Genomic DNA, 47164 nt, shown 5'->3' with positions numbered 1-47164 from the left:
ACGCGCAAAGGTAAAGTCTGCCATCTGCTGACGTCAATGACGGATGCCATGCGTTACCCCGGTGGGGAAATGGCAGATCTGTACAGCCATCGCTGGGAAATTGAACTGGGATACCGGGAGATAAAACAGACGATGCAACTGAGCAGGCTGACGCTAAGAAGTAAAAAGCCGGAGCTTGTGGAGCAGGAACTGTGGGGCGTCTTACTGGCTTATAATCTGGTGAGATATCAGATGATTAAAATGGCCGGGCATCTGAAAGGATACTGGCCGAATCAGCTGAGCTTCTCAGAATCATGTGGCATGGTCATGAGAATGTTGATGACTCTTCAGGGCGCTTCACCAGGGCGTCTCCCGGAGCTGATGCGCGATCTTGAAAGCATGGGGCAACTGGTAAAATTACCGACAAGAAGAGAAAGGGCCTTCCCGAGAGTGGTAAAGGAAAGGCCATGGAGATACCCCACGGCCCCGAAAAAGGGCCAGTCAGTTGCTTAACTGACTGGCATTACTTCCTACGGGAAGCCATTTTTTTTAGCGGGTCACGCAGGTGCCTTTCTTGCCAGCCAGTATCTGCGGCGCATCCTTTAACGCGCCGATAAACGCGCGATTCCCGGTATGCTCGACAAACTGAATCACCGCTTCCGCTTTCGGGCCCATTGCGCCGTCCGGCGCGGCAAACGGCGCGAGCGTAGCAACAGTGGCATGATGCAGCGGGCGGGCCTGCGGCGTACCCCAATCGGCATACACGGCATCGGCATCTGTCAGAATCAGCAGATGGTCGGCATTAATCGCGCTGGCAAGCGCCGCCGCCGTCAGATCTTTATCGATAACTGCTTCCACCCCCCGGTAGCCGTGCGTCTCGGCGACCACCGGGATCCCGCCGCCGCCGCAGCAAATAACCAGATGACCGGCATTCATCAGCGTCCGGATCGCCGCGCTATCAACAATATTCAGCGGCTTCGGCGACGGAACCACCCGGCGGATATAGCCGCCGTCCGCTTTCATCTGCCAACCATAGCGTTTTTCCAACTCTGCCTGCTGCTGCGGCGGATACACCGGGCCGATATATTTGCCGGGGGCGGCAAAGGCGTCATCATTAGCCGCTACCTCCACGCGGGTCATCAGGGTGCTAACCGGTGTATCGCCAGCGTATTGCATCAGCTCCTGGGCGATGGCGAAGCCAATCATCCCCTGGCTTTCCGCCACCAGAATATCCAGCGGCCAGGCGGGGGACTCGCTATAGGCGGCGTTTTGCAGCGCCAGCAATCCAACCTGCGGGCCATTGCCGTGTACGATCACCAACTGATAATCACGGGCTAATTCAGCCGCCATCCGGGCAAAGAGTTGAATACTACGCTGCTGGTTTTCCGCGCTGAGCACTTCCCCGCGCTGCAGTAACGCATTACCGCCCAGCGCAATGACAATTTTCTTTTTCATGATGACCTCATTGAATAAAAAGATGTGCGCTAAAAATATCGTTTTAGCGGTCTGGTTATGTGATGAGATCGCCACTTCATGGAGAGTAAAAAATATCTCGCCAATAAATATTATATCCGCTGGTTTTATTTAAATATTTTTTAAAATGATTATTAGATTTTTTTTAATAATGCAGATTGCAGTTTTTAGTAATTTAAAACAATAGGTTTTGTGTGACTTTGTTCAAAAGAAATTCGTGGTTAGCCCGATATGGTTAGCGTAGTTAAATCATCAATCCCTCACGCATCGGCTGTGATGCCATGAGGAGAATATTGCCGGGAGAAAGCTTATGTCAGGAACGTATGAGGTCACCGAGGTGACGAAAAGAAAAGGAATACCGGCCTGGTGGGTCACGGTATTTCTTTTCTGGTTGGGCTGGGTATTTATGTATGCCGATCGCACGGTGTTAAATCCGGTGATGGGGGAACTGGAAAAAGAGTTTGGTTTAAGCGGCACGCAATTAGGCATACTCAACTCTGTTTTTTATTTTTCTTACGCTTTGCTGCAGGTCCCGGCGGGAATTCTCGGCGACAAAATTGGTAAGAAAAAAGTGCTGGTGCCGGGGTTTATTCTGTTCGGCGTATTTACTGCCGTCACCGGTTGGGTAAAAAGCTGGTATATGCTGCTGTTTGCCCGCGCGATCACCGGCGCTGGCGAGGGAACGTATTATGGCCCGCAGTACGGTTTGTCTTCTGAGCAGATCCCGAAAAAATTCCGTTCGCTGGGTAGCGCGATCATCAATAGCGGTATGGCCTTCGGTATTGCCCTTGGCCTGATGACGTCGAGCTGGCTGGTTTACGATCTGGGCTATTCATGGCGGATGCCGTTCTACGCCATGGCGGTACCATCGGTGCTGGTCGGGATTGCCATCTGGTTATTCGTGAAAGAGAAAAAGCGTACCGCCGACGTTGACGGTAAGCCGGTACAAAAAGGCAAATTTAGCGATCTGCTGAAAAACCGTAATTTAATTCTGACTTATATCATGGTGTTCTGCAGTTTGTTCGGATTCTTCGTGATTCTGACCTGGCTTCCTTATTATCTGCAAAACGAACGCGGCATTGCCGGTAGTGAAACTGGATTTATTTCATCGCTGGTCGCGTGGATTTCCATTCCCGGTGCGCTGCTGTTCTCTGGTCTGTCGGATAAATTAGGCCGTCGTAAACCGTTAATTCTGTTCCTCGTGCCGGTGGCGATCGCCAGCATGCTGTCAATTATTTGGATGCCGAGCATGACCGGGGTCATCGCCGCGCTGTGCGTGTATGGCCTGGTCGGCAAACTGGCGCTGGATCCGGTGCTGGTGGCGCTGGTCGCCGATAGCGTCGATGAAACCAATTACAGCACCGCATTTGGTTTATTTAATTTTATCGGCATGAGCTCATCGATTCTGGCGCCAATTATTGCAGGCGCAGCGCGTGATATTACCGGCAGTCTGGCATCGAGTTTTTATGTTTCCGCCGGGCTGCTGGTTGTTGGTCTGGTCGCCATGCTGTTTTTAAAAGAAAAACGCACATAAAGAGGTAGCGGTAATGATTTACGCTTTTATTAAAAAGGGAAGCTTTCAGGACTCCGTGAGCCTGATGATTATTTCCCGCAAATTAAGTGAACGCCCGGAAGTGGATCAGGTTTCGGTGATGATGGGAACCCCGGCGAATAAATCGATGCTGGAATCGACCGGTTTCTGGCACCCGGATTTCAGCGAAGCCACGCCGAATGATATTTGCGTGGCGGTACGCACCCATGAAGCGCAGCCGGAAATCCTCGATTTAATCCGCGATCAGTTAGAGAAAGAACTGAGCGCTATCGCCAATGCGTCGGGAAGCTCTACGCAACTGATTAAGGCGCGGCGCTGGGAGAGCGCTTGCCAGAAACTGCCGGACGCTAACCTGCTGTTGGTGTCGGTGGCTGGCGAGTACGCCGCCGGAGTGGCGAAAGAGGGGCTGCTGGCAAACAAAAACGTAATGCTGTTCTCCGATAACATCTCGCTGGGGCAAGAGGTGGAACTGAAAACGCTGGCCCGCGAGAAGGGGCTCATCGTGATGGGACCGGACTGTGGAACGGCGATGATTGCCGGCAGCCCGCTGGCCTTCGCCAACGTTTTGCCGCAGGGCGGGATTGGCGTGATTGGCGCGTCAGGGACCGGGATCCAGGAAATCACCTCGCAGGTGGCGTTGCACCAGCAGGGAATTAGCCACGCTATCGGCCTTGGCGGGCGCGATCTCAGCGCTGAAGTCGGCGGCATCAGCGCCCTGACCGCGCTGGAGATGCTGGCGGCTGACAGCGCGACGCAGGTTATTGCCTTTGTTTCGAAACCGCCGTCGCCGCAGGTTCGTTCCCGCATTATTGCAGCAATGCAAAAACAGCATAAACCGGTGGTAGCGCTGTTCCTTGGCAGCCGCGCCGAGCAGCGCCGCGAGGGCAATGTCTGGCTGGCGAACTCGCTGGCGGATGCCGCGCAGCTGGCGGTCCTGCTGATGCGCGTGGCGCAGCAGCGGCAGAGCCAGCCGCAGGTTGCGGGCAAGGGGATTTATGGTTTGTATGCCGGCGGCACCCTTGCTGCCGAGGCCGCGATGCTGCTCTCCGCTAACCTGGGGCTTCCGGTCAGCAACACCCACGCCGACGGCGTGATGCTGGAAGCCGACGGGCATCGCATTGTCGATCTCGGCGACGATAGCTACACCCTCGGCAGACCGCATCCGATGATCGACCCCACCACCCGTAGCATTGAAATCGAGAAGCTGGCGGCCATGCCGGAAGTCGGCGTGCTGCTGCTGGATGTGGTGTTGGGCTACGGCGCCTGTGCGGATCCTGCTGGCGCCGTGGTGGAAGCCGTCGAGCAAGTTCGCGGCAAACGCGCCGCGCCGCTGGTCGTCATCGCCACCATGACCGGTACTGATGCCGACCCGCAGGGACGGAGCGGGCAGATCGCCATCTTGCGCGAGGCCGGGATTGCGGTGGTGGATACCCTCGAAGAGGCGGCGCTGCTGGCGGTTAGCCTGACGCAGCATCAACCACCTTGCGAATCGGCAGCGCACAACCCGCTGCTCGACGGCGTTCAGGTTATCAATGCCGGATTGCGCAGCTTCGCGCTGGATCTGCAAAGCAGCGGCACGCCGGTGGTGCATTATCAGTGGGCGCCTGTTGCCGGCGGCAACGCCCGTCTCGCCAGTTTACTCAAGCAGTTACATTAAGTTCAGAGGTATGGATATGTACTCATCTATTGCACAGGCTAACGAAGCCATTATCGAACGAATGAAAGCCGCGCGCCCGCATTGGGTTGCCGTACGCCCTGCGAAAGACGCGGTGGCTGAATTATCTTCTGGACGTAAATTACTGCACGCCGGGCCGCCGATCGCCTGGCAGGAGATGACTGGGCCGATGCGCGGAGCCTGTATCGGCGCGTCGTTGTTTGAAGGGTGGGCGGCGAGCGAAGAAGAAGCCGTGCGCCTGCTGGAGCGGGGCGAGGTGGAATTCATCCCTTGTCATCACGTGGGCGCGGTAGGACCGATGGGAGGGATCACCTCGGCGAATATGCCGGTGCTGGTGGTGCGCGATGTGGTTCATGGCAATCAATCGTGCTGCAACCTTAACGAAGGGATCGGTAAAGTGATGCGCTTCGGGGCCTACGGCGAGGACGTGCAGACGCGTCTGCGCTGGATGCGCGATACCCTCGCGCCGGTGCTGCAGGAAGCGCTGTCGCGCATGGAAAACGGCATCGACCTGACGGCAATGATGGCGCAGGCAATTACCATGGGGGATGAGTTCCACCAGCGTAATATCGCCGCTTCATCGCTGCTGCTGCGTACGCTGTCGCCGGTGATTGCCGGTCTGGATCGGCCGAATGCGGAGATCGTCGCAGTGCTGCAGTTTTTGAGCGTGACCGATCAGTTCTTCCTTAACCTGGCGATGGCCTACAGCAAAGCGGTGATGGATGCGGCGGCGGAAATCAAAGCCGGTTCAGTAGTCACCGCGATGACCCGCAACGGTCGAGAGTTCGGCATTCGCGTTAGCGGCACCGGCGACCGCTGGTTTACCGCGCCGGTCAATACGCCGCAGGGGTTGTTCTTCACCGGCTACAGTCAGGCCGACGCCAACCCGGATATTGGCGATAGCGCGATTACCGAAACGCTGGGGATCGGCGGGGCGGCGATGATTGCCGCCCCGGGCGTCACACGCTTTGTCGGCGCAGGCGGGATGGGCGCCGCGCTGGAGACCTCGGAAGAGATGTCTGAAATTTATCTCACCAACAACCCGCTGTTCCAGATCCCCTCCTGGGATTTCAAGGGCGCCTGTCTGGGACTGGATGTTCGTCGGGTCGTGGAGACCGGCATAACGCCGCTTATCAATACCGGGATCGCCCATCGCGAAGCGGGTATTGGTCAGGTCGGAGCGGGGACCGTCCGGGCGCCGCTGTTGTGCTTTGAAAAAGCGCTGGAAGCGCTGGCGGAACTGCACCATCTCACCGCCTGATTGGAAAAGGGGCGGCCTCGCCGCCCCGGAGTCACCGCGATGAAAACGATCAACTCACTTGCCTGCACGGGCCTTGAACGTCTGGCGGACGGCGTGTGGCAACGCCATAGCCAATTTTCACAGGCGATCAATTTTTGCCACGCCGATGGCTCCCTACTGACGTTATTTCGCTATGGCAAAGGAATAGGTCCGACGGGCATTCTGCTGAGCAGCGCGCAGTTCGCGCGGCTGGGTCATCTGACGCGGCTGGTCAAACAAGGGGCGTTACTGTGGGGGGCGGGCGTGCTGATTCGTCCGCGCCGGACGCTCAAATTACCTCTCCACACCGGCAATGCGTTCCCTCTCGATCTTTCTGCTTATTCCCACTTCAGCGGGCTGTGCGGCGCGCTCAATCAGCCACTGGCGGACATGCCGTTTTATTCATCGTTAGTCAGCGAGCTTGAGCGTTGGTACCGCGGCGAGCGTCCGGACTGGCGCTGGCTTATTGGCAATGGGCCGGGATTAACCCCCAGCGGCGATGATATGCTTGCCGGGATGCTGGCGGCGCTGCACGGCGCGGGGCTTTCCTGCCGTCTGAAACTATTTATCCCCCCGGCGGATCAACTTGTATCGCTGACAACTTCGGTAAGCTGTAGCTACCTGAATAGCGCCAGACGGGGCGAGTTTTCGCTGCCGGTCGTTAAAGTGATGCGCGGGCTGCAGTCGACAAGCGACCCGCAGCGGGCTATTCAGCGTTTGTTGGCGGTAGGCCATACTTCAGGCGCTGATACGCTACTAGGAATCGCATTCGCGCAGCATTGGTTACAGAAAGTGGACTCAAGGAGAATGCATGCTCGATCAGGAAACCATCCGCACGTTTATTCAGGTCGCTGAGACCGGGAGTTTTTCCCGCGCGGCCAGCACGCTGCATAAAACGCCAGCGGCGATTAGCTATCGCATCAAAACGCTGGAAGAGCAGGTGGGGACGCAGCTCTTCTTACGTACGACCCGTTCGGTGAGCCTGACGCTGGCCGGGCAGCATCTGCTTGAGCACTGCCGACAGTGGCTTAACTGGCTCGACGTGATGCCCGATGAACTCCAGCAAATCAATGCCGGCGTAGAAAGGCAGGTAAATATCGTTATCAATAACCTGTTGTATCAACCGCAAACCGCCGCAGATCTGCTGACCTGGCTGCATCAGCAGTTTCCCTTTACCCGTTTTCAGATTTCCCGCCAGGTTTATATGGGCGTCTGGGATTCGCTGTTATATGACGATTTCCAACTGGCGATTGGCGTCACCGGCTCGGAATCGCTGTCGAACAATATCTCCTTATTACCGCTCGGTGATATTCGCTGGCAGTTTGTGGTGGCGCAGAACCATCCGCTTGCCAACCACCCCGCCGCGGTGTTGTCCGATGATATGCTGCGTCGCTATCCAGCGATCAATATCGAGGATACGTCGCGGACGTTAACCCGCCGCGTCGCCTGGCTGCTCAATGGGCAAAAAGAGATTAAGGTGCCGGACCTCAGCACCAAGCTGGCCTGTCATCTCAGCGGCCTGGGAGTGGGTTTTTTACCGGAACGGATGTGTCGTTCCTATCTGGAGTCCGGGGCGCTGGTGGCCCGCGCGGTCGCTAATGGCCGCCAGCCTTCTCCGCTCTCTGTTGCGTGGAAAAACGCCGGTAGCGGCAAAGTGGTCAGTGAAATCGCCCGGAAGTTTAAACACAAAGACGTGTTAGTCAGCGGATTTTTGCGGATGGTGGATCGTCCTGCGCAAGCGTGAAACAACGTTGCTTTCATCTGGAACAGATTGAGAAATGGCATCTTCGGTGGTTTTTGTTTACCTTTAAAAGGTCATTTTCGTGAGAATGATCTCATTTGCTTTTTTTTGATATGACCCAAGGATTACTAAATGGAAGATTTGAACGTTGTCGATAGCATCAATAACGCCGGTTCATGGCTGGTGCGCAATCAGGCGTTACTGCTGAGCTATGCCGTCAACATTGTCGCGGCTATCGCGATTATTATTGTCGGTTTGATCGTGGCGCGGATTGTTTCCAACACCGTCAATCGCCTGATGCGGGCGCGGCATATTGATGCCACCGTTGCCGATTTTCTCTCTGCGCTGGTACGCTACGCCGTTATTGCTTTTACCCTGATCGCCGCTCTCGGCCGCGTGGGCGTGCAAACCGCCTCGGTGATCGCGGTGCTCGGCGCCGCGGGCTTAGCCGTCGGTCTGGCGCTGCAGGGCTCGCTGTCTAACCTTGCCGCTGGCGTCCTGCTGGTGGTCTTCCGCCCGTTCCGCGCCGGTGAATACGTTGACCTTGGCGGTATCGCGGGAACCGTGCTGAACGTGCAGATTTTCTCCACGACCCTGCGCAGCGCGGATGGCAAAATCGTGGTGGTGCCGAACGGTAAAATCATTGCCGGGAATATCATCAACTTCTCCCGCGAGCCGGTGCGCCGCAACGAGTTTATCATCGGCGTGGCCTACGATGCTGATATCGATAAAGTGAAGCAGCTGCTCACCAATATCATCGAATCGGATGAACGTATCCTCAAAGATCGTGAAATGACCGTGCGTCTGAATGAACTGGGCGCTTCTTCGGTGAACTACGTGGTGCGCGTATGGAGTAAGAGCAGCGATCTGCAAAGCGTATACTGGGACGTTCTGGAGCGTATTAAGCGCGACTTTGACGCGAACGGCATCGGCTTCCCGTATCCGCAGATGGACGTTCACGTCATTCGTCCGCAGGAAAAAGCAGAGTAATTCTCCTCATTTATACAGGCCGGTTTGTCCGGCCTTTTTTCTGCGCACTATTAGTAGTTCTTATTAATGATTAAAATTTTCAATTTCCTCTAATGATTTCCGCGCGCTATATTCCCCGGCATTGACTCTTTCAGTGGAAATCACTTGCGATGTTATCGTATTACTTTCAGGGCCTTGCCCTGGGAGCGGCCATGATTTTGCCGCTCGGTCCGCAAAACGCCTTTGTGATGAATCAGGGCATTCGCCGTCAGTACCACCTGATGATTGCTCTGCTGTGCGCCATCAGCGATCTGCTGCTGATCTGCGCCGGGATTTTTGGCGGCAGCGCGCTGCTGATGCAGTCGCCGTGGCTGCTGGCGCTGGTGACCTGGGGCGGCGTCGCTTTTTTATTGTGGTACGGCTTTGGCGCGCTGAAAACGGCCTTGAGCAGCAATCTGGCACTGGCCAGCGCGGAAGTGATGAAGCAGGGGCGCTGGAAAATTATTGTCACTATGCTGGCGGTCACCTGGCTGAATCCGCACGTGTATCTGGATACGTTTGTGGTTCTCGGCAGCCTTGGCGGGCAGCTGGCGATGGAGCCGAAGCGCTGGTTTGCCTTAGGTACCATCAGCGCCTCATTCTTATGGTTCTTTGGGCTGGCCCTGCTGGCCGCCTGGCTCGCCCCTCGCCTGCGTACGGCGAAGGCGCAGCGCATTATCAACGTGCTGGTCGGTCTGGTGATGTGGGTCATTGCCTTCCAGCTGGCGAAGGATGGCTTCGCTCATGTGCAGGCGCTGCTTAACTAAGCCTTGTCCGATGGACTTTCTCCGCGTACGCGCTAAGCTTGCAGGCATGCGTCTGCGTATAGACGACCAATGTAAGATGGAGAAACGACAGTGAAGTTAAAAGTCATGGCCCTGGCGGCGGCACTCGGATTTAGCGCAATGGCGGTTCAGGCAAATGAGTTGCCAAACGGCCCACATATCGTCACTTCAGGTACCGCCAGCGTCGCTGCGGTTCCTGATATCGCTACGCTGGCGATTGAAGTAAACGTCTCCGCGAAAGACGCGGCATCCGCTAAAAAACAGGCCGATGAGCGCGTGGCCCAGTATCTCTCCTTCCTGGAGAAGAGCGGCATTGCGAAGAAAGACATTAACTCAGCTAACCTGCGTACCCAGCCTGATTACGACTATCAGAACGGTAAAAGCATTCTTAAGGGCTACCGCGCGGTGCGTAGCGTTGAAGTGACGCTGCGCCAGCTGGATAAGCTCAACGGTCTGTTAGATGGGGCGCTTAAAGCCGGTCTGAATGAGATCCGTTCGGTCTCACTGGGCGTGGCGCAGCCGGACGCTTATAAAGATAAAGCGCGTAAAGCGGCGATTGATGATGCCATTCACCAGGCTCAGGAGCTGGCTACCGGGTTCCACGGCAAACTGGGGCCCGTCTACAGCGTTCGCTATCATGTCTCCAACTACCAGCCGAGCCCGATGGTGCGGATGATGAAAGCCGATGCGGCGCCGGTTTCTGCTCAGGAAACCTACGAGCAGGCGACCATTCAGTTTGATGACCAGGTGGACGTGGTGTTTGAGCTGCAGCCGACCCAGCCTGCGCCTACACCTGCGGAACCGGCGAAACCCGCTGAAGAACCCAAAGCCGCACAGTAATCCTGTCGCCCGGCCTTCGCGCCGGGTTTTTTCTGTCACTATCTGTAAAATTGAGAGCGCGACAAAAGTCTTTTCCCTGAATAAGGTAAGGATATATCCCTGTTCTACGATGAGGTGAGCATGGATATCTTTATTTCGAAAAAGATGCGCAATTTCATTCTGTTGGCGCAGACCAATAATATCGCCAGAGCGGCGGAAAAAATTCATATGACCGCATCTCCCTTCGGCAAAAGCATCGCTGCGCTGGAGGATCAGATCGGCTATACGCTATTTACCCGTAAAGATAACAGCATCAGCCTCAATAAAGCGGGGCAGGAGCTCTATCAGAAGCTGTTTCCCATTTATCAGCGCTTATCGGCCATCGATAACGAAATTCACTATTCCGCGCACCGCTCGCGCAACATCGTTATCGGCATCGACAATACCTATCCAACGATTATTTTCGATCAGCTCATCAGCCTGGGCGATAAATACGATGGCGTAACCACCCAGGCCGTGGAGTTCAGCGAGAATGGCGTGATTGATAACCTGTTCGATCGCCAGCTGGATTTTATTATCTCGCCGCAGCATGTTTCGCCCCGCGTGCAGGAGCTGGAAAATTTGACCATTAGCGAACTGGCGCCGCTGCGTCTGGGGTTTCTTGTTTCCCGCCGTTATGAAGATAAGCCGCCGCAGGATCTGTTACGTGAGCTGCCCTGGCTGCAGATGCGTTTCCAGAACCGGGCCAATTTTGAGGCGATGCTGGACGCGTATATGCGCCCCAGCGGGATCAACCCGACGATTATCTATCGCCCCTACAGCTTTATGGCCAAAATTAGCGCCGTAGAGCGCGGGCAGTTTTTGACGGTTATTCCTTACTTCGCCTGGCGTCTGGTGAATCCGGCGAAGCTGAAGTACTTCGACGCGCCCGGCAGCGCGATGTATATGCAGGAGTATCTCTATTCGCTGAAAAATCATCGCTATACCGCCACAATGCTTCAGCATATTACTGAAGATCGCGACGGCGCGGAGGGCTAGCCGAGCATTGAACCGTGCTCAAGCAGATTACGATGCAGGTCGAAGGCGTGGGCGAGGTCGTGGTGAATATGTCCGCCGGGAGCGCTCTCCAGATAGCGATGTAAATAGTCCCGGTAGAGCGGATGCGCGCAGTTATCAATGATGGCGCGGGCGCGCTGCAGCGGCGATAGCCCGCGCAGATCGGCGATACCCTGCTCGGTAACGATCGCCTTCACGCTGTGCTCGCTGTGATCGACATGGCTGCACATCGGCACGATGGTGGAGATCTTCCCGTCCTTGGCGATGGACGGCGCCATAAAGATAGAGAGCCAGGCGTTGCGTTCAAAATCGCCGCTACCGCCGATGCCGTTCATCAGATTCACCCCGGCTACGTGCGTCGAGTTGGCGTGACCGTAGATATCAAACTCCAGCCCCACGTTGAGGGCGATAACCCCCAGACGGCGGATAATTTCCGGATGATTGGAGATCTCCTGCGGGCGCAGGACAATGCGGCTGGCGAAGAAATCCATATTGTCGTAAATCTTGCGCAACGAACCGGCGGATATCGTCAGGCTGGAGGCGCTGACGCCGGTGATTTTCCCCGTTTCCAGCAGATGAACCACCGACTCCTGTAAAACTTCCGAGTACATCATAAAAGCGGGGATATCCGGATTTTCGCCCAGCCGCGCCATGACCGCGTTGTTGATATTGCCCACGCCGCTTTGCAGCGGCAGAAATTCAGGCGGGATGCGTCCGCGAGCCATCTCTTCCAGCAGAAAGGTGACCACGTTATCGGCAATTTTCTGACAAACCGGATTATTGTTATCCAGAACGTTTCCGGCGTCGGGCAGCTCGGTCTCCACCACAGCGACAATCTTTTTCGGATCGATTTGCACGTACCGGCTGCCCACGCGATCCATCGCATGAAAGATGGCGATGCTGTTGCGCCGCGGCGGGGCACCGGGGATCACGATATCGGCCAGCTCGGCAACCCGCGGGCTGTGGTAGTGATTCAGCTCAATGATCACTTTCTTCGCCCGCAGCAGCCAGGTTGGCGCGTTGCCGATACCGCTGGTGAGCCAGACCCGTCCGTCCGGCGCGATAGCCGAAGCTTCGATCACCGCGATATCAATCTCGCCAAAGAACCCATAGTTGACCATTTGCGCCACTTCGCTCAGGTGCAGATCGACAAACTTTACCTGCCCCTGGTTGATTTTTTGCCGCAGTCCGGAGGCGGTCTGATACGGCGCGCGCCACGAGACGGCATCGGCTGCCGATAGCGCGTCATCGGCGGCGGCGCTGATGGAGGCGCCGGTCAGCAAGCGGATCTGAAAAGGCTTCTGCGCCCGATGTAATTCATCAGCGCGGCGAGCGATGGCCGCGGGCAGCGCTTTAGGCGAACCGGCGGGCGTGAATCCGCTGAACGCCACCATCTGGTCGTGCTGGATAATCTCCGCCGCTTCATCGGCGCTCATCCGTTTCATTTTATACTCCTTAATCCGGCGTGATTAATGGCCGATGAACTCAGGTTTACGCTTTTCCATAAACGCGCTCATGCCTTCCTGATAATCCACGCTGTCGTAGACGGCGCGACGCATTCCCTGAATACGTTCGAACTCATCGGAATTCATGGTGTGGGCTTCGCCAAGCACGCGCAGCTCTTCCTTAATGACCGCGATCGCCAGCGGCGCTTTCTCGGAGATGTGGTGCGCCATCTGCAAGGTAAAATCTTCCAGTTCGTCGGCGTCCACCACGTGATTGAGAATACCGACCGCCAGCGCGCGCTGGGCGGTAATCGGCAGGGCGGTGAAAATCAGCTCTTTCACGATATGAAAGCCGGCGTCGCGGGTCAGATTGTGAATGCCGACCAGGTTGTAGGGCACGCCGAGATTCACCGGCGTCATAGAGAACGTGGACGTGCTGGCGGCGATGATCAGATCGGAGCTCATGATCATCTCAAACGCGCCGCCCCAGACGCTGCCTTCGACCATGGAGATCACCGGTTTCGGATACTTTTGGATCATACGGGTGATCTGACGCAGCGGATCGTCATACGAGAGCGGATCGCGGCGCCCGCCGGGCAATTCGTGGATGTCATGGCCGGCGGAGAAAACCTTTGCTCCCCCGGGCGCGCGTAAAATGACGCAGCGAATTTCCGGCCGGTTGAGGTCGCTCAGCGCCTGCATCAGATCGTCGATAAACACCTTGCTTAAGGCGTTGAGCTTGCGGCTATAGTTGAACTCAATCACCGCAACCTTGCGGATAATTTCGACATTAACATATTGATAAGACATAAATATCCTTTTACGCAAAGTAATGGTTCTGGAGGAATTCGCTAATCTGCCGCAGGCCGGTGCGCGGCGAGAGGCCTTTGTTTTTCACCGCCTGTAGCGTTTGCTGGAAGTAGCGTGCAAAGTCGGTTCTGGCAAACAGCAGGTGCAGCGCCTCGGTTTCGGCCTGCTTTTGCAGCCACTCCAGCGCCTGGCGCTGGCGCAGTTTTTCCAGATCGCCGCTGTCGGTGAGGGTGGTTTTGAAGTCAAGAATTGCGAGCCAGACGGCTTCGATACCGCGCTGCTCCAGCGCGCTACAGCTCAAAACGCGCGGCTGCCACGCGGCGTGCTTGCGGCGCAGAATATGCAGGGCGGATTCATACATATGACGGGTGATTGCCACTCTGGCGCGGTTCTCGCCATCATCTTTATTGATAACCACGATATCCGCCATCTCCATAATCCCCTTCTTAATGCCCTGCAGATCGTCACCGCCGCCGGCGATCTGCAGCGAGATAAAGCAGTCCACCAGCCGGGAGACCTCCGTTTCCGACTGGCCGACGCCGACGGTTTCGACAATCACCGCGTCATAGCCCGCCGCTTCGCATAGCAGTATCAGCTCCCGCGCGCGCAGGCTGGTGCCGCCCAGATGGCCGCTGGAGGGCACCGGGCGAATAAAGGCCGAGTCCGATCGCGCCAGTTCGATCATGCGCGTCTTGTCGCCAAGAATGCTGCCGCCGCTGACCGGGCTGCTCGGATCGACCGCTATCACCGCGACCCGCAGGCCGTGGCGAATTAGCAGCATGCCGAAAGCTTCCAGAAAAGTGCTTTTTCCGGCCCCCGGCGTGCCGGTGACGCCGAGGCGCAGGGCGTTGCCGGTGAAGGGCATAATGGCATCCAGCAGCTGTGCGCTTAGCGCCTGGTGGCGGGGATGCTGGCTCTCCACCAGCGTCATGGCCTGGGCGAGCGTGGCCCGCTCGCCCAGGCGTAGTCGCCGCACGGCGTCCGTCAGCGTGGCGTGGTTAATCATGATATTGGCTAATCCTCATCAGGACGTCGCTTACGCTCTCCAGCATCGGCGTACCGGGGCCGTAAATGGCGGCCACGCCGCGCGCCTGCAGGAAGGCGTAATCCTGCGGCGGGATGACGCCGCCGGCGATGACGCAGATATCTTCTCGCCCCCATTTTTTCAGGGCATCGATCAGCTCGGGGATCAGGGTTTTGTGGCCTGCCGCCAGAGATGAGGCGCCCACCACGTGCACGTCGTTTTCCACCGCCAGGCGGGCGATCTCTTCTGGCGTGGAAAACATCGGGCTCAGGTCAACGTCGAAGCCGAGATCGGAATAGGCGCTGGCGATCACTTTGGCCCCGCGATCGTGGCCGTCCTGACCCATTTTGGCGATCAGAATGCGCGGGCGGCGGCCGCGTTCCGCGAGGAATTTTTCGGTTTGCGCAACAATAGCGTCGAACTCGCCGGCGGCTTTGTCTGACTGGTGGTAGCTTTGCGCAATTACGCCGGTGACGCACTGGCTGGGCACCAGGTAGCGGTCAAACGCCGCCTCCAGCGCGTCGGAAATTTCGCCCAGCGTGGCGCGGACGCGGGCGGCGTTGATGGCGGCGGCCAGTAGGTTTTCACCATACTGCGCGGCGTGGGTGAGGGCGTTCAGCGCGGCTTTTACCGTCACGTCGTCCCGACTGGCGCGAATTTTTTCCAGCGAGGCGATCTGTTCGTTGCGCACCTTAACGTTGTCGATCTCCAGTACCGCCGTTTCATCTTCTTTTTCCAGTTTGTACTTATTGACGCCGACGATGACGCGCTTGCCCTGGTCGATCAGCGATTGTTCGCGGGCGGAGGCCTCTTCGATCATCCGTTTCGGCAGTCCGGCCTCGATCGCCTTTGCCATTCCGCCCGCGTCGTCGATCTGCTGCATAATGGCCCGCGCCTGCTTAACGATCCGATCGGTCAGCGACTCGACGTAATACGAACCACCCAGCGGATCCACGGTGCGGCAGATCTCTGACTCCTCCTGGATGATGATCTGCGTATTACGCGCGATACGGGCGGAAAAGTCGGTGGGCAGGCCAAGCGCCTCGTCGAAAGCGTTGGTGTGCAGCGACTGGGTGCCGCCGAGCGTGGCGCCGAGCGCTTCGATAGTGGTGCGGATTACGTTGTTATACGGATCCTGCTCGGTGAGGCTCCAGCCGGAGGTCTGGCAGTGGGTGCGCAGGGCTAAGGATTTCGGATTGGTGGCGCCGAAGCCGCTTACCGCTTCGCTCCACAGGTAGCGTGCAGCGCGCAGCATGGCGACGTTCATAAACAGATCCATACCGATGCCGAAGAAAAACGACAGGCGCGGGGCGAAGTCATCGATTTTCAGCCCGGCCGAGAGCGCGGCCTTGATGTATTCGATACCGTCGGCCAGGGTAAAGGCCACCTGCTGCACGCAGTTGGCTCCGGCTTCGCCCATGTGGTAGCCGCTGATGCTGATGGTGTTAAAGCGCGGCATGTTGCCCGAACACCAGGCGATGATGTCGGCGATAATGCGCATTGAGGGCTTTGGCGGGTAAATATAGGTATTCCGGCACAGGTACTCTTTCAGAATATCGTTCTGGATCGTGCCGGTGAGCTGTTCAGGCTCCACCCCTTGTTCTTCCGCCGCGACGATATAAAACGCCATTATCGGCAGCACCGCGCCGTTCATGGTCATCGATACGGACATCTTATCCAGCGGGATCCGATCGAATAAAATCTTCATGTCTTCGACGGTATCGATCGCCACGCCGGCTTTCCCCACGTCGCCCGCCACGCGCGGGTTATCGGAGTCATAGCCCCGATGGGTCGCGAGGTCGAAGGCGACGGAAAGCCCTTTCTGCCCGGCGGCGAGGTTGCGGCGATAGAAAGCGTTGGACTCTTTGGCGGTAGAGAAACCGGCGTACTGGCGGATGGTCCACGGCTGTGCGGTGTACATGGTGGCGCGCGGGCCGCGAACGAAAGGCGGCAGGCCGGGCAGGGTGCCGGTCACTTCCAGATTATCAAGATCGGCTTCGGTATACAGCGGCTTAACGTCAATGCCCTCTGCCGTCTGTTTTATCAGGGCATCGACGGTTGTTTCCCGCCGGCTGAGCTCTTTGTTGGCGAGCGTTTGCCACTCCCGTAACTCTGACATGTTGTGCTCCGTATGCGCAATGAAATGGGATATTGCGAATACGGTGAGCTTTTTTATCGCCCCTGTCGCCAGCAAAAAATAGCCATCGATGCGTCGTTTTTTGCCGCATGAAATGTTTTATTTTGTGATGTATTTCAAAGATATGAACAGGAGAAGGTGGGTCATACAGGCCGGAAGGCACCGGCCTGCCTGGGAGGCTTAATCTTGTCTCAACACTTTATGGCCATAATCGATCAGCGCATCGGTCACCCGGCGCATCATGCGGCTTTCCGGGGCAAAACGGTGCCAGTAGAGCATCCGGCGCTGGAACAGGCCCGGCGTGAGGTTAATCAGTTCGCCGCTGTTCAGCTCTCTCTCAATTTGCAGATGCGGGATCATACAGCAGGTTGTTCCCTGACGGGCCAGCTGCACAAAGGCTTCCGAGGAGTTCACGATATGGCAGGGCACGCTGCCCGGCGGCAAATCGAAGTTCTGCTGCAAAAAGGCCTGGTGCATATCATCGAGATGATCGAATGCCACCACCGGCGCTTTCAGCAGCGCCGAGCGGGTCACCCCGTTGGGGAAATAGCGCTGGGCAAACTCCTTCGAGGCGACGAACAGGTAGTCGAGGGCGCCGAGCTGATCGACCAGGCAGCTGGGCAGCGCCTGCGGCTGAATACTGACCGCGCCGACCACTTCGCCGCGGCGCAGGCGTTCCTGGGTCCGGGTCTCATCTTCCACCTGCAGGTTCAGCCGAATAGGGGAGTCGGAAAGCACGCTGGAGAGCGCGGGCAGCAGCCAGGTGGCCAGGCTGTCGGCGTTGACCGCCAGCGATAGCAGCAGCGGCGTGGAGCCGGTTTGTTCATCGCCCAGCCACTCCTCTTCCAGCAGTTCGACCTGACGCAGCAGGGCCAGCAGCTTTTGCCCCTGTTCGGTGGGACGCGGCGGTACGGTTCGCACCAGCAGCGGTTGTCCAAACATGTTTTCCAGCTGTTTGATGCGCTGAGAGACGGCGGACTGCGTAATACAAAGCTTCTGCGCGGCGCGCTCAAACCCTCGTTCCCTGATTACCGCGTCCAGCGCCTGTAGTGTTCTGTAGTCCGGTCGTTTCATTGCTCTGGCGTGCCCCCTAATACTTTTCGTTAACTCGCACTATGACATAAATTTGTTTTTGATGAAGATGAAAAATTGGCGACCGCGTTGTGTGATCGCCGTCGCAGGGACAATGACCCCCCTGATGTTCTATAATGCGCCTCAGGAATTCACATCTCGGACCATAATCATGACGCAAGATGAACTGAAAAAAGCGGTAGGCTGGGCGGCACTGCAGTATGTACAACCGGGCACTATCGTTGGGGTCGGTACGGGCTCGACGGCGGCGCACTTTATCGATGCGCTGGGTACCATGAAAGGGCAAATAGAAGGGGCGGTTTCCAGCTCTGATGCCTCTACTGAAAAACTGAAAAGCCTCGGTATTACGGTTTTTGATCTGAACAGCGTTGACCGTCTTGGTATTTACGTGGACGGCGCAGATGAAATCAACGGCCACATGCAGATGATCAAGGGCGGTGGCGCAGCCCTGACGCGTGAAAAAATTATCGCTTCGGTCGCCGACAAATTTATCTGTATCGCCGATGCTTCCAAGCAGGTGGATATTCTGGGTAAATTCCCGCTGCCGGTGGAAGTGATCCCGATGGCGCGCAGCGCCGTGGCGCGTCAGCTGGTTAAGCTGGGCGGCCGTCCGGAGTATCGTCAGGGCGTCGTGACCGATAACGGCAACGTGATCCTCGATGTATTTGGTCTGGAAATTCTGGACGCTATTGCGCTGGAAAATACCATTAACGGTATTCCGGGCGTCGTGACCGTCGGCCTGTTTGCGAATCGCGGTGCGGACGTTGCGCTGATTGGCACCGCTGATGGTGTAAAAACTATCACTAAATAGTCTGATCCGAGGGAGCGAATCGCTCCCTCGCAAATATTTTTTCTCCAGGCCTATTTTGGTGACTTCTGTCACATTTATGCGCCTTGTCTTAGTAACAATCTACCTTTCTTTTACTTTCTGGTGTTTTGTCCTGCTATTTCCCGCTGATTGATATTTCTTCAGGTTGCCGACGCAAACGTTCATATTGCCGCAATAGTTTTTTTTGATATGTTGCTGAGAAGAACTTTCGTTCCGCACGACATCAGTTAAGACAAAAACAGGACGGGGAAATGGCTAAGGTATCACTGGAAAAAGACAAGATTAAATTTCTGCTGGTTGAAGGTGTGCACCAAAAAGCGGTGGACAGCCTTCGCGCAGCGGGCTACACCAATATCGAATTTCATAAAGGCGCGCTGGATAGCGAAGAGCTGAAAGCGTCCATCCGTGATGCCCATTTCATCGGCCTGCGTTCCCGTACTCATCTGACTGAAGAGATCTTCGCGGCGGCGGAGAAGCTGGTCGCGGTTGGCTGCTTCTGTATCGGTACCAATCAGGTTGATTTAAACGCGGCGGCGAAACGCGGTATCCCGGTGTTTAACGCCCCGTTCTCCAATACCCGTTCCGTTGCTGAACTGGTGATCGGCGAACTGCTGCTTATGCTCCGCGGCGTACCGGCGGCAAATGCCAAAGCGCACCGCGGCGTATGGAACAAGCTGGCGGTCGGCAGCTTTGAAGCGCGCGGCAAAAAGCTGGGTATTATCGGCTATGGTCATATCGGCACGCAGCTGGGTATTCTGGCCGAATCGCTGGGGATGCATGTCTATTTCTACGATATTGAAAGCAAGCTGCCGTTAGGTAACGCGACTCAGGTCCAGCATCTTTCTGATTTGTTGAACATGAGCGATGTGGTGAGCCTGCACGTGCCGGAAAACGCCTCCACGAAGAACATGATTGGCGCGGAAGAGCTGGCGCTGATGAAACCCGGCGCGCTGCTGATCAACGCCTCTCGCGGCACCGTGGTGGATATCCCGGCGCTGTGCGATGCGCTGGCGAGCAAGCACCTGGCGGGCGCGGCGATCGACGTCTTCCCGACCGAGCCGGCGACCAACAGCGATCCGTTCAACTCTCCGCTCTGTGAGTTCGACAACGTTATCCTGACCCCGCACATTGGCGGCTCAACTCAGGAAGCGCAGGAAAACATCGGTCTGGAAGTGGCGGGCAAGCTGGCGAAATACTCCGATAACGGTTCTACGCTCTCGGCGGTTAACTTCCCGGAAGTGTCGCTGCCGCTGCACGGCGGGCGCCGTCTGCTGCATATCCATGAAAACCGTCCGGGCGTTCTGACCGCGATTAACCAGATTTTCGCCGCGCAGGGCATTAACATTGCGGCGCAGTATCTGCAGACCACTCCGCAAATGGGCTACGTGGTCATTGATATTGAAGCCGAAGAAGATGTCGCCCAGAGCGCGCTGCAGGCGATGAAGGCTATTCCTGGCACCATCCGCGCCCGTCTGCTGTTCTAACTCCTTTTATGCCAGCGGGCAGGTCATCGACCTGCCCCTTTTCTCCTGATAGACCCTTCTGCAATTTCCCGTCGCCACCCAAACGCTTTGCGAGGCTTGCCGCAAACGACGATTAAAACCGTCGGATGTCGTTGTGCCTGAAAGAAAGGGATTTACGATAAAGACTCAGCGTGGGGCTGAAACGGGAAAGCCCCTACCGAGGCAGGGGCTCTAAAAGGAAAGGGACGATGATGAGACTCTTCATCATGCTGCTTATCCTGTTAATCATCGCCTGGCCAGCATATTAACAGAGAGAATGCAGGAGGGAGGTTCGCCTCCCTCACCCTTTACCCAGGAATTTAGGTGAAAAAAACAGCAATGTCAATTGTTCGGGCGTTTTACCAGAGCCAGGTTTTTGACGGCGTGATGACCGCTGGCAGCGGGATATCCCACTGCTCCGTCGGCAGCGCGTCAACCTGCTGGCAATCATGCGCGTAGCCGACCGGCTGCAGGCGATGCTGCCGCCAGTTTTGCAGCGTCCGGTCGTAAAATCCGCCGCCCATACCCAGGCGCTGTCCGGCGGCATCAAACGCGACCAGCGGCGTTACCAGTACATCCAGCTGGCTAAGCGGGAGGACATCGCGCACGTCGAGCTTCGGTTCGCGGATGTTCAGACGATTCACCACCAGATCGCTGCTTGGGTGGTAGTGCAGAAACAGAAGATTGCCGGGGCTGAACGGATGAAGCACGGGGAGATAGACCCGTTTGCCTGCCCGCCAGAGCTGATCAATCAGCGGCCGCGTATCCAGCTCGCCATCAAACGAAAGAAATACCGCGACCGTCTGCGCGAGCAGAACCGGCGGATACGCCATCATTCTGTCCGCCGCATGGAGGGCGAACTGGGTTTGCTGCTCCGGCGTTAACGCGCGTCGGCGCTGGCGGATCTGCTGACGAATTTGCTGCCTGGTAAAGGGGATATCTGACAATAGGGTCATACCTGAGTCTCATCGGTGAGCAAACGATACCAACAGGCGTAGTCTAATACACGACGGCAAAAGCCGAAAATTAACTTAGGGGGGATGAAACGAAAAAGAAGGGAATCTCCGAGATGCCGCCGCAGGCTGTAACCCTTGAACCCTTGGTTCAAGGTGAATGTGTCGTCACAGTTTTAAGGCTTCTCGGACGGGCCGAGCATGCTCACCAACCGTGGAGCGCCACATTCTTGTGGTATGAAATATCGGCTCAGGGGACTGGCCCGCTTGCAAACATCTCAGAGAAATTTTGTTCTTGCGATTACTCTAACACAGTTAAATGCAAAGTGTTATTCAAACTTCTGCCCGGGTCTTTCGCTTATGCGACCTTGCTCAAGCAATGCTTGTTCGATGGTCTGCTGAAGCATCCGAATACGCTGCTCCATGCTGGCGGCGTAGTCGCGGGTTTTCGCTTTTTCCTGAGTCAACTCATAGCTGATGTTCAACGCGGCGATGAAGACTAGCTGCTCAGTATTTGTGACTCTAGTGCGTTCTTTTAAATCTTGCAACCGCTGATTCAGGTCGTCAGCTGCCTGGTTTAAGGCATCCCTTTGTTCAGGCGGGCAATTCACTCGTAGTGAACGGCCAAAAATTTGGAGATCTACGGGTTGTGCAGACATGCCACCTTCCTGCTGATTGACTGCGCGGCCTTCACGCCCTGGGAGGGTCTGCGAAGGGGCGACACTATAGCTACCCTGGTTTTAAGATACAAGCCCTATTCTGGTTCACCAGGGTCCAAAGTGGTAGCATATCATGAATATTCCTCCCAACGATGACGAATGCGCATGTCTATACAGAACGAAATGCCTGGCTACAACGCTGTAGACCAGTTACTGAACCAACAAGGGGTAGGATTAACCCCTGCCGAAATGCACGGTTTGATTAGCGGGATCCTGTGCGGCGGCAACAAAGACAGCAGCTGGCAGCCGTTGGTGCACGATCTGACTAACGAAGGCCTGGCTTTTGGTCACGAGCTGGCGCAGGCGCTGCGTAACATGCATTCCGCCACCAGCGATTCGCTGGAGGATGACGGTTTCTTATTCCAGCTCTACCTGCCGGATGGCGACGAGGTGAGCGTGTTCGATCGCGCCGATGCGCTCGCGGGTTGGGTGAACCATTTTCTGCTTGGGCTGGGCGTGACGCAGCCTAAGCTGGATAAAGTCAAAGACGAAACGGGTGAAGCCATCGACGATCTGCGCAATATTGCTCAGCTCGGGTATGACGAAGACGAGGATCAGGAAGAGCTCGAAATGTCTCTGGAGGAGATTATCGAATACGTACGCGTTGCTGCGCTGCTGTGCCACGACACCTTCTCTCTTCAGAAACCCACTGCGCCGGAAGTTCAAAAGCCGACGCTACACTAATCATTCATTAAATCGTTCAGGGGGCGTCATGACTCAGCAGGAATTTCTCTCTCGTCGCCAGGCTCTACTGGCGCAGATGCAGCCGGGCAGCGCAGCGCTCATTTTCGCCGCGCCGGAAGCGGTACGCAGCGCAGATTCAGAATATCCCTACCGGCAGAGCAGCGATTTTTGGTACTTCACCGGCTTTAATGAGCCAGAAGCGCTGTTGGTATTGATTAAAAGCGATGAGACGCACAACCACAGCGTGTTGTTTAACCGCGTGCGCGATCTGACCGCTGAAATCTGGTTTGGCCGCCGCCTCGGGCAGGAAGCTGCCCCCGCGAAGCTGGGCGTCGATCGCGCGCTGGCATTTAGTGAAATCAATCAGCAGCTGTTCCAGCTCCTTAACGGCCTCGACGCTATCTACTTTGCGCAGGGCGAATATGCCTACGCCGACGACATCGTGTTTAACGCGCTGGAAAAACTGCGCAAAGGCGTACGGCAGAATCTGCAGGCGCCAGGCTCGGTCATTGACTGGCGGCCGATGGTGCATGAGATGCGCCTGTTTAAATCGGCAGAAGAGCTGGAGGTCATGCGCCGCGCAGGGGAGATCTCCGCGCTGGCCCACACCCGCGCTATGGAAAAATGCCGTCCCGGGATGTTCGAATATCATCTGGAAGGCGAGATCCTTCACGAATTCAACCGTCACGGCGCGCGCTTTCCTTCTTATAACACCATCGTGGGCGGCGGCGAAAATGGCTGCATCCTGCACTACACCGAAAATGAGTGCGAGCTGCGCGACGGCGATCTGGTGCTGATTGACGCAGGCTGCGAATACCGCGGCTACGCGGGCGATATCACCCGCACCTTCCCGGTTAACGGCAAATTTAGCCCGGCCCAGCGCGAGATTTACGATATCGTCCTTGAATCTCTGGAAACCTCGCTGAAGCTCTATCGCCCAGGTACCTCAATTAAAGAGGTTAACCAGCAGGTAGTGCGGATTATGATTACCGGCCTCGTGCGTCTGGGGATCCTGAAAGGTGAAATTGATGAGCTGATTGCCAATAACGCCCATCGTCCTTTCTTTATGCATGGCCTGAGCCACTGGCTGGGGCTCGACGTGCATGATGTCGGCAGCTATGACGTCGACCGCTCGCGTATTCTTGAGCCGGGAATGGTGCTGACCGTTGAACCGGGGCTGTATATTGCGACGGATGCCGACGTGCCGGCCCAGTACCGCGGCATCGGCATTCGTATTGAAGACGACATCGTCATTACCGAAGACGGTAATGAGAACCTCACCGCCGGCGTAGTGAAAAAAGCGGACGATATCGAGGCGCTGATGGCGGCGGCGCGCCAGCTATGAGCGTCCTGATCGTCGGCGGAGGAATGACCGGCGCGACGCTGGCGCTAGCGATATCTCGCCTGACCGGCGGTACGCTGCCGGTGCATCTGGTTGAAGCATCTGCGCCGGATTCCGCGCAGCATCCGGGCTTTGACGCCCGCGCCATCGCTCTGGCTGCCGGCACCTGCCAGCAGCTGGCTCGCGTGGATATCTGGCAAGAGATAGCCGACTGCGCCACGGCCATTCAGCGCGTTCACGTCAGCGATCGCGGCCACGCGGGGTTTGTGACGCTCGAGGCTGAGGAGTATGGGCTGGCGGCGCTGGGCCAGGTGGTTGAGCTGCACGATGTCGGCCAGCGCCTGTTTGCGCAGCTGCGCAAGGCGCCGGGCGTGACGCTGCACTGCCCGGCAAAGGTGGAAAATGTCAGCCGCAGCGAAGAGAGCGTAAGCCTGGTTCTGGACAACGGCGAAACCCTCAGCGGTAAACTGCTGGTCGCCGCCGACGGCTCGCGCTCGACGCTGGGGGCCCGCTGTGGTATCAGCTGGCAGCAGGAACCCTATGAACAGCTGGCGATTATCGCCAACGTCAGTACCGCGCAGCCGCATAGCGGGCGCGCGTTTGAACGCTTTACCCCACACGGCCCGCTGGCGATGCTGCCCATGTCGCAGGGCCGCTGCTCGCTGGTGTGGTGTCATCCGCAGTCGCGGCGTGAAGAGGTGCTGAGCTGGTCGGACGAACGCTTCCGCCATGAGCTTCAGCAGGCATTCGGCTGGCGTCTTGGCCGGATCGTCCATGCCGGAAAGCGCAGCGTGTATCCGCTCTCGCTCACCCGAGCCAGCCGCACGGTTGCGCATCGGCTGGCGCTGGTCGGCAACGCGGCGCAAACGCTGCATCCTATTGCCGGGCAGGGATTTAACCTCGGTCTGCGCGACGTCATGAGCCTGGCGGAAATGCTGGCGCAGGCGCAGGCAGAAGGAGAAGATCCGGGCGGCTATCCGCTTCTGAGCCGCTATCAGACCCGACGCGCCGCAGATAAAGCCGCCACCGTCGGCGTGACCGATGGGCTGGTGCATCTGTTCGCCAATCGCTGGGCGCCGCTGGTGGTGGGGCGCAACGTCGGCCTGATGGCGATGGAATTATTTACCCCGGCGCGCGATGCGCTGGCGCAGCGTACCCTCGGTTGGGTTCCCCGTTAAGGAGTGAAACGTGCAAAGTGTTGATGTCGCTATTGTTGGCGGTGGAATGGTGGGGCTGGCGGTTGCCTGCGGTTTGCAGGGCAGCGGGCTGCGCGTTGCGGTGCTGGAACAGGCCGCGCCTCAGCCGTTAAGCGCGGATGCGCCGCCGGCGCTGCGGGTGTCGGCGGTTAACGCCGCCAGCGAGAAGCTGCTGAGCAAACTGGGCGTCTGGCAGGATATTATCGCCCAGCGCGCCAGCTGCTACCACGGTATGGAAGTGTGGGATAAAGACAGTTTTGGCCGCATCAGCTTTGATGACCAGAGCATGGGCTTTAGCCACCTTGGGCATATTATTGAAAACGCCGTGATTCACCACGCCCTGTGGCAAAAAGCGCAGCGCTGCGCGGACGTCACTCTGCTGGCTCCGGCGCAGCTGCAGCAGGTTGCGTGGGGGGAGAACGAGGCCTTTCTTAGCCTGCAGGACGGCACGATGTTAACCGCCCGGCTGGTGGTTGGCGCCGATGGGGCCAATTCATGGTTGCGCAATAAAGCCGATATCCCGCTCACCTACTGGGATTATCACCATCATGCGCTGGTTGCCACTATTCGCACCGAAGAACCGCACGAAGCGGTGGCGCGTCAGGCGTTCCACGGCGAAGGGATTCTGGCGTTTCTGCCGCTGAGCGATCCGCACCTCTGCTCAATTGTCTGGTCGCTCTCTCCCGAGGAGGCTGAGCGGATGCGGCAGGCGGACGATGCCGCTTTTAACCAGGCGCTGAATATTGCCTTCGATAACCGCCTCGGCTTATGCGCCGTGGAGAGCGAGCGCCAGGTCTTCCCGCTCACCGGCCGCTATGCGCGTCAGTTTGCCGCCCATCGTCTGGCGCTGGTCGGCGATGCCGCCCATACCATTCATCCGCTGGCGGGGCAGGGCGTTAATCTTGGCTTTATGGATGCCGCCGAGCTGATCGACGAACTGAAGCGCCTGCACGCGCAGGGCAAGGATATCGGCCAGCATCTGTATCTGCGTCGCTATGAACGCAGCCGTAAACATAGCGCTGCGCTGATGCTGGCGGGGATGCAGGGCTTTCGCGACATGTTCTCCGGCCACAATCCGGCGAAGAAGCTGCTGCGCGATATCGGTCTTAAGCTGGCGGATACATTGCCCGGCGTGAAGCCGCAGCTTATCCGTCAAGCGATGGGGCTCAACGACCTGCCCGCCTGGTTACGTTAAGTACGTCACACTTCTCTCACCCGGCCGCCGCGCCGGGTTATCTCCTCTCATTTGAAATAATCTAATTTCACCTCGTTTTTCACATTAGTTTTATTAATGTTACCTTTTTTTTGTTATAGAAATTAGGCCCGTCATTTCGCAGAAAATATCATCATGCGCTGCTTTTTTAATTAATGGGTTTGGTTTTGTGCGGGTTGAATCGCTTTATTGCAGATAAAAACTCTGTAGGCTCTGCGGCTGATTTTGGTCATAAGCTAATGTGATGTCCTGACCAGGCTTATGGTTTAGTGCGGATATCGGTGGTAAGTTCAGGCCAAAGAGAACGTTTGCGTCGGCGTCCTTTAGCGATGCTGGCGGCGTTTTTCGCGGCGCAAAAACGCCAAAAATCGTGGCTGGTTCCGTTTTATTCGATGAGGAAAAGATGGCTCAACAGACTCCGTTGTTTGAACAACACACGCTATGCGGCGCGCGCATGGTGGATTTCCATGGCTGGATGATGCCGCTGCATTACGGATCCCAGATCGATGAGCATCATGCGGTGCGCGGTGATGCCGGAATGTTCGATGTGTCGCACATGACCATCGTCGATTTTCACGGCAGCCGAATCCGCGAGTTCCTGCGCTATCTGCTGGCTAACGACGTGGCGAAGCTCACCGTGCCGGGCAAAGCGCTCTATAGCGGCATGCTGACCGCCTCCGGCGGCGTCATTGATGACCTGATTGTTTATTTCCTTTCTGAAGACTATTTCCGCCTCGTTGTTAACTCCGCCACCCGTGAAAAAGACCTCGCCTGGATCACCCAGCAGTCTGACTCCTATGGTCTTGAGATAACCGTGCGTGACGATCTATCCCTGATCGCCGTACAGGGTCCAAAGGCGAAAGAGAAAGCGGCGACGCTGTTTACCGACGCGCAGCGCCAGGCCGTGGAAGGCATGAAGCCGTTCTTTGGCGTGCAGGCGGGCGATCTGTTTATTGCGACTACCGGCTATACCGGTGAAGCGGGTTATGAAATCGCGCTGCCGAACGAGCAGGCGGTGGATTTCTGGCGCGGCCTGCTGGACGCGGGCGTTAAGCCGTGCGGCCTTGGCGCGCGCGATACGCTGCGCCTGGAAGCGGGCATGAATCTTTATGGCCAGGAGATGGACGAAGGCGTCTCTCCGCTGGCGGCTAACATGGGCTGGACCATTGCCTGGGAACCGGCTGACCGTGATTTTATCGGGCGTGAAGCGCTGGAACTCCAGCGTGAAAAAGGCACCGAACAGCTGGTCGGCCTGGTGATGACCGAGAAAGGCGTTCTGCGCGGCGGCCTGCCGGTGCGCTTCAGCGATGCCGATGGCAATCAGAAAGAAGGCATTATCACCAGCGGCACCTTCTCCCCGACGCTGGGCTACAGTATTGCCTTAGCGCGCGTACCGGAAGGCATCGGTGAAACCGCCGTGGTGCAGATTCGCAATCGCGAAATGCCGGTCAAAGTGACCAAACCCGTTTTTGTACGCAACGGCAAAGCCGTGGCGTGATTTCCCATTTGGAGATGAATTGATGAGCAACGTACCAGCAGAACTGAAATACAGCAAAGAACACGAATGGCTGCGTAAAGAAGCGGACGGCACCTATACCGTCGGTATCACCGAGCACGCGCAGGAGCTGCTTGGCGATATGGTTTTCGTTGACCTGCCGGAAGTGGGCGCCGCCGTAGAAGCGGGCGCCGACTGCGCGGTTGCCGAATCCGTCAAAGCCGCTTCCGATATCTACGCGCCGATTAGCGGCGAAATTGTTGCCGTCAATGAAGAGCTGAACGACTCCCCTGAGCTGGTCAACAGCGAGCCGTACGCCGGCGGCTGGATCTTTAAAATCAAAGCCAGCGATGAAGCTCAGGTTGCCGCGCTGCTGGATGCGACCGCATATGAAGCTCTGTTAGAAGACGAATAAATACGCTTCATCCTTCACGTTGCAGGGGCGTTGGCTTCCTGCAACGCGAATGATTTGCGTCTTCTGGCCCGGTTAGCGTCAGTGCTCGCCGGGCAAACCCGTCAGACAATCACGATTCACCGCACGTTCAGGAACCATCGCTCATGACCCAGACTTTAGGCCAGCTTGAAAACCGTGACGCCTTTATTGAACGTCACATCGGCCCGGATGCCCGGCAGCAGCAGGAGATGCTGAAAACCGTTGGCGCCGATTCGCTTAACGCCCTGATTGGCCAGATTGTGCCGCAGGATATCCAGCTGGCAACGCCGCCGCAGGTGGGCGAAGCAACCACGGAATTCGCCGCGCTGGCGGAACTGAAGGCGATCGCCGGTCGTAACAAGCGCTTCAAGTCGTACATTGGCATGGGCTACACCGCCGTGCAGCTGCCGCCGGTGATTCAGCGCAACATGCTGGAGAACCCGGGCTGGTATACCGCCTACACGCCTTATCAGCCGGAGGTTTCCCAGGGTCGCCTGGAATCACTGCTGAACTTTCAGCAGGTGACGCTCGACCTGACCGGTCTGGATATTGCTTCGGCCTCGCTGCTGGACGAAGCCACTGCCGCCGCGGAAGCGATGGCAATGGCCAAACGCGTGAGCAAACTGAAAAACGCTAACCGTTTCTTTGTTGCCGCCGATGTTCATCCGCAGACTCTGGACGTGGTACGTACCCGCGCAGAAACTTTCGGTTTCGATGTGATTGTCGATGATGCCGAGAAAGCCCTCGACCATCAGGACGTCTTCGGCGTGCTGCTGCAGCAGGTAGGGACGACCGGCGAGGTTCATGATTACAGCAAACTGATTGCTGATCTGAAAGCGCGCAAAGTGATTGTCAGCGTCGCAGCCGATTTTATGGCCCTGGTTCTGCTGACTGCCCCGGGCAAGCAGGGCGCGGACATTGTGTTTGGCTCCGCCCAGCGCTTCGGCGTACCTATGGGCTACGGCGGCCCGCACGCGGCGTTTTTTGCCGCAAAAGATGAATTCAAACGCTCCATGCCGGGCCGTATTATCGGCGTATCGAAAGATGCGGCGGGTAATACCGCGCTGCGTATGGCGATGCAGACGCGCGAGCAGCATATTCGCCGCGAGAAAGCGAACTCTAATATCTGTACCTCCCAGGTGCTGCTGGCCAATATTGCCAGCCTGTACGCCGTGTTCCACGGCCCGGCTGGGCTGAAGCGTATCGCCAGCCGTATTCATCGCCTGACCGATATTCTCGCCGATGGCCTGCAGAAAAAAGGCCTTAAGCTCCGCCATGCGCACTACTTCGATACCCTGTGCGTGGACGTCGCCGATAAAGCCGCTGTGCTGGCGCGGGCGGAAGCGCTGCAGATCAACCTGCGCAGCGATATTCATCACGCCGTCGGGATCACGCTCGATGAAGCCACCACGCGCGAAGACGTCCTGAACCTGTTCCGCGCCATCGTGGGCGACGATCACGGCCTGGATATCGACACGCTGGATAAAGACGTGGCCCTGGACAGCCGTTCGATCCCGGCCAGCATGCTGCGTGACGATGCGATCCTCACTCATCCGGTGTTCAACCGCTATCACAGCGAAACCGAGATGATGCGCTATATGCACGCGCTGGAGCGTAAGGATCTGGCGCTGAATCAGGCGATGATCCCGCTGGGCTCCTGCACCATGAAGCTGAATGCCGCCGCGGAGATGATCCCGATCACCTGGCCGGAATTCGCCGAACTGCATCCGTTCTGCCCGGTTGATCAGGCTGAAGGCTATCATCAGATGATTGCCCAGCTCTCCGACTGGCTGGTTAAGCTGACCGGCTATGATGCGGTCTGCATGCAGCCGAACTCCGGCGCGCAGGGCGAATACGCGGGCCTGCTGGCGATTCGCCATTACCACGAGAGCCGCAACGAAGGGCATCGCGATATCTGCCTGATCCCAAGCTCTGCGCACGGCACCAATCCGGCTTCCGCGCAGATGGCGGGAATGCAGGTGGTGGTGGTCGCCTGCGATAAAAATGGCAACATCGATCTGGCGGATCTGCGGGCGAAAGCCGAGCAGCATGCGGCGAACCTCTCCTGCATCATGGTCACCTATCCGTCCACCCACGGCGTTTATGAAGAGACTATTCGCGAAGTGTGCGAAGTGGTGCATCAGTTTGGCGGCCAGGTTTACCTTGACGGCGCGAACATGAACGCCCAGGTCGGCATTACCTCTCCAGGATTTATCGGCGCGGACGTCTCGCACCTCAACCTGCATAAAACCTTCTGCATTCCGCACGGCGGCGGCGGCCCGGGTATGGGGCCGATCGGCATGAAATCGCATCTGGCGCCGTTTGTGCCGGGCCACAGCGTGGTGCAAATTGAAGGCATGCTGACCCGCCAGGGCGCGGTTTCCGCCGCGCCGTTCGGCAGCGCCTCCATTCTGCCGATCAGCTGGATGTATATCCGTATGATGGGCGCAGAGGGGCTGAAACAGGCGAGCCAGATGGCGATTCTGAACGCCAACTACATCGCTACCCGGCTGAAAGACGCGTTCCCGGTGCTGTATACCGGCCGCGACGGTCGCGTGGCGCACGAATGTATTCTGGATATTCGTCCGCTGAAAGAAGAGACCGGCATCAGCGAGCTGGATATTGCCAAGCGACTGATTGATTTTGGTTTCCACGCTCCGACCATGTCCTTCCCGGTTGCCGGCACGCTGATGGTGGAACCGACCGAATCGGAAAGCAAAGTGGAGCTGGACCGCTTTATCGATGCGATGCTGGCGATTCGCGGCGAGATCGACCGCGTGAAAGGCGGTGAATGGCCGCTGGAGGATAACCCGCTGGTGAACGCGCCGCATACTCAGGGTGAACTGGTGAGCGAGTGGAACCATCCGTACACCCGTGAACTGGCGGTCTTCCCGGCGGGGCTGAACAATAAGTACTGGCCGACCGTTAAGCGTCTGGACGATGTTTACGGCGACCGTAATCTGTTCTGCTCCTGCGTGCCGATGAGCGAATACCAGTAATCTGCTGATTAGACTATCTTTTAAAGGCGCTGCGGCGCCTTTATTTTTTGGGAGAATGGCATGACGATAGCTTTGGTGACGGGCGGCAGCCGGGGAATAGGTAAAGCGACGGCGCTGCTGCTGGCGCAGGAAGGCTATACCGTGGCGGTGAATTACCATCAAAATAGCGCTGCCGCGACCGGCGTGGTGAACGAAATTATCGCCAGCGGCGGCAAAGCCGTTGCGCTACGAGCGGACGTCAGCGATGAAGCGCAGGTGATGGCGATGTTTGCCGCTATCGATCGCCTCGGCGAACCGCTCGCCGCGCTGGTCAATAACGCCGGCATTTTATTTACCCAGGGGACGATTGAAAGCCTATGCGCGGAGCGGATTAACCGGGTGCTGGCCACCAACGTGACCGGCTACTTCCTCTGCTGCCGGGAAGCGGTAAAGCGGATGTCGCACAAGCACGGCGGTAAAGGCGGGGCGATTGTGAATGTTTCATCCGCAGCATCGCGCCTCGGGGCGCCGGGGGAGTATGTGGATTATGCCGCGTCAAAGGGCGCGGTTGATACTCTGACCACCGGTCTGTCGCTGGAGGTAGCGGCGCAGGGGATTCGGGTTAACGGCGTGCGCCCCGGCTTAATTTATACCGACATGCACGCCAGCGGCGGTGAACCGGGGCGCGTGGATCGCGTGAAGTCGATGTTGCCCATGCGGCGCGGCGGGCAGCCGGAGGAGGTGGCTCAGGCCATCGTCTGGCTGCTGAGTGAGAAGGCTTCCTACGTGACCGGCAGCTTTCTGGAGCTGGCGGGCGGGAGATAATCGGCAACTCGTTTTCCGGGGGGCGGCTAACGCCTTGCCCGGGATACAACATCTGTTTACCTCACCCCATCCCTGGCCCTGCTAAGCGCAGCGCAAGCAGGGAAATGCGCTACGACGCCAGCCACAGCCGCAGGCGCATCCCCCAGCCGCTGGTCCAGCCGGTGGTGACTGACTTCACCTCGCCTCGCGAGATAACGATAAGGGTCGGCGTGACCTGCACCTCCCACAGTTGGGATAGCTGACCGCTGGCGTCATTGATCGTCGGCAGAGCCATTTTTTTATGCGCCAGCCATCGCGCCAGAGCGGCGTTGTCGCCGGAGCGTAGCGCTACCGTCATCACATTGCCGCCATCGTTGGCTAAAGCGGCCACCGACGGGGTGGTATAGCGGCAAACGCCGCACCAGGTGGCCCAGACGTACAGCAGCAAAGGGCGCTCGTGGCTCATTGCCGCCAGATCGACCGTTCGGCCATCAAGCGTTTGCAGCGGCATGCTGGAGAAATTCTGCGGCAGCGCGGGCCTGCGCAGGTAATCCACCGCCAGGCTGACGGCGGCGACAATCAGCAGCCATATCAGGATCTGTCTGAAGACGTTTAGCATCATTTTTCTACATTGTGATGCGCCGGAAAGGCCGGCAGCGTGCGGCGCTGATTCACGAAGTCAGCATCAGCGACTCAACATTTATGTGGTTTATCTTAGCGGCTGAGCGTGGGTTAGTAATGCTAAAGCTGTAAAGAAGTGTCTGTTTTGTGGGAAGTTTTGCCCCCTTCCGGCTGGAAAGGGGCAAGATGATTACAGTTTCTCGCCGTTGCTGGCGATAACCTCTTTGTACCAGTTAAAGCTCTTCTTGCGCGAGCGGGACATATCGCCGGTACCATCGTCATGTTTGTTGACGTAGATAAAGCCGTAGCGCTTGCTGTACTGACCGGTCGTGAAGGAGACGCAGTCGATGCAGCCCCACGGGGTATAGCCCATTAGCTCAACGCCGTCGTAAGTCACCGCTTTGATCATCTCTTCGACGTGAGCGCGCAGATAGTCGATGCGATAGTCGTCGTTGATGCTGCCGTCTTCCTCGACTTTATCGTACGCGCCGAAGCCGTTTTCGACGATAAACAGCGGCTTCTGGTAGCGCTCATACAGTTCACACAGCGCATAGCGCAGGCCGACCGGGTCAATCTGCCAGCCCCAGTCGGAGGCTTTGACGTGCGGGTTGGGCACGCTGCCTTCAAAGCCGGAGATCGCGTCGCCGGTGCCGCCTTCCGCTTTCACCGCGTTGGTCATGTAGTAGCTGAAGCCGAGATACGCGCAGGTGCCTTCGCGCAGGATTTGCGCATCGCCGTCCTCCATGTTGATATTGAAGCCGCGGCGTTCCCATTCGTTCAGGACGTAGCTCGGGTAGTAGCCGCGCAGCTGGACGTCGGTAAAGACGTAGCGTTCACGCATTGATTCCTGGGCAAACATCACGTCTTCCGGCTTGCAGGAGAACGGATAGAGGGCGACCATTGCCAGCATGCAGCCCACCTGCATCTCCGGATTGATTTGACGCGCTGCCTTCACCGCCAGCGCGCTGGCGACAAACTGATGGTGCAGCACCTGGTACATGGTCTCTTCCGGGTTTTCATGCTCGGTATAGACCACGCCGGAGCAGCAGTAGCCAAACAGCGGCGCGCGCCAGTTACGCTGGTTGTTGATCTCGTTAAAGGTCATCCAGTATTTCACTTTGTGCTTATAGCGCTCGAAGACCACTTCGGCGAAGCGCACAAAGAAATCGACCACTTTGCGGTTGGTCCAGCCGCCGTACTGCTGAACCAGATGCAGCGGCATCTCAAAGTGGGAGAGGGTAATAACCGGTTCGATGTTGTACTTCAGCAGTTCATCGAACATGTCATCGTAGAATTTCAGCCCTTCTTCATTCGGCTGGCTTTCGTCGCCCAGCGGGAAGATGCGCGTCCAGGCGATAGAGGTGCGGAAGCACTTGAAGCCCATTTCGGCGAACAGCTTGATGTCTTCTTTGTAGCGGCCGTGGAAATCGATGGCTTCGTGGTTCGGATAGTACTTGCCCGGCTCTACCTGCTGGGTTATCTCGCGCGGCACGCCGTGCGCGCCGCCGGTAAGCACGTCGCAGATGCTCGGGCCTTTGCCGTCTTTATTCCAGCCGCCTTCAACCTGGTGCGCGGCGACGGCGCCACCCCATAAAAAGTCTTTTGGTAAAGGAATTTTCTTCATCTTTGCTCATCTCGTCTTAATGACTTGTTGGCTGCGAGTCTAACAAAGGGAATATAAATGTCACGATATAACAATTTTCCCGGAATGGAATTTGTTACATCGAAAAAACACCCTGTTATTTTCAGGCGAGTTTGCGCGCTAATTTACGCCCAAGCGTTTCCAGAATATAAATGACCGGGATCTGGGTGGTAATGTCATAGACGCCGCCGATGCGCGTTTGCGGAACGTGCCAGGAGAGATTAAAGTCGGCAAGCTTTGCCAGCCGCGAGTGCTCGTGGCTGGTGATAGACATCACTTTACAGCGATGCAGGCTGAACTGGCTGGCGAAGCGCAGGATCTCTTCGGTTTCGCCGGAGACCGACAGCACGATGGCCAGCGCATTACGCGCCATATCATTGGTCACCGGGAAATAAGGGTCGTCGATATGGTTACTGAATTTCCCGACGTTAGAAAAGAAACGCGCGCCATATTTTGCCAGCGCGCCGGAGGTGCCGGCACCAACAAAAATAATACGTTCTGAAGACAGAATAATATCGACCGCCTGCTCGAGCAGCTGGTCAAATTCATCGTTATTAACGCTTTTAAAAAAGCTCATTATTTCGCTGGCGCCGATATTTGCCTGTTGAGGCTCATTCTGCTCCAGATATAATTTAAAGCGTACGCGAAACTCCGAGTAGCCTTCGCACTGCAGCTTGCGGCAGAAGCGCAAAACGGTAGTCGTGGAGACTCCGGCCGCTTCCGCCAGCTCGCGGATGGTCATGTACATCACTTTGTCGCGATTTTTAATGACGTAGTGATAGACCATCATCTCAAGATTATTGAGACTGGCGATAGCGGCGTGGGAGAAGATACTCACAGTGGCAAACTCACAATTCATAATGACCAGGACGGAATGATATCATGCAGCCAAATGACATAACCTTTTTTCAGCGCTTTCAGGACGACATCCTCGCCGGACGCAAAACCATTACCATCCGCGATGCGGCTGAATCACACTTTAAAACGGGCGATGTGCTGCGCGTTGGCCGCTATGAAGATGACGGCTATTTTTGCACCATTCGCGTGGTGGCCACCTCAACGGTGACGCTGGATACGCTGAGTGAACTGCACGCGCAGCAGGAGAATATGACCCTGGCGCAGCTGCGTGAGGTGATTGCGGAGATCTATCCTGAAGAAAAGCAGTTTTATGTTATTGAATTCGAAAAGCTTTAAATAAACAGTGAACGTCTGTTAGTTGAAATATTTATGTAACCTATTGATTTTATACTGTTCATAAATATTCATCTTTTTATTTTAGCGAACAGGTGTTCACTGGAATCATTCTCAGTTAACCTAAGTGTGCATTGAAAGCGTACTTGTTTTCGGAGTCAAATATGGTTCGCAAATCGTTAATCACACAGGGATATTCTCTGGCAGAGGAAATTGCCAACAGCGTCAGTCACGGGATTGGGCTGGTGTTCGGTATCGTCGGTCTGGTGCTGCTGCTGGTGCAGGCGGTGGACAGCAACGCCGGCGCCACGGCCATTACCAGCTACAGCCTGTACGGCGGTAGCATGATTTTGCTGTTCCTCGCCTCGACCCTCTATCACGCGATTCCGCATCAGCGGGCTAAGCTGTGGCTGAAAAAATTCGACCACTGCGCCATCTATTTGCTGATTGCCGGGACCTACACGCCGTTTCTGCTGGTGGGGCTAAATTCGCCGCTATCGCGCGGGCTGATGATCGTTATCTGGAGCCTGGCGCTGCTGGGGATCCTGTTTAAGCTGACCATTGCGCATCGTTTTAAGATCCTCTCTTTAGTGACCTACCTGACCATGGGCTGGCTGTCGCTGATCGTCGTTTATCAGCTGGCGATTAAGCTGGCGGTGGGCGGCGTGACGCTGCTTGCCGTGGGTGGCGTGGTCTATTCGCTGGGGGTTATTTTCTACGTCTGCAAACGTATTCCGTACAACCACGCTATCTGGCACGGTTTTGTCCTGGGCGGCAGCGTGTGCCACTTCCTGGCCATTTATTTGTACGTCGGGCAGGTTTAAATTTCGCGAAATCTCCCGGCTCGCGCTACGCTTAGCCGGGCTACAGCTTCACCGTCGTCTGAGGGCTGGTAGCCCGGACATGGCGCGCCAGCGCCGCCTCCGGGACATTCTCCGTTGGTGATGGCTTGCCTGCCTGGGCTACGGCCTGGTGCTTTTTATTCAGACCACGGTTTTCACGATATCCATTAATCTGCGGATATCTTCTGGCCGGGTATTGCCGGTTTGCGGGTCGATTATCGAGCTGTAAACATGAGGCATCACGCGAGGTACGCCTGCCTCCAGACAGCTTTGCAAAATAATGCCAAAGTTATCGAGATCGATTCCGCCGGTTGGTTCGATTAACGTCATCCCGTTACGGGCTGCCGTGGTCGCCAGCATATACAGCTCCGGTAACGACTTTTCGCCGCCCATGGGGAAAAACTTCGCCGCATGGGCCCCCATGTCCTGCATCATGCGTACCGCCGCATCGCAGGAGACGCGGGCCGGCGTGCCCTGACAGCTGCTGACGCCGGTGGAGATAAGAACCTCGCCAGGGGTTCCCGTCGGGCTGACCAGCGCGTTAATGCAGGTCTGCTGCCCCCCCGTAGCCGCCAGCGCCCCTGCGGCAAACCCGCTGCCGGTAAAGGTCTGATTAACGTGCGCCGGGTGAAGCGCTGACGCGATCATCGCCGCTTTGTAATACTGCGCAGGATCGCCGGCGCCCAGGCCTACGGAGATGGAGGGTATCTCCGCCATCCAGCGTTTTACCTCCTGAACACCTTCTTCCATGGAGGCAAACTGTGCCGAGAGGACGCCAATCGCCGCATGGCCTTCGGCGGCATCATAAATGTCCCGGGCGTTGGCGATATCTTTCGCCAGTACGTTAATCGCGACGCGTTGACGGTAAAAATTAATTTGCTGCATGGTCTGCAATCTCCTTTAGGCGCGCCACGATCAGGCTCATTTCACCCTCGGCTACCGTTCGTGGGTCCAGGCTAAAAACCCCCTGATGGAGGTTATAGCGCCGGGCGTAAATGGCGATATCGCCGTTGCGCAGCTGTGCTTCGACTTCGCGGGCATCCAGGCCCAGCGCCTGGGCATTCACCTGAATGCGGATACGCCAGATAGCGCGTCCGGCTTCATCCTGCTCAATATCGGCTTGTAAGCCGTTTATCGCTGAGATCGCTTTCGCGACGGGCAGGAGTTCCTCGGCTGTGACCCCCTTCTGCCCCTGATGATAGTGTTCCAGCGCATAAACCAGACCGACCATATTCTCCTTGCCGATTTTCATCGCCCGGGCAATACCGTGATGCTGCGCCTTACACGCCGCTATCCACTGTTTTTTCCCGGTGATAAATCCGGAGGTGGGCGCGTTAAACGCTTTTGCCCCGCTATAGATAACCATGTCCGCTCCGCTCGCCGCCCAGACGCGTAAATCCTCCTCGGCGGCGGCATCGACAATCAGCGGCAGGTTGTGAGTCTGTGCGACCTGCACGAAATCCTCGATACTCAACATCCCTTTTTGCACGCAGTGGTGTGATTTCACATACAGCAGGGCGGCGGTGCTGGTAGAGATCGCGCTCTCCAGCTGCCAGCGCGCCGCCAGATTGCTTGAACCGACCTCCACAACGCGCCCACCGCCTAAGCGAATCGCGCTGGTGATGGGCGCGCCGTAATCGACGTTATGCCCGCGGAGCATGACGACTTCGTTGGCCATACCGCGACTGTCCGGCATCTGCATCACTCGCGCCTGGTCGCCATGGGTAATCGCGGCGGCCACGGCGATGGCGATTCCCGCCGAGGCGCAGGAGGTGATATAGCTGTCCTCCGCGCCGGTAAAGCGGGAGACCCGCTCGCCGGTTCGGTCTACCAGCCTGTCGATTTCCACAAAGGCCGATGCCGCCCGCGCCGTTGCCTGCATCACCTCCGGCGCCACGCTGGAAACGCCCAGAATCGTCATTTTGCCGCAGGCGTTAATCACCTGTTTTAACCCCAGCTGTTGATAGATATTCTGCGTCATGGTTTACAGCACTCCCAGCAGCGAACAGACCACGCTGAGCGCGACAATTGACAGCAGAATGGTGGTGTAGCGCGGCCCTTTCTTCACCAGATAGAAGTAGATGGCAAACACCGCCGCCAGCGGCAACAGGCCGGGCGCGATAGAGTCGAGGATTTGCTGGACCACCACCTCCGAGCCCTTCAGCGCGCTGAGCTTTAAGGGGGTCGTTATTTTGACGTAGCTTGCGGAGAGCGCGCCCATCATTATCAGGCCCAGCACGTTCGCGCCGTAGATAAGCTCCTTAATTCGCCCACCCTGGAGCAGACCGATGATTGAGTCGCGTCCCAGCGTGTAGCCTTTGTGCACCATGCCGTAGCTGATCGCCAGCGTAATGGCCGGATAGAGAATTAAGGGCACAATGCCGCCCATCGCGCTGCCGCTGGCGGCGAACGGGATGAAAATCGCAATCAGCAACGGCATGACGGCCGCCCAGATGATGGAGTCCCCCATTCCGGCCAGCGGCCCCATCAGCCCGGTTTTAATCCCGGTGATAGACGCGTCGCTAATCGGTTCACCGCGGGTTTTCTGCTCCTCCATCGCAATCGAGATCCCCTGAATCACCGCGCCAAAGGTCTGCTCAGAGTTGAAGAAGTTCAGATGGCGTTTTAGCGCCTCCACCTGCTCTTCTTTTTGCGGGTAGAGTTTTTTGATAATCGGCGTCATTGAGGCGCAGAAAATCAGGCTTTGTAAACGCTCATAGGAGCTGGAAACTTCCGCGCCCAGCCAGTAAATAAACCAGGCTTTGGTGATGTCCGCTTTGGTCAGCGTGCCGTTCTCCCGCGCGCGCTCCACCAGTTCATGCTGCATTACATCGCTGCTCATCATGCTGCTCCTTCATTTTTCGCCAGGCCCTTAATCAGGAAGGCCACGCAGGTACCAAAGATTGCCATCGCCATAATGTCCACCTTCAGGTACAGCACCGCAAAGAATCCGCCGATAAACCACGGCAGCAGGCTCTTCTTACCGATCACCATGATGGTGATGGCAAAGCCCAGCGCCGGCAGAATTCCGCCCATAATTTCAAAGGAGTGGGTCAACCAGTGCGGCATCAGCTTGAGGAAGCTCTCTACCACGTCCTGGCCAAAATAGTTGGCAGCAAACACCACCGGGAAACGCAGCACCAGGCCGAGCAACGCCGGGTAGAGGAACGCGCAGCGCATAATACCGCCCATGTTGGCCGTTTCCGCGTGTTTATCCGCCATATGCACCCACGCGGCGTTCAGCGTGCGTCTGAGCTGGTCAAGGAATACGCCGATCACGCCAAACGGGATGGCCAGCGCGATGGCCAGGTTCGGATCCATTCCGGCTTTTACGGCGATAGGAATCGAGATACAGGCGGCCAGCGCCGGATCTGACGGCACGTTACCCCCGGGCGTTGAGGTCACGCCGAGGTAAACCAGCTGCATACCTGCGCCAATAATCATCGCCGTTTCCATATTGCCCAACAGCAGGCCGACAAAAACGGCGATTACAACAGGTTGTAACAGCATGGCGGAGAAGGTGTAGCCAAGACGTAAGCGGGCAAACCAGTAATACAACCCCATCAGGCTTGCGAAGACTAAAGTATCCATAGTTTTTTCCTGTACACTTCATCTTTCAGGCTGCCTCTTTGTTGGCTGCCTTCGCTCACCCCAGTCACTTACTTAAGTAAGCTCCAGGGGATTCACTCAGTTGCCGCCTCGATGCATCCAGAATGATTTTGTGTATGTTAAATGGTTAGAATTTTTTCAGGATATCGTCCAGCGACTGAGGCTTATCTTCCGGGATAGTCTGGAAGACCGCCTTAATCCCTCGACTTTTCAGGTCGTGAAGAATGCCAACGTCTTTTTCATCCAACGTGATGTTCTGGAAAACGACCTTGCGGTTCGGCCCGCCGCCTAAGCCACCAACCTGAATGGCGGAAACATCAAACCCGAGCTGTACGGCTTCCTGAATCGCCGCGAGAGAGGGGAACAGCACCAGCACGCTGCCGTCGCCAAGCTGGTTTTCTTTCCATGATGCGGCAAAGCTCTGATTGCTGTAGCAATCCACTTTGATGTTTGGCGGTGCCGCCATCAGATAGATATTTTTCATAAACGGATCGGCGTCCAGCTCATCACTCACTACCGCAATCCGGTTGGCCTGGGATTGTCCGACCCACTTCGTCACCACTTGTCCATGAATGAGGCGGCTGTCGATGCGACATAACACGATGTTAGCCATGATATTTTTTCCTTATTGTGATTGTTGTAATTGCCGAACGTGGGCGACAACGTCCAGACAGCTGCTGCGCGCGGCTTCCACTAATTCAGCTACGCAGGCGGATAGCGGCCCCTGTTCCCGCTTGTCCAGGGCCTCCAGCAGCAGCGAGGCATTCAGTCCGGAAATCACCGCCACCGGATAATCGGCGCTTAGCCGCGCGGCCACGTTAGAGGTGGTCCCGCCAATAAAATCGGTCAGAATAAGCGAGCCTTCGGGCAGGGTTTTCACGACGGCTTCTACGCGCTGATAAAACTCGCCCAAGGTATCGACGGGCATCAGGGCGATTTCCGTTACGCCTTTAATTTCGCCCGTCACCATGCACAGGCTGTTGCAGAGCTGTTGCCCCCAGCCGCCATGGGTCAGCAGCAGGATCTGGGACAAAGGTTCAGTGGTAATCAAAATGGCCTCCTGGCGCTATTACGTTGATATACGTAATAAGAGCAAAGGCTGTGCCAGAATTTGTGTCACATGGGGGGCGAAGAGGGGCAGGCGCGGCGTAAAGCCACGCCAGTTAAGGGATCAGCGATACAACAGTTCGTAGATATAAAAATATTCCGCGTCGGATAAACGAATGGCATAAGCCTCTTCGATCGGCTGGAAGGCGGATTTAATGACACTAAACGCGCGGACGTCCAGCGCGGGCTGGCTCTCCAGCGACATCTGTAACGGTTTCCGGTTAATTACGATACGCTCGACCATGCAACAGCAGTGGATCAGGAAGCGCAGTGTCACCTGGCGGCTGGGTTTCAGCGAAAGCGAGGTGGTTAAATGGTTAAACACCCCCTCCATCTCTTTGAGAATGCGCTGGGGATTGAGTACCGAAATATGGTTGATGATGCTTTCCATGGTCAGCGCGCTGATGAAGCGCATCGCGCTGCGCTCCATCTCCAGACGGCGCTCACTGCTTGAGAGGTCCGGCGTGAGCAGGCTGAGCACCAGTTCCGGCCCCTGCTCGGAGAACAGCTCTTCAAGCGAGATAAACGGAATATCCGGCAGTCCCGGCTGGAAGGTGCCGACAATCCCCGCCAGTCGCTCACCGGCCAGCAGCGACTGCTGAACGCGCTCCAGGCTGCGAACCTCGTTGTAATCGAGGATCACCATTCGCGTATCCTGCGACATCAGCTCGCCAAAACTTTCCTCCAGCACTTTTTTGATTTTCTCTGCGGTTCCCATGCCGGTAATGCAGGAGATCACCAGCACCTTACCGCCGTTTTCCTGCTGCGGAGTACAGAGCTGACAGGGGATATTTTTACTCTGAAGTAATTCCGCTAACTGCGGTAGCTCGCTGGTTTCATAGCTTAAATCCAGACCCAGCTCCAGCAGACTGGTCAGCGTAATATTGGGCATTAACAGGACGTCAATCTGGAATAGCTTGCTGATGGTGCTGCCAAAATGCACCAGCGAGCCGATATCCACCATCAGAATCAGCCGCCGGTAGCGTTGGCTCTGGATCCGCTGGGTTAGCGTTTCCAGCGTGTCATGCACCGACTGCTCAAAGGGCATATCGATGGCGCTGAACAGCTCGCGCTCCAGCACCCGGTTGACGTACTGCGCCTGACTGGTCGCCGTCGTCGCGCCGTGGGCGATTAAAATGACGCCGCAGTCGGGACTGGCGTCGATCCGCTGGCGATAATGGCGGCACTCTTTCAGGAACAGACATAGCCAGACGACCTCCGTCGCCGGGCACTGAATATGCAGCAGCTCGTTGATTTTCCGGCACAGCAGAGTCGCGTTTTCATACTCGTCTTTGCAGCGGTCGAGGATCAGGCTGGAGGAGTAGAGCTGTGGGATCAGCCCGCGCTGCACGTAGCCAATCAGCGCCAGAAAGTGTTTACGCAGCGGATTCATCAGGTTTTCTGGCAGCGTAAAGCCCAGCACCTGTTCCACACAGCCAATCAGCAGGGTCACCCGCTCTTCAATCCGATCGCCATAGCGCGGCGGATGGGCCACGCTGTCGCGGCTGTAGAGGCCATATTCAAAGATAGAACTGAGTTTGTTTTTGAGGATCGCCAGCGTCTCAGCCGGTGGGACGTTGCTATTGCGCAGGTTGACGTATTCGCGGGTCAGGAAGCTGTAAAACAGATCGCTTTCTTCGATCTCCGCTCCTGTCGCCAGAGAGGTTTTCAATGCGGGCAACGTGCGCGCATCGACGCTTAGCCGATCCTGGCCGTCAAACAAGGTATCGACCAGCAGACGCTGTTCCGGGGTGGCGTTGAACGGCACTTCTACCAGCCGTTTATCCAGTTGGAGCGTGTCGTTATGCTCGGTCATTCCCGCGGCCCACGCCTGGGCGCAAAGAAACTGGATATCGCTTTTGAGCTGGCCGATATTGCCTTCCAGCGGTTTATTCAGCAGCCAGAGCAACAGCGTTTTGTCGATACTGACCGTACGCTCAATTTTGCGGCTCTCGCGCTGGAGAAAACCGACAATAAGTTCCACCTGTTCTTCCACCGAGCGCTGACGGATCCCGGGGAGATCGATACAGACCTGGATGCGCCTCTGGAAGGTTCGCAGCAGGGCTGAGCTGACCGGTTCGGTGGTGGCGCAAATCAAGCGCACCGTGATGGACCGCGCCGTGGCGCTTGAACCGAGCGGGCGATATTGGCCTTTGTCGAGAATGGAGAAGAGTTTTTCCTGTCCTTCATACGGCAGGCGGTGCACCTCATCAAGCAGCAGATATCCGCCGTCCGCCTGCTCCACCAGACCGGCTTTATTCTCACTGGCGCCGGTAAATGCGCCCTGCCGATGGCCGAACAAATGCGAAGAGAGCAGCTCCGGGTTATGCGCATACTCGGCGCAGTTAAAGTAGACCAGCGGCGGGGGAGAACCCGCCGCATGCTCGCAGGCAAAACGGTGCATCAGCTCGGCAAAGAAAGTTTTACCTACTCCGGAGGGGCCGGTCAGCAATACGTGGAGCCCGTGAGGATAAAGCACCGCTGCGCGGCCTTTTTCCACCGCATCACGGAGGCTGCGATCGTAGCCAATCAGGCCGCTGAAGGGGTCATCCGTTGAGCAACCTTCCTGATGCGGCAGAAGGTCGGCAACCGTGCGCACTTCACATTCGGTATCATTCAGTCTGCGCCCCAGCAGCGTTTCCATTGCCTGGCGGTGCCAAAAGAACACGGGGCGTCCTCTGCTCTTAATCGCCAGGCCGTCGTTCCATAACTGATTGAGGTCTTTGCTGACCGAGTTGCGCGCAAGCCCGAGGTTAAAGCCGATGGCTTCCGCCGTAAATGCCGTTTCCTGTTCCAGATCCGCAAGATTCAGCCCGCGAGTTAACCGCTCCAGTTCCCCCAGTATGACCTCAATCCGTCTCATCTCTTTTACCGCTTAAGAAATAAATGATTGTTCAGAACATACACTATTCTTCTACGCAAGAAAGTGGCCTGGGCCAGAGATGGCGCATTTGCGCAAAGCGCGCGGCCGCGGGTGTTTCGTGGTTTGCGGGTGGGGTCGCCCAGACAGGCGCGTGATTGCCGCCTCCGGGGAGAAGGCGGCAGGGAATATCGTTTTAACTCTCTTCCAGCGAATACGGCAGCGGCTCGATGCTCAGGCTACCGGCATCATCGCGTACGCGAAACACGCTGTCCGGCTCCATATCGTTATTCATCACCACCTGTACCAGCAGGCGACCGTCGTCCAGCTGCACGGCCGCTAAAACGGTGCCGGTTCGGCGCCAGTTTTCACCCATCTTCAGCTCCAGGTCTTCCCCGGCTTCAGGTACGCGGCTGGCTGTTCCCGCCAGATACCACAGGGCGCGCTTGTTGGCGCCGCGGAATTTAGCGCGGGCAACCATCTCCTGGCCGGTATAGCAGCCTTTCTTAAAGCTGATGCCGCCCAGCGCCTGTAGGTTGGTGGCCTGCGGAATAAACTGCGCGCTGTTGGCGCTGTCGATAACCGGCAGCCCGGCTTCAATATTCAGCGCCAGCCACTGCTGGCTGTTGTTGAGCTGCGCTTCACCGCGTAGCGCATCGGTGATGCGGGTGGCGGTTGCCACATCGGTCACCAGCAGGAAACGCTCGGCCGGATGCGCAAACCACAGCACGCTGGTGGCACCTTCGCTGACAACCTGTTTCTCGGCGTTCGGCAGCTCACTAAACAGCGGCGACAGCGCAGCGCGCGCCTGGAACCCGGCAACGCCCAGCAGTACGGATTCATCATCGGCGGCGATGGTCACTTTAGAGAACACCGCGTATTTTTTCAGTTCGGTCAGCTGCGCATCGCGCAGACTGCGGCGCTCAATCCACGCAAAACCCTCGTTGCGGCGGAAAACGCGCAGATTGCTCCACATCTTGCCCTTGGCGTCACAATGCGCGGCAAGCAGATGCTGCTCGTCGGTCAGGTGGCTGACGTCGGCGGTAATCTGCCCCTGCAGATATTTTTCGCCATCCGGACCGGTAATCGTCGCCAGCGCCCAGTCGTCCAGCGTCATCAGCGTTAACGGCAGACGAGCGGAAGAGGAAGGCTGACGCGGAGGAAAAGGTGTAAAAGCCATAGTCATATCCTGAATAGCTTAACGCAGAGTGTGTGACTAATGGTAAAAGAGCTATGGTGCAATGCAAGCGCTTTTGACAGGCCATTCGTGCCCTCAAAGACGGGGCGCTGAAACCAGCGAAATAATAAATGACCTGATTATTTTAGGGTTTTCATGGAATAGCGCTCGCGAAACTTGATATTCCAGTGAAGTCAGCGCCGAAAACGGGTTAAACTAAGAGATATTTATAAGCAGGAAGTAAAACATGGACATTAACAATAAAGCCCGCATCCACTGGGCATGCCGTCGAGGTATGCGTGAACTCGATATCTCCATCATGCCGTTTTTCGAGCATGAGTACGACACGCTCAGCGATGGCGACAAAGCGTTATTCATCCGCCTGCTGGAAAACGACGATCCGGATCTGTTCAACTGGTTGATGAATCATGGCGAGCCGGCTGATGCAGAACTGCAGCGGATGGTAAAATTAATTCAGACACGGAATCGGGAACGTGGTCCTGTGGCAATCTGATTTACGCATCTCGTGGCGAGCGCAGTGGTTTTCGCTGCTGATGCACGGCGTGGTGGCGGCGCTGGTGCTGCTGATGCCCTGGCCGCTGAGCTATACCCCGCTGTGGCTGATACTGCTGTCGCTGGTGGTGTTCGACTGCGTGCGCAGCCAGCGGCGGATCCATGCCCGTCAGGGAGAAATCAAGCTGCTGATCGACTCCCGTCTGCGCTGGCAAAAGGCGGAGTGGGATATCATCGGCACCCCGTGGGTGATTAACAGCGGAATGCTGCTGCGCCTGCGGAATACGGAAAACCAACGAACCCAGCATTTGTGGGTCGCGGCGGATAGCATGGACGCGGGAGAATGGCGAGACCTGCGTCGGCTGGTGTTGCTAAAACCGACGCAAGAGTAGGCAAGGACTCAGGAGAACTGCTCAGCCATTTCACCGAGGATTTGCTCGCACCAGTTCTGAATGCGCTCATCGCTCAGGTCGTACTGGTTCGTTTCATCAAGCGCCAGGCCAACGAACAGCTGCCCATCGGCAATGACCGGTTTCGGGCTGGTGAATTCATAGCCTTCAGTAGGCCAGTAGCCGATAAACTTAACCCCTTTGGTCGCCAGCTTATCGTGCAGCATGCCGAGCGCATCAAGGAACCATTCGCCGTAGCCTAGCTGGTCGCCCATGCCGTACAGCGCGACGATTTTACCCTGCAGATCCAGCGTATCGAGCTGCTGCCAGACTGCCTCCCAGTCCTCCTGGATCTCGCCGAAATCCCAGGTTGGAATGCCGAGGATCAGCACATCGTATTGCGTCATCAGGGCAGGGGAATCATCTTTCAGGTTGTGCAGCGTGACCAGTTCAGGGCCGATAATATCGCGGATTTTTTCCGCCGCCATTTCGGTGTAGCAGGTGCTGGAACCGTAAAAAAGACCTATGTTCATCGCGGAAACGTCTCAATTCTTGCTGTGACTTTGCGCTTAGTGTACCAGAAAGGCCGCGCCCGCCTGCAACTCGAATTATTTAGGGTATAATGGCGCCGTTTTAATAAGCAAAGAGGCCAGAGTGGAACAGGATCTCGCACAAATCGAGCAGTTTCTTGATGCCTTATGGCTGGAGCGGAATCTGGCGGAGAACACGCTAAGCGCCTACCGCCGGGACCTGACGATGGTGGTCGAATGGCTGCATCATCGTGGCCTGTCGCTTGCCAGCGTCAGCGGCGAAGATCTCCAGTCGCTGCTGGCGGAGCGGCAAACCGGCGGCTATAAAGCCACCAGCACCGCGCGCCTGTTAAGCGCCGTGCGCCGTTTCTTCCAGCATCTTTACCGGGAGAAAATTCGCCCGGACGATCCCAGCGCGCTGCTGGCCTCGCCAAAGCTGCCGCAGAGGCTGCCGAAGGATCTGAGCGAGGCGCAGGTGGAACGCCTGCTCCAGGCGCCGCTGGTTGAACAACCGCTGGAGCTGCGCGATAAAGCGATGCTGGAAGTGCTGTATGCCACCGGTCTGCGCGTTTCCGAGCTGGTGGGCCTGACCATGAGCGACATTAGCCTGCGACAGGGCGTGCTGCGCGTGATTGGTAAAGGAAATAAAGAACGTCTGGT

General features: G+C 57.0%; 45 protein-coding genes and 1 other RNA gene (1 of these 46 cut by a window edge). 25 read left to right on the top strand and 21 right to left on the bottom strand.

The window, feature by feature from the left end; genetic code table 11:
- Positions 1-492, top strand: a 492-nt coding sequence (locus ACESQ2_RS26400; RefSeq protein ID WP_373171555.1) for a transposase, incomplete at its 5' end; no start/stop codon positions are given.
- Between the two features lie 36 nt (positions 493-528).
- Here the strand turns inward: ACESQ2_RS26400 and ACESQ2_RS26395 are convergent.
- A complete protein-coding gene (locus ACESQ2_RS26395) occupies positions 529-1434 on the bottom strand; it encodes a carbamate kinase (RefSeq protein ID WP_345911533.1) in 906 nt (301 codons plus the stop codon).
- A gap of 328 nt (positions 1435-1762) precedes the next feature.
- Between ACESQ2_RS26395 and ACESQ2_RS26390 the strand changes: the two genes are divergently transcribed.
- From ACESQ2_RS26390 to ACESQ2_RS26350, 9 genes are all read left to right on the top strand, one after another.
- Positions 1763-2986, top strand: a complete 1224-nt coding sequence (locus ACESQ2_RS26390) for an MFS transporter (RefSeq protein ID WP_025105952.1) — start codon at positions 1763-1765, stop codon at positions 2984-2986.
- Between the two features lie 13 nt (positions 2987-2999).
- Positions 3000-4661 (top strand): acyl-CoA synthetase FdrA, encoded by a 1662-nt coding sequence (locus tag ACESQ2_RS26385; protein ID WP_049069782.1) that lies wholly within the window; start codon positions 3000-3002, stop codon positions 4659-4661.
- Positions 4662-4677: 16 nt separating this feature from the next.
- Positions 4678-5940 carry a DUF1116 domain-containing protein gene (locus ACESQ2_RS26380; protein ID WP_046878343.1) on the top strand — a complete coding sequence of 421 codons (1263 nt, stop codon included), beginning with the start codon at positions 4678-4680 and terminating at the stop codon, positions 5938-5940.
- 39 nt (positions 5941-5979) lie between these two features.
- Complete coding sequence (locus ACESQ2_RS26375; RefSeq protein ID WP_049069783.1) at positions 5980-6813, top strand: DUF2877 domain-containing protein; 834 nt, start codon at positions 5980-5982, stop codon at positions 6811-6813.
- Entirely contained in the window at positions 6770-7702 is a 933-nt protein-coding gene (allS, locus tag ACESQ2_RS26370; protein ID WP_025105956.1) for an HTH-type transcriptional activator AllS, read from the top strand. Before ACESQ2_RS26375 ends, allS begins: the two co-directional genes overlap by 44 nt.
- Before the next feature lie 129 nt (positions 7703-7831).
- Positions 7832-8689: a small-conductance mechanosensitive channel MscS gene (locus ACESQ2_RS26365; RefSeq protein WP_014839522.1), complete on the top strand. Its 858-nt coding sequence runs from the start codon at positions 7832-7834 to the stop codon at positions 8687-8689.
- Between the two features lie 149 nt (positions 8690-8838).
- On the top strand, positions 8839-9474 hold the full coding sequence (gene argO, locus ACESQ2_RS26360; protein WP_032693817.1) for an arginine exporter ArgO: 636 nt from the start codon (positions 8839-8841) through the stop codon (positions 9472-9474).
- Positions 9475-9564: 90 nt separating this feature from the next.
- On the top strand, positions 9565-10332 hold the full coding sequence (locus ACESQ2_RS26355; RefSeq protein ID WP_004854111.1) for an oxidative stress defense protein: 768 nt from the start codon (positions 9565-9567) through the stop codon (positions 10330-10332).
- 120 nt (positions 10333-10452) lie between these two features.
- A complete protein-coding gene (locus ACESQ2_RS26350) occupies positions 10453-11349 on the top strand; it encodes a LysR family transcriptional regulator (protein ID WP_014226814.1) in 897 nt (298 codons plus the stop codon).
- On the opposite strand, the gene ACESQ2_RS26345 is transcribed toward ACESQ2_RS26350, so the two are convergent.
- From ACESQ2_RS26345 to argP, 5 genes are all read right to left on the bottom strand, one after another.
- Positions 11346-12812 (bottom strand): acetyl-CoA hydrolase/transferase family protein, encoded by a 1467-nt coding sequence (locus ACESQ2_RS26345; RefSeq protein WP_196546452.1) that lies wholly within the window; start codon positions 12810-12812, stop codon positions 11346-11348. The genes ACESQ2_RS26350 and ACESQ2_RS26345 overlap by 4 nt on opposite strands.
- A gap of 24 nt (positions 12813-12836) precedes the next feature.
- Positions 12837-13622, bottom strand: a complete 786-nt coding sequence (scpB, locus tag ACESQ2_RS26340; protein WP_373171554.1) for a methylmalonyl-CoA decarboxylase — start codon at positions 13620-13622, stop codon at positions 12837-12839.
- Positions 13623-13632: 10 nt separating this feature from the next.
- Positions 13633-14628, bottom strand: coding sequence for a methylmalonyl Co-A mutase-associated GTPase MeaB (gene meaB / locus ACESQ2_RS26335; RefSeq protein ID WP_154920030.1), 996 nt, complete (start codon positions 14626-14628; stop codon positions 13633-13635).
- Positions 14621-16765: a methylmalonyl-CoA mutase gene (gene scpA / locus ACESQ2_RS26330; protein ID WP_373171553.1), complete on the bottom strand. Its 2145-nt coding sequence runs from the start codon at positions 16763-16765 to the stop codon at positions 14621-14623. Before scpA ends, meaB begins: the two co-directional genes overlap by 8 nt.
- A 198-nt stretch (positions 16766-16963) precedes the next feature.
- The gene (argP, locus tag ACESQ2_RS26325) at positions 16964-17857 is read right to left on the bottom strand and encodes a DNA-binding transcriptional regulator ArgP (protein ID WP_004105608.1); all 894 of its coding nucleotides are present in this window, start codon (positions 17855-17857) and stop codon (positions 16964-16966) included.
- Positions 17858-18026: 169 nt separating this feature from the next.
- Here argP and rpiA point away from each other — a divergent pair, with 169 nt between their 5' ends.
- Positions 18027-18686, top strand: coding sequence for a ribose-5-phosphate isomerase RpiA (gene rpiA, locus ACESQ2_RS26320; RefSeq protein WP_004125006.1), 660 nt, complete (start codon positions 18027-18029; stop codon positions 18684-18686).
- 269 nt (positions 18687-18955) lie between these two features.
- Complete coding sequence (gene serA, locus ACESQ2_RS26315; RefSeq protein ID WP_004115297.1) at positions 18956-20188, top strand: phosphoglycerate dehydrogenase; 1233 nt, start codon at positions 18956-18958, stop codon at positions 20186-20188.
- A 377-nt stretch (positions 20189-20565) separates the two neighbouring features.
- Here the strand turns inward: serA and ACESQ2_RS26310 are convergent, their stop codons facing one another.
- From ACESQ2_RS26310 to zapA, 3 genes are all read right to left on the bottom strand, one after another.
- Complete coding sequence (locus ACESQ2_RS26310; protein WP_014226809.1) at positions 20566-21162, bottom strand: 5-formyltetrahydrofolate cyclo-ligase; 597 nt, start codon at positions 21160-21162, stop codon at positions 20566-20568.
- A 101-nt stretch (positions 21163-21263) separates the two neighbouring features.
- Positions 21264-21447: non-coding RNA, 6S RNA (gene ssrS / locus ACESQ2_RS26305), on the bottom strand.
- A 41-nt stretch (positions 21448-21488) separates the two neighbouring features.
- Entirely contained in the window at positions 21489-21818 is a 330-nt protein-coding gene (zapA, locus tag ACESQ2_RS26300) for a cell division protein ZapA (protein ID WP_004105598.1), read from the bottom strand.
- A gap of 165 nt (positions 21819-21983) precedes the next feature.
- Between zapA and ACESQ2_RS26295 the strand changes: the two genes are divergently transcribed.
- From ACESQ2_RS26295 to ACESQ2_RS26260, 8 genes are all read left to right on the top strand, one after another.
- Positions 21984-22562, top strand: a complete 579-nt coding sequence (locus tag ACESQ2_RS26295) for a YecA family protein (protein WP_004133578.1) — start codon at positions 21984-21986, stop codon at positions 22560-22562.
- A gap of 28 nt (positions 22563-22590) precedes the next feature.
- Positions 22591-23907 (top strand): Xaa-Pro aminopeptidase, encoded by a 1317-nt coding sequence (pepP, locus tag ACESQ2_RS26290; RefSeq protein WP_014226807.1) that lies wholly within the window; start codon positions 22591-22593, stop codon positions 23905-23907.
- Complete coding sequence (gene ubiH / locus ACESQ2_RS26285) at positions 23904-25082, top strand: 2-octaprenyl-6-methoxyphenyl hydroxylase (protein WP_049083217.1); 1179 nt, start codon at positions 23904-23906, stop codon at positions 25080-25082. Before pepP ends, ubiH begins: the two co-directional genes overlap by 4 nt.
- A gap of 10 nt (positions 25083-25092) precedes the next feature.
- Positions 25093-26295: an FAD-dependent 2-octaprenylphenol hydroxylase gene (gene ubiI / locus ACESQ2_RS26280; RefSeq protein ID WP_004854091.1), complete on the top strand. Its 1203-nt coding sequence runs from the start codon at positions 25093-25095 to the stop codon at positions 26293-26295.
- Positions 26296-26716: 421 nt separating this feature from the next.
- Positions 26717-27811 carry a glycine cleavage system aminomethyltransferase GcvT gene (gene gcvT, locus ACESQ2_RS26275; protein WP_057173763.1) on the top strand — a complete coding sequence of 365 codons (1095 nt, stop codon included), beginning with the start codon at positions 26717-26719 and terminating at the stop codon, positions 27809-27811.
- A gap of 22 nt (positions 27812-27833) precedes the next feature.
- Positions 27834-28223 (top strand): glycine cleavage system protein GcvH, encoded by a 390-nt coding sequence (gene gcvH, locus ACESQ2_RS26270; protein WP_004854088.1) that lies wholly within the window; start codon positions 27834-27836, stop codon positions 28221-28223.
- Positions 28224-28366: 143 nt separating this feature from the next.
- Complete coding sequence (gene gcvP, locus ACESQ2_RS26265; protein WP_373171552.1) at positions 28367-31240, top strand: aminomethyl-transferring glycine dehydrogenase; 2874 nt, start codon at positions 28367-28369, stop codon at positions 31238-31240.
- Between the two features lie 60 nt (positions 31241-31300).
- On the top strand, positions 31301-32044 hold the full coding sequence (locus tag ACESQ2_RS26260; protein WP_049070067.1) for an SDR family oxidoreductase: 744 nt from the start codon (positions 31301-31303) through the stop codon (positions 32042-32044).
- Between the two features lie 109 nt (positions 32045-32153).
- Here ACESQ2_RS26260 and ACESQ2_RS26255 read toward each other — a convergent pair whose 3' ends face one another.
- From ACESQ2_RS26255 to ACESQ2_RS26245, 3 genes are all read right to left on the bottom strand, one after another.
- Positions 32154-32645: a protein disulfide oxidoreductase gene (locus ACESQ2_RS26255; protein WP_049070068.1), complete on the bottom strand. Its 492-nt coding sequence runs from the start codon at positions 32643-32645 to the stop codon at positions 32154-32156.
- 189 nt (positions 32646-32834) lie between these two features.
- Positions 32835-34268: a 6-phospho-beta-glucosidase BglA gene (gene bglA / locus ACESQ2_RS26250; RefSeq protein ID WP_025105966.1), complete on the bottom strand. Its 1434-nt coding sequence runs from the start codon at positions 34266-34268 to the stop codon at positions 32835-32837.
- Positions 34269-34389: 121 nt separating this feature from the next.
- Positions 34390-35118, bottom strand: coding sequence for a MurR/RpiR family transcriptional regulator (locus tag ACESQ2_RS26245; RefSeq protein ID WP_025105967.1), 729 nt, complete (start codon positions 35116-35118; stop codon positions 34390-34392).
- A gap of 50 nt (positions 35119-35168) precedes the next feature.
- Between ACESQ2_RS26245 and yqfB the strand changes: the two genes are divergently transcribed.
- Together yqfB and ACESQ2_RS26235 are read left to right on the top strand one after the other, a co-directional pair.
- Positions 35169-35480 (top strand): N(4)-acetylcytidine aminohydrolase, encoded by a 312-nt coding sequence (gene yqfB / locus ACESQ2_RS26240; RefSeq protein ID WP_025105968.1) that lies wholly within the window; start codon positions 35169-35171, stop codon positions 35478-35480.
- 161 nt (positions 35481-35641) lie between these two features.
- The gene (locus ACESQ2_RS26235; RefSeq protein WP_014839509.1) at positions 35642-36301 is read left to right on the top strand and encodes a hemolysin III family protein; all 660 of its coding nucleotides are present in this window, start codon (positions 35642-35644) and stop codon (positions 36299-36301) included.
- A 159-nt stretch (positions 36302-36460) separates the two neighbouring features.
- Here the strand turns inward: ACESQ2_RS26235 and ACESQ2_RS26230 are convergent, their stop codons facing one another.
- The 8 genes from ACESQ2_RS26230 to ygfZ form a co-directional block, all read right to left on the bottom strand.
- Positions 36461-37204, bottom strand: coding sequence for a 2-dehydro-3-deoxy-phosphogluconate aldolase (locus ACESQ2_RS26230; RefSeq protein ID WP_224260776.1), 744 nt, complete (start codon positions 37202-37204; stop codon positions 36461-36463).
- Positions 37191-38300 (bottom strand): D-glucosaminate-6-phosphate ammonia lyase, encoded by a 1110-nt coding sequence (gene dgaE, locus ACESQ2_RS26225; protein WP_373171551.1) that lies wholly within the window; start codon positions 38298-38300, stop codon positions 37191-37193. Before dgaE ends, ACESQ2_RS26230 begins: the two co-directional genes overlap by 14 nt.
- 3 nt (positions 38301-38303) lie before the next feature.
- Positions 38304-39164 carry a PTS system mannose/fructose/sorbose family transporter subunit IID gene (locus ACESQ2_RS26220; RefSeq protein ID WP_014839507.1) on the bottom strand — a complete coding sequence of 287 codons (861 nt, stop codon included), beginning with the start codon at positions 39162-39164 and terminating at the stop codon, positions 38304-38306.
- On the bottom strand, positions 39161-39910 hold the full coding sequence (locus tag ACESQ2_RS26215; protein WP_004124968.1) for a PTS sugar transporter subunit IIC: 750 nt from the start codon (positions 39908-39910) through the stop codon (positions 39161-39163). The genes ACESQ2_RS26220 and ACESQ2_RS26215 overlap by 4 nt, the downstream gene beginning before the upstream one ends.
- 145 nt (positions 39911-40055) lie before the next feature.
- Complete coding sequence (locus tag ACESQ2_RS26210) at positions 40056-40541, bottom strand: PTS system mannose/fructose/N-acetylgalactosamine-transporter subunit IIB (protein WP_004854068.1); 486 nt, start codon at positions 40539-40541, stop codon at positions 40056-40058.
- Between the two features lie 12 nt (positions 40542-40553).
- Positions 40554-40979, bottom strand: a complete 426-nt coding sequence (locus ACESQ2_RS26205) for a PTS sugar transporter subunit IIA (protein ID WP_004854067.1) — start codon at positions 40977-40979, stop codon at positions 40554-40556.
- Between the two features lie 120 nt (positions 40980-41099).
- Positions 41100-43898 (bottom strand): transcriptional regulator DagR, encoded by a 2799-nt coding sequence (dagR, locus tag ACESQ2_RS26200; RefSeq protein WP_014226794.1) that lies wholly within the window; start codon positions 43896-43898, stop codon positions 41100-41102.
- 193 nt (positions 43899-44091) lie between these two features.
- Positions 44092-45075, bottom strand: coding sequence for a tRNA-modifying protein YgfZ (ygfZ, locus tag ACESQ2_RS26195; RefSeq protein ID WP_014226793.1), 984 nt, complete (start codon positions 45073-45075; stop codon positions 44092-44094).
- 244 nt (positions 45076-45319) lie between these two features.
- Here ygfZ and sdhE point away from each other — a divergent pair, with 244 nt between their 5' ends.
- A complete protein-coding gene (gene sdhE / locus ACESQ2_RS26190) occupies positions 45320-45586 on the top strand; it encodes an FAD assembly factor SdhE (RefSeq protein ID WP_004124953.1) in 267 nt (88 codons plus the stop codon).
- Positions 45567-45977, top strand: coding sequence for a protein YgfX (locus ACESQ2_RS26185; RefSeq protein ID WP_004854060.1), 411 nt, complete (start codon positions 45567-45569; stop codon positions 45975-45977). The genes sdhE and ACESQ2_RS26185 overlap by 20 nt, the downstream gene beginning before the upstream one ends.
- An 8-nt stretch (positions 45978-45985) precedes the next feature.
- Here ACESQ2_RS26185 and fldB read toward each other — a convergent pair whose 3' ends face one another.
- Entirely contained in the window at positions 45986-46507 is a 522-nt protein-coding gene (gene fldB, locus ACESQ2_RS26180) for a flavodoxin FldB (protein WP_014226792.1), read from the bottom strand.
- A 121-nt stretch (positions 46508-46628) separates the two neighbouring features.
- Here fldB and xerD point away from each other — a divergent pair, with 121 nt between their 5' ends.
- Positions 46629-47164 carry the 5' portion of a site-specific tyrosine recombinase XerD gene (xerD, locus tag ACESQ2_RS26175; RefSeq protein ID WP_004105555.1) on the top strand. It continues 361 nt past the right edge of the window, so the window shows 536 of its 897 coding nt (coding positions 1-536); the start codon lies at positions 46629-46631; its stop codon lies off the right edge, out of view.

The organism is Klebsiella sp. Q11, assembly GCF_964241505.1.
GTDB lineage: Bacteria > Pseudomonadota > Gammaproteobacteria > Enterobacterales > Enterobacteriaceae > Klebsiella > Klebsiella michiganensis.
This window is presented reverse-complemented; position numbering and strand designations above follow the sequence as displayed.

Coding starts and splice junctions, on each gene's coding strand:
- dgaE (WP_373171551.1), bottom strand. CDS start 38,300: ATGACGCAGAATATCTATCAACAGCTGGGGTTAAAACAGGTGATTAAC.
- ACESQ2_RS26230 (WP_224260776.1), bottom strand. CDS start 37,204: ATGCAGCAAATTAATTTTTACCGTCAACGCGTCGCGATTAACGTACTG.
- ACESQ2_RS26375 (WP_049069783.1), top strand. CDS start 5,980: ATGAAAACGATCAACTCACTTGCCTGCACGGGCCTTGAACGTCTGGCG.
- ACESQ2_RS26310 (WP_014226809.1), bottom strand. CDS start 21,162: ATGACCCTATTGTCAGATATCCCCTTTACCAGGCAGCAAATTCGTCAG.
- gcvT (WP_057173763.1), top strand. CDS start 26,717: ATGGCTCAACAGACTCCGTTGTTTGAACAACACACGCTATGCGGCGCG.
- gcvP (WP_373171552.1), top strand. CDS start 28,367: ATGACCCAGACTTTAGGCCAGCTTGAAAACCGTGACGCCTTTATTGAA.
- argP (WP_004105608.1), bottom strand. CDS start 17,857: ATGAAACGACCGGACTACAGAACACTACAGGCGCTGGACGCGGTAATC.
- dagR (WP_014226794.1), bottom strand. CDS start 43,898: ATGAGACGGATTGAGGTCATACTGGGGGAACTGGAGCGGTTAACTCGC.
- pepP (WP_014226807.1), top strand. CDS start 22,591: ATGACTCAGCAGGAATTTCTCTCTCGTCGCCAGGCTCTACTGGCGCAG.
- ACESQ2_RS26260 (WP_049070067.1), top strand. CDS start 31,301: ATGACGATAGCTTTGGTGACGGGCGGCAGCCGGGGAATAGGTAAAGCG.
- argO (WP_032693817.1), top strand. CDS start 8,839: ATGTTATCGTATTACTTTCAGGGCCTTGCCCTGGGAGCGGCCATGATT.
- ACESQ2_RS26220 (WP_014839507.1), bottom strand. CDS start 39,164: ATGATGAGCAGCGATGTAATGCAGCATGAACTGGTGGAGCGCGCGCGG.
- sdhE (WP_004124953.1), top strand. CDS start 45,320: ATGGACATTAACAATAAAGCCCGCATCCACTGGGCATGCCGTCGAGGT.
- scpB (WP_373171554.1), bottom strand. CDS start 13,622: ATGTCTTATCAATATGTTAATGTCGAAATTATCCGCAAGGTTGCGGTG.
- ACESQ2_RS26385 (WP_049069782.1), top strand. CDS start 3,000: ATGATTTACGCTTTTATTAAAAAGGGAAGCTTTCAGGACTCCGTGAGC.
- ygfZ (WP_014226793.1), bottom strand. CDS start 45,075: ATGGCTTTTACACCTTTTCCTCCGCGTCAGCCTTCCTCTTCCGCTCGT.
- bglA (WP_025105966.1), bottom strand. CDS start 34,268: ATGAAGAAAATTCCTTTACCAAAAGACTTTTTATGGGGTGGCGCCGTC.
- ubiH (WP_049083217.1), top strand. CDS start 23,904: ATGAGCGTCCTGATCGTCGGCGGAGGAATGACCGGCGCGACGCTGGCG.
- ACESQ2_RS26295 (WP_004133578.1), top strand. CDS start 21,984: ATGTCTATACAGAACGAAATGCCTGGCTACAACGCTGTAGACCAGTTA.
- serA (WP_004115297.1), top strand. CDS start 18,956: ATGGCTAAGGTATCACTGGAAAAAGACAAGATTAAATTTCTGCTGGTT.
- allS (WP_025105956.1), top strand. CDS start 6,770: ATGCTCGATCAGGAAACCATCCGCACGTTTATTCAGGTCGCTGAGACC.
- scpA (WP_373171553.1), bottom strand. CDS start 16,765: ATGTCAGAGTTACGGGAGTGGCAAACGCTCGCCAACAAAGAGCTCAGC.
- zapA (WP_004105598.1), bottom strand. CDS start 21,818: ATGTCTGCACAACCCGTAGATCTCCAAATTTTTGGCCGTTCACTACGA.
- ACESQ2_RS26350 (WP_014226814.1), top strand. CDS start 10,453: ATGGATATCTTTATTTCGAAAAAGATGCGCAATTTCATTCTGTTGGCG.
- ACESQ2_RS26395 (WP_345911533.1), bottom strand. CDS start 1,434: ATGAAAAAGAAAATTGTCATTGCGCTGGGCGGTAATGCGTTACTGCAG.
- ACESQ2_RS26255 (WP_049070068.1), bottom strand. CDS start 32,645: ATGATGCTAAACGTCTTCAGACAGATCCTGATATGGCTGCTGATTGTC.
- ACESQ2_RS26380 (WP_046878343.1), top strand. CDS start 4,678: ATGTACTCATCTATTGCACAGGCTAACGAAGCCATTATCGAACGAATG.
- ACESQ2_RS26210 (WP_004854068.1), bottom strand. CDS start 40,541: ATGGCTAACATCGTGTTATGTCGCATCGACAGCCGCCTCATTCATGGA.
- ACESQ2_RS26345 (WP_196546452.1), bottom strand. CDS start 12,812: ATGAAACGGATGAGCGCCGATGAAGCGGCGGAGATTATCCAGCACGAC.
- meaB (WP_154920030.1), bottom strand. CDS start 14,628: ATGATTAACCACGCCACGCTGACGGACGCCGTGCGGCGACTACGCCTG.
- fldB (WP_014226792.1), bottom strand. CDS start 46,507: ATGAACATAGGTCTTTTTTACGGTTCCAGCACCTGCTACACCGAAATG.
- ACESQ2_RS26235 (WP_014839509.1), top strand. CDS start 35,642: ATGGTTCGCAAATCGTTAATCACACAGGGATATTCTCTGGCAGAGGAA.
- gcvH (WP_004854088.1), top strand. CDS start 27,834: ATGAGCAACGTACCAGCAGAACTGAAATACAGCAAAGAACACGAATGG.
- ACESQ2_RS26215 (WP_004124968.1), bottom strand. CDS start 39,910: ATGGATACTTTAGTCTTCGCAAGCCTGATGGGGTTGTATTACTGGTTT.
- rpiA (WP_004125006.1), top strand. CDS start 18,027: ATGACGCAAGATGAACTGAAAAAAGCGGTAGGCTGGGCGGCACTGCAG.
- yqfB (WP_025105968.1), top strand. CDS start 35,169: ATGCAGCCAAATGACATAACCTTTTTTCAGCGCTTTCAGGACGACATC.
- ACESQ2_RS26365 (WP_014839522.1), top strand. CDS start 7,832: ATGGAAGATTTGAACGTTGTCGATAGCATCAATAACGCCGGTTCATGG.
- ACESQ2_RS26390 (WP_025105952.1), top strand. CDS start 1,763: ATGTCAGGAACGTATGAGGTCACCGAGGTGACGAAAAGAAAAGGAATA.